Origin of the sequence: Halovenus anhuiensis (assembly GCF_037080055.1) — an archaeon.
Lineage (GTDB): Archaea > Halobacteriota > Halobacteria > Halobacteriales > Haloarculaceae > Halovenus.
Genome location: NZ_JBAOJI010000008.1, coordinates 1 through 57,671 on the forward strand (window position 1 = coordinate 1; position 57,671 = coordinate 57,671).

Here is a 57,671-nt window from a genome sequence, read left to right on the forward strand (position 1 = left end):
ACTCAGCTACCGCTCCGAGATTGAACGGCTCACACCAATTCAACTCGGCTTCCGAATTCTCGATTGGGAAGTACCGAGATTTGAACCATGACAAACAGGGAAAACCAATCCAAATTCATACGGAGGAAGTTCACGATTACAGAGAGACTCGATGAAATTCTCGTCGAGACAGCTGAACAGCATTACCAAGGAAATGTGAGTCTCTGTATTCGAGCAGCAATTGAGGATCATCGATCATCACTTGATGGGACGGGTGACGCAATTGCCGTTCAACAGTTAGCGAGAGAGATAGACAAGATTCGCTCACAGCTAGAAGATATCAAAACGAGTGGCGATAAGAGTGAGAGTTCACAGTCGAGTCGCAGTGAGGACGCCGAATCTGAAATGTCGAGGATTGTCAACCTAATCAAACAATCTGAACAAGGACTGAGACTGAGTGACATAGACGACCAACTGGACATTCCTATTTCAAAAATCCAATCAGGACTCGGCAGACTCGTAGATCAAGGCCGTTTAATGATTGGCCCGGACAGCACAGAGCGGTTCTACCTCGTCGGTCAGCAATCCAAGTCCAAGGAGAAAAGTTCGAGATTCAGTCATTATGAGTGAAAGTGATTCCCAACAATACCGTGTCCCGGACGAACTTGCACAGAAGTATCTGAGTGTCAACGAGGGAGTCACCCTGACAGCCGGTACTGCAGGAACATATGATTCCCATCTCACGAACTACAATGCATTCCTCAGTAAACGAGGTCAAAACATACTGGGTGCAGAGTTCACTGATGTATTGGAGTTTGTTGAATCGTGTGTCCGTGACGGGAATCGCAGAAGTACAATTGAAGGAAAGCTAACAACGGTAAAAGAGCTGTATTGTTTCATTCGATTGCGAACTGACAAAGGTGAATCTCTCCAATTGGATCCACTCCGATTTCGAGAAATTAATCTTGATAGATACAACACACCAGAGGCGATCGAACGTGAAGCACTCTCGAAACAAGAGATTCGCCACCTATTTGATGCATTCAACAGTTACCGGAACCGGCTTATGGCGATTGTCGGTGTCGAGACTGGTATACGGAATTCAGACATCCGAGGTCTGCGCCTCAATGATGTTGGAGATACCAGTATCCATGTCCACGATCCAAAGTATTCACATCCATATGATGTTCCGATCAGTGATCAACTCTCATTTGAGCTGGACTGGTGGATACAGAATCAACGAAACGGGTACGCTGAGTCGGAGAACAGCGATTACGTTTTTCCGAGCCAACATGGAGAGAAGCTAAAATACAACGGGAGTCTCAGCGAGATAGTTAGAGAAGCAGCAGAAGTGGCAGGTATTCAGGAAGTAGTAGCTCGCTCACCTCTCACGGAATCACACAAAGACCAATTGGAAACCAATAAAGAATATCGGGAGTGGCACCGGGTTACGGTTCATACACTGCGTCATTCCTATATCACATTACTGGAGAAGGCAGGAGTGAGTCTACCCTATCGACAGCTCGTAGCCAACCATTCCAACCCCCAAACAACAAAAAATTATTCGCATGGAAGCAGCGAACCAGTATTCTCCTCGATACGAGAGAGCTATAACCCGCCAAGGTAGCACCACCGCTCTCAACATCACCAACCGTATCCGAATCTCGTAAGCGTGAAAAATAGTAGACTATATGATGAATAATGGATATGTGCGGTTAATATATCATTTATCAAGAAGCAAGTGATCACGATTTATAGAATGAAATGAAGAAAATATTACACAAGAGCTGATAGTAAAATGGTTATTCCCAATAGAAGTGTGGCAGCGGTAGTACACGCAAATAGAGATAGTTCACAGATCCGTGATCTTGAATGGATTTCCCGGCTAAGGTGATAGATGAGCATCAGGCTAATCCCCCTGTTCTAATGACCATTGAGTGCCCATTTCAGCGGAACAAGCATATAGTTGTTTTGCTCAAGTGGGTACTGAGTACCCATTTGTGAGAATGTTGAACGATCTGCTCAGTAGACCTGCGAATCCACATCGCACTCCTGTGAGTAATCGAGAATATTCGCCCAGCATTACTGCAGTAGGGTTTCAAACCTGGGTTGAGTAAAACTACCAATTCCAGGGCACGAGAGATATGAGATTATATATAATTTGTATCTGAGAATACGTCCCGGATTAGTTCACTGTAATCATTATTTTGATGGGTATAATGCTCTTTTGTTACTTTTTTGCTATCATGATCAAGTGCATTACTTCTTTCCTCCAAAGACAGATCGGCATCGTCCAGAAAGTTGCTAAATGTATGCCGGAGAGCATGAGGAGTTACTCTATGCTGCTCTTTATAATCTTTATCCGTCTCAAAAGCTTTTTTCTGGCGTTTGCTGATCGGCATTTTTCCGATAATTTCCTGAATTCCAGCCTCCTCAGCTGCATCTTTGACTATCTGGGTAAATCGACTGTCTCCAATTTGTGTCCCGTCCTCAGTCGGGAATATATAATCACTATTTCCAGAACCAACGAACGCTTCGCGTTCGGTACCCATCCATCGTCGCAGCAAAAGCGTTACTTCCCCAGAGATTGGGACGGTATATCTTCGATCGCGTTTACTATTAATAAGTTCAATTGCTTGATCTTCAAGATCAACATCTTTCAACTTTAGAGAGCGTATCGCAAAATTTCTACCTCCTGTTTCCACAGCAACCAAGACAAGGAGCCTATTTCGGAGTCCATCCAGGGCGTCAAATAGCTTTTTCACCTCAGTTTCTGATAGTGGCTCTCGTTCAAATCCTTCACCTGTTGGGAAGTCTTTTGGATGTATATTTTCTTTAATCCATAGCCGCCTAGTCTGGGGCTCAACATCGGATGCAAGTTCAAGACACGTGAATAGAGCCTTAATCACCGTTTTGTACCCCGACAAAGTTTCTTCAGTCCGGCCACGTTTCGCTAACTGAGTGAATACATCTATGATATTTTGCTTGCTTGCCCCAGCAGCGCATACACCACGTTCGTGTAGTAATTCAATTATATTTCTGACTCTTGATATTTTGTTTTGTTCGGCCCCCTGAACCAGATTTTTGTCAAGTACATCGGTGAAATATTCAATAGCATAACCACAGTTCAGGGTTGATAAGTCATATTTGTCCGACTTATGTTCATATTCACTAAGCTTCTCTAAATAATAAGGGCATACAGGACCCTCGTCGCCAGAAGCATTACTTGCAGATGGATCCGGATCTCCATTGTCACCAGTAGATTTGAGATCACTGTTCGAGTGTTTACACTCTAGGTCTCTGTGTTTCAGGTTACTTTCAGCCGATTTTCTTTGGGGTGATGTTGGTCGGTCCCCACTATCTGTGAAATCGGATAGTGTTGTTTTTTCTTCTGTCATTCTTCACCCCCTGTTGGACGAATAGAGTATTGTAGTGGTTCTCCATCTTTTTCGGTGATAAATCCTCGATCGATGAGGGAATCAAGCGCACCCCTAACAGGAAGTGGCTCAGATTCAATTCTTTCAGTGATTTCCGAGACAGTCATTTGTCCCTCCTTTGACAAAGTATCGTAGACCTCATTCTGCAATGCGGTATCTGAGGGTGTCTGGGAGGAAGCGGGTTCAGCATCTTGAGCCTCAAACTGCCCATCTCCTACTGGTAGTTGTGCCATAGCAGGACTTAGTTGAGGATGCGCGGATTCGGATTTGACATCTTTCAGATCCTCTTCAAGCGTTTTTATTCGGTCATCCATCTTCTCAAGCAGGGCAAGGATTTCATCGTAAATATTCCGACCCTCTCCGGATATAGATACACTTAATTCTTCGATGGCTGCACGTAGGGCTTCGCTCCGGGAAGCATACCGCTCCTCGGCAAGTTGATCAAGCTGCTCATCATGCCGGTGTTTTATTGTGCAGTTTGGCTTCGTCATTTCTGGCGAGGAAGCTGAGCCCTCTGTTCTGGACTCATTCTGATTCACTGGAGCTCACCTCTATTGGGATAGACCAGCAGATCCGGAGAGTATCCTACGCCGGTAGGCGACTCAAGGGTTGATTGGCTGTTTTCACTTCGAGTTTGTCGGAGTTTCATTTCCTTCATCACTCACCGATTGGGGCACTTTCGCTTATAAACCTCTGCCTGTTTCTAACCTGTTCTCGATCATACACTGAATTTGAGAACATTACTACAACCATTGTACACGCGCAGTATCGAACGATCCGAAGTGATTGATTCTTTAGCTTTCCCAGGCAACTCTTTATAACACAAGGGGAGCAACGCTGGAATAGATCAAGAATGATGGAGGAACATACGCAGAACGATTCACTGGCGACCACTCAACGAGTTGTTTCGGTTTCGGAAAGAGCTGGAAAAGTAACTGGCGCATGCATTTATGTGACAGCAGCAGATTTAGCTGAGCTCGGGATTTCTCCTTCAGAAGCCGAGAGAGTTACTGTAAGTATCGATCCATCGGCAGAGCAGATTGAACTCAAACCCAGAGAGGTAGGTGAGCAAGGCTCGAAGTGCGAAAAAAATCAATCGGCGCTTGACTAACACAGTGAGACACGAAAAGAGAGTACACAAAAATGCCAGCTAACGGTTCTGACACGGCGGTCGCAACCGCATATCCACCTAGTCATCTGTACGAACAGTGGGAGGACCATGCTGGCGAACTAGATATGAGTATAAGTGATTTCATCACACAGAAAGTGGAGGCCGGGCGAAAGCAGTTGACGATAGATGAGTCAGTCGACAAGTCAGTTCAGTCTCTTCGTCGTCAGCGAGACGATCTCCAGCAAGAAGTTGATCACTTGAGAGAGCGTCTGGAAAAACTCGAAAATGAACTCCAACGTACAGCGTATGGAGACATCGAAGAGTATGTCGAGGAACATCCGGGGGCGTCCGATGCAGAGATCATCCAGCATATCGCGGATTCGGTTCCAAACCGCGTTGTCAGCCATCTAGACGTTCTAGAGAGTGAATCAATAAAGAAGACAGAAGAGGGCTATTATCCTCGGGATTCAGACCAGGAGGAGTCAAGCGCAGAGACTCGTGGAGGCAAATTATGAAAGGACAAAAAATGGAGGTTGTAGGACTAAAATCAATTGAAGGGGAGCATGACTCGTCCTAAGGGAACAAGGCCAGAACAGTATGCTGGCGTATTCCAATCCTACGAGGAAATCCCCAACAAGTACCGTCTTGAAACATTCACTACAGAATATCGAAATGAGGCGACCTGGGACAATTACGTGACCGAGGTACTATATGGGGAACAGGATTCCCCGAGTAAGGCTCTTAGAAAGACGGTTCGACTCGCAGGAGACTCATGGCAAGATCACATGGAAGAGCAGAATCGTCACCATGCACTCGCTACACCGTCCAATGTGGAGACATGGACACAGAAGTTGACTAGCAATGGATGGACTCGGAAAACGTGTTATGAGCACTACTTCGTCCGAATTTACCAATTCTATGACTACCTAAGATCCAGTTATCGTCACCCGCATTTGTACAATCCGGCACTGTTAGCGGCGATCGAATATGAAACTACGCGGAATCTCTGGATGTACCGAGTTGATACGCGGCCCGAGGTGAACACGCGTGAGTGATAATCAGACTGTATCGGACGCACGACAGACATATGCAGAGGCATTTGACCGGGAACTAGATCCTTTAGCCAAGTACAGTGAGAAGTTCATCGCCCTTCCAGATCCATTCGAATATTTCGTCTCTGAAGTCATTGAGAACCGTGAAACAATCACCAGTGAGGATACCATAGATGTCTATCGGTGGAACTACGACAACTGGCGACAGCACATGGGAACAACTGACCGTCACCCAGCTTGCCCGAGTGTGGATCACGTAGAGTCCTTCATCAAGTGGGAGCGCGATGTAAGGAACAACGGACACCGGACAATCAGAGGAAAACTCAACAGACTCTCTCAAGCATTAGAACACTGGCAATCCGAATCTGTATTCCCCCATCCAGCAGACTACAACCCCTTCGAGTTAGCAAAAGAAACGACCGATATCGGTACTGAATCATCGAAATCATATCCCGAGTTGGATGTAGAAACACTGCAAAATGAGTTCAGTCGAATCGATAACATTCGAAGTCGAGCAATTATTGGACTTCAACTAAAACTCGGACTTCGGGCCGGTGAGGTCTGTAACATAAAAATCGCGGATACGCATATCGATCACAGTGAAATAAAAGAGGGTTATCCAAATATGGGGACGAGTCCGGAACTCGGCGATCACTCAAATGCACTCTACATACCTCATGACCGAGACGGGAATAAATCCTCCAATCCTCGATTGCTCCCAATTGACAGAGAGCTACGTTGGCTATTACTGAGATATCTGATGATGCGGCCGCAAGTCGATGAGCCGTATCTGTTCCTTAGCCGGCGTAGCTACTCAAAATTGGATTCACAAGCAGTAAACCGCGTCTGGAAAGAAGAGTTCCATCCCAAATACTCAGAGACAGAGGAATACAAAGCGATTACCAGCCATTTTGGCAGACATTGGTTTAGTTCCTACTGGAAATTGCAAGCGGGACTCGAACGGGAGCACGTGCAGTATATGCGAGGAGATCGTGTTCAGCCAATGGACAGCTTTGGTGATGCCATCGACGAATATCTGCACCCACGGTACGAGCACATTGAATCACAAGTGAGCCGAAAATCATTCTCTCTCGAAGTGCCGATGAAGTACAGTCTATAAGTTGACATCGAACGGTACCCAGCGGAGCTATAGACCATGGATGACAAAGATGCGGACGTAAGCGAGCAAGAAGATGACCTTGATCGGGTCTTTGAAAAGTATCGTGACGTTGTAGATTCCCACGAAACGATGCGTGATCGAATGGAACGGCTTCGAGGTGAGTATCCTCGTGAGTTAGACGATCCAGAATCGGAAGCCAGGGTTATGACTCGGATCATAATGGCTGAGGCTCTCTCGCAATCCGGCTTCGGGGATGTTGGTGTCATAAATCGGGAGGAAGTGATCGAATCACCAGAGCAGATGAGGATTCTTGCTTATCTAGAAGGAGGGTCGAAGACAATCAGCCAGCTTGTTGCCGAACTTGAGCGGGAGCGGGAGAAGGTCACAGACGAGATCAACAGGCTGGGGATCCTTGGGCACGTCACAAAAGAACAAATTGGCGATGAGATCAAAGTATCACTGGCGTCCGGCACGGTGGTTGTCGAACCATTAGCAATCTCGGATGACGCTGTAGATAACGTATTTGACTCGATTAACTGAGAACCTGCGTTGCGGTGGCTGCTCAGGTTCCACTTTCACTGGGTTGGCTTAACCTTACGTACCACAGAAGTTTTGCGTGATGTAGATTTTGTCACCATCAAAACCGATGCCGTGCCCGACATAGTCCCAGCTCGCACGGAACAGATTCTCCCGGTGGGGTGGCGAATCAATCCACTGTTGGATGATAACTTCAGCGAGGCTCTTGTTTGACTCAATGTGCTCTGGGTTCCGAACTTCTCGGTCCCAATAGTTCTGTGCAATATTTTCTCCAGTGGCTCTGCATGTGATTGAGGCTTCCTGGATCCGTTGGTCAGCATCAACACCGTCAGGGTTTGAGTGAGCGAAAAATCCCGGGCGATCCATTCATCTCTAGCTTCACCGACGCTTAGTCAACTTTCAATCTACTAGTAGCTTTGTGCTATGTGCATTGAGCAGCGTCGTCTTCCCGACACCCGTCGGACCAGAGAAGAGGACGATCCGGTGGTGTTCGTAACAGAGCCACAGCAACGCGACCAGTTCGGTGGGGAGACTCCCCCCGTCGACGAGATCGACCGGCGTGAGTGCGTCGGCGGCCTGTTTGCGGATCGAGATGTGCGGGCCATCCTCGCTGATCGTCGGCAGCGCAACCGCACAGCGAATCGTCTCCTCGATGCCCTCGGGGCTGAGATTGACCTTCGCGCTCGGTGTCGTCGCGTTGAGTTCCATCCCGTCGGCGGCCGCGAGTTGGGTGACGACGTTGACGAACTCCTGTTCGTCCTCGAAGGCGAGATTCGTCGGCACGCGCTCGGCCGCCCGGTCCCGCGGGATCACCTTGATCCGCTCGCCGACGCGGTTCGCCTCGATATCTTCGAGCCGTGGGTCACGGATCGGGATCGTGAGTTTCCCGTACGCGACGAAATCACGGAGAACGTAGTAGACCAGATCTTCGAGGCGATTCTCGTCGTACTCGCTGTCGACCGGCGGAACCGCCAGTCCGTACTCGGCGAGTGCCGATTTGACGCGGTAGGAGACGGCGTCGAGCCACGCCCGAGTGTCCCGTCGTCGGAGTCGGCGGGTGAGTAGCTCCGAGGCACGCTCGTCGACGAACGCCTGTTCGTCGTGGATGACTCCCTCAACGGCTGTCTCCCAGATCCGCTCTTTACACTCGGCGATCAACTGCTCGTCGCCGGGGAGCAGATCCGGCTCCCGGACTGCATACTTCTCGCTGAAGGGATCGTCACCGAGCAGATTCGCCCGGTACCGGACGACTGGCACCTCGAAATCGTGAAACTCAACCGTGTACCGTTCGATCCGTTCGCTCGCGAATCGATCCAGAAACTCGGGATCGGCTGGCAGATCGGTGACCGCAGGCGCGTAGTCGGTCGTGTGGACGACGATTCCCGCGTCCTCGGTATCGGCGACTTCGATCCGGTCGTCGAGAGCGTACGGCGTCAACTCACCCAGACAGGCCAACTCCGCGAGCGCGTGATAGCCGATCCGCTGGCGTGCTCGACTCGAACTGTCGAGCAATCGGTCGAGCACGCGCTCGTGTTTGTCTGCGAATCCGCCGTCCATCACCTCGACGGCCCCTTCTCGGGTTAGCGGCCGCTGGAGGCGAGCCTCACTGAAATGAGCCAGAACCTGATCGAGTTGTCGCCGATCCCCGGCCGTCAGAGCAGGTTTCCGGACCTCGTACTGAAACTCCGCTCCCACCCGGGAGATGGTGACGACGACGCCAGGATGCACTTCGTACTGCCCCTGTACGTCACCCGCGTACCACGCCTCCGGATCGTCCGGAGCGAGCGGCGGTGGGATCGTCTGCTGTCCATCGTCTCCGCGACTCGGAATATGTACCTCGCCTGAATTCATCTGGCGGGTTTGCTCTCCTGTTCGTATATAAATGTCACCAACAAAGGTAGCTTATAAATCATTTTGAAAGCGGAAGAAGACGCAGATCGAACCGGTCGACCGACAGTGGTGGCAACAACTGAACCAACGACAACCGTTTATTTTCCGCTGGCCTACGCGGTGAGCATGGACGAGGGGTCGATCCGACTTGGTGTCGACATCGGCGGCACCTTCACCGATGTCGTGCTGTTCGCCGACGGAGAACTGACGACCGCGAAGGTGCCCACGACGGCCGACCGAAGCGCGGGCGTCGTCGCAGGAATCAAACGAGTCTGTGAGACGGCCGGAATCGAGCCAGATCGGATCGATTCGTTTCGACACGCAACGACAGTCGCAACGAACGCGCTGCTGGAAAGTGACGGCGCACAGACGGCCCTGCTCACGACGGAGGGGTTCGCCGACGTGCTCGAAATCGGCCGGCAGAATCGGCCCTCACTGTACGACCTGACGGAGCGGCCGCCGGAGCCGCTGGTTCCGAGCGAACGACGGTACGAACTCGCCGAACGAGCCACCCAGAGCGGGATCGAAACTGCCCTCGACGACGCGGAACTGTCCGAGTTGATCGACGATCTCGACGACGAGACCGAGAGTGTCGCCGTCTCCTTTTTGCACGCCTACGCGAGTCCGGAAAACGAACGCAAGGCGGTCTCGATGCTGCGAGAAAAGACGGATCTCCACGTCGTTGGCTCCCACGAAATTCTCCCCGAGTTCCGGGAGTACGAGCGGACGGCGACGACGGTCGCAGACGCGTTCGTGACACCGATTCTCGGCAGGTATCTCGCTCGACTGGAAGCGAAGGCGAGCGAGCGAGCGCTCCCGAAGCCACAGATCATGCAGTCAAACGGCGGCATCGCGACGGCCGAGCAGATCCGCGAGCACGCAGTGACGACGGCGCTGTCGGGCCCTGCCGCGGGCGTCGTCGGTGCGTCGCTGTTCGAGGACGGCGGCGTGGTCAGTTTCGACATGGGTGGCACGTCGACAGATGTCGGGCTGATTCGCGAGGGCGAGATCGAGCGGACGACCGACGCGGATGTCGGCGGTCACCCAGTCCGCGTTCCGATGGTGGCCGTCGAGACAGTCGGTGCGGGCGGCGGGTCCGTCGCGTGGGTCGACGAAGGCGGCGCACTCCGGGTCGGCCCGCGCTCGGCCGGTGCAGAGCCAGGGCCGGCCTGTTACGGGAAAGGCGGTGACCGGCCGGCAGTGACTGACGCGAATCTCCAACTCGGCTATCTCGGGGCCGACACGACCCTCGGCGAGAATCTCCAGTTACAAGCGGATCCGGCCCGGCGAACCCTCTCCGACCTCGCCGACGAGGCAGGATTGGACGGGCCGACAGCGGCGGCCCGAGGAGTCTATCGGATCGCAACCGAGCGGATGAGCCAGGCCGTCCGGACGGTGACCGTGCGGGAGGGCCACGATCCACGGTCGTTCGCACTCGTCGCTTTCGGCGGAGCGGGGCCGATGCACGCCGGCGCGCTGGCAGCGGGCCTCGGAATCGATCGGATCAGGATTCCGCTCGCGAACGGCGTCCTCTCGGCGCTCGGGTTGCTCGCGGCCGCCGAGCAACAGGACGACTCCCGGACGATCCGGGAATCGCTCGCCGCTGTCGGAGCAGACCGACTCGACGCCGCGTTCGCCGAACTGGAACGGAATGTCAGCGCGGCACTGACCGAACCAGCGGCAGCGACGATCACCCGGACAGCCGACCTCCGCTACGAGGGTCAGAGTCACGAACTGACCGTTGAACTCGGGGAGTCTGTCTCGGACGAGGACATCGCCGAACGGTTCCACGCCACCCACGAGCGAATCCGAGGCTACCGTCTCGCCGACGAACCGGTCGAACTGGTGACGATCCGTGCGACTGGCACTGTCCCAACTGACGAGCCAGATATTACACACGAAGGAACCGAGACTAGAAGCGAGACGAGACAGGCGTATTTCGACGGCGGGTTCCGGTCGACAGCGGTGTACGAACGCGAAGCGCTTCCAGTCGGCACAGAACTGACGGGGCCGGCGATCTTCGAGGGCGGCGAGAGTACCGTCGTCGTCCCACCAGCGTGGACAGCACAGGTCGACCAGCGCGGAACCCTGGAGGTGAGAAGATGAGCGACGGTTCGGCAGAAGTTGGGAACGACGGTGGGATCGATGCGGTGGAGTTGGAGATCCTTCGGAGCCAACTCGAACAGGTCGCAGAAGAGATGGGCGAGTTGCTGATCCGTGCCGCGTACTCGCCGAACATCACGGAGCGGCGGGACTGCTCGACCGCACTGTTCGACGCCCGCGGCCGGATGGTCGCACAGGCCGAACATATCCCGGTCCACCTCGGCGCGATGCCCGAAGCGGTGGATGCCGTCCTCGACTGTGACCCCCAACCCGGAGACGTGTTTGTGCTCAACGATCCCTTCCAGGGCGGGACACATCTGCCGGACGTGACGCTCGTTTCAACAATTCCTCACGAAGGAGAGATAATTGCATACGCCGTGTCGCGGGCCCACCACGCTGACGTGGGCGGGATGACGCCCGGGAGCATGCCCGCGGGTGCGCGGGAGATACAGCAGGAAGGGCTTCGAATCCCACCAGTGCGGCTGGTGGCAGGAGGCGAGCGCAACGAGGATGTCGAGTCGCTGTTTCTGGCGAACGTCCGAAATCCCGAGAAGCGACGGGCGGATCTGCGGGCACAACTCGCCGCCAACGAGCGCGCCGAGACGCGACTGCTGGAGCTACTGGCGGAACACGAGCGCGCACTCGATCCGATTTTCGAGGCGGTTATCGAGTACTCTCGCGAGCGGATGCGCGCAGAACTGCGGGAGATTCCGGACGGGGAATATCGCGCAACCGACGTGCTGGAGGGTGACGGCGTGACTGACGAGGAGATTCACATCGAAGCGACGGTTACCATTGATGGCGGATCGATGGCCATCGATTTCGCGGGAACGGCCGGACAGGTCGCGGGCAACGTCAACGCGCCGCTGGCAGTTGCCAAGAGTGCCGTCTATTTCGTCCTGCGGTGTGTGACCGATCCCGATATCCCGCCGAATCACGGCTGTTACGAGCCGATCACCGTGCGAGCGCCGGCAGGGTCGCTGCTCAACCCGGACCCGCCCGCGGCAGTCGTCGGCGGCAACGTCGAGACCAGCCAGCGCGTGACCGATGTCGTCTTCGCGGCGCTGGGTGAGGCTGCGCCAGAGCGCGTGCCGGCGCAGGGCCAGGGGACGATGAACAACCTCATCATCGGCTCCTCGTCGTTCACCTACTACGAGACCATCGGCGGCGGATCGGGTGCAAATCCCGGCAGTGACGGACTGTCCGGGGTGCAGGTCGGGATGACGAACACACTCAACACGCCGGTCGAGGCGCTGGAGGGCGAGTACCCACTCCGCGTCGAGCAGTACGCGCTCCGAGACGGGACCGGCGGTGCGGGGCGGTTCCACGGCGGTGACGGCCTCGTCCGGTCGGTTACCGTCGAGGAAGCGGCGACAGTGTCGCTGTTGACAGACCGCCGGGCGAACCGACCTAGTGGTGTTGCCGGCGGTGAAGCCGGAACGGCGGGCCGGAATCTGATCGACGGCGAAGTCGTCCCCGCGAAACTCACCCGCGAGGTGCCCGCCGGGACGACAGTCACCGTCGAAACGCCCGGCGGCGGGGGGTACGGGCCGGAAGACGACAGCGAGTAGGCTACTGCAGGTCGTCGATTTTCGCCAGTAGGTCGTCGATTTCCGGTCGATCCCACGTCGAGGAGCCTTCGTAGGAGTAGGCGACGGTCGGTTCGTCACCACGGAAATCCAGCAGGACGACTTTCGGCATCCGGCCGAAGAAGTCGCTCAATTTCCCGAGTGGGCCAAATCGGACAGGCTGATCGTACGCGCTGCTGACGGCCGTGTCGGGGTCAGCACAGAGCGGATAGGGAAGGTCGTAGCTCGATTGCCACTCGCGGACCTTCTCGACCGGTTCGGGGACGATAGAGACGACTTCGGTGTCGCGGTCCTGAAACTCGTCGTACCGGTCGCGGACGCTCTGGACCTGTCCGCGGCAGTTCGTGCAGTAGTGATCGCGCTGGAAGAAGAGCAGAACGAACTCGTGCTCCTCGCCGAGGGCGGTGAGCGAGAGCGGATCCGGACCAGCGCCGACGTTGGGGAGTTCGAAGGCGTCGAGTGTTTGCATATGCCTGTTTGGACGCGGAGAGAGAAAACAGTGGCTCGATCACGCCGCCGGGAGCAGCGGTCGTCAGGTACAACATTGGCCGGTCCGGAGAAGGTGGTATGACCAGAGCGGCAGTCCAGGAGGGATTCGAGCGGTTCGTCAGCGACGCGATCGAACAGACGGCAGCGGAGTTTAGCATTTCGGCGGTCATCGGCGGCGGCGATGGCGGCGCACTCGATCAGTTTCTCGGAGACTCCGACGTGCTCCAGGAGAACATCGTCGAGCCAGAGCTGGAAGAGTACCGACAGGAGACAGTCGACCAGTTCGAGGTCATCCTCGACTGGGTCGAATCCGACGACGACATCGACGCCTATAGGCAGGAACTCCTCGAAACCGGCCCCTTCTCCGACAGCATTCGCGGAAATCTGCCCGCACAGCGCCGGACGGAAGTCGAGGATCGGTTGGTCGAGCGCCATCGACAGCTCGGCGAAGCGGTCAGCGGACTCGTCACCTCGGAGAAAACAGAGTTCTGGCCGGCCGCACGCGCCGAACTCGATCGGGAGACGGCAGCGGAACTCGTCGAAGAGCACTTCGCGTTCACCGGGCCGCTGGAAGAACATCGGGATGCGTTCGCGATGGTGACGACACTCGATCCGGAGGAGATTCTGGGCGGACTCGGCGGGATGTTCGGCGGTTCGACGTTCGATATCGATTACACCGACGAGGCGATGCGGGCGATGCGCCACGCCGAACGCGAGGTCATCGCCGACGCGAAAGCAGAGGTCAGCGACCGTTTCGAGGAGTAGCCACACAGCCGCCGAACGATCAAATACGCGGCGGCCCTACCCCGACTGTGACCGACGACCCGCTCGCGCTGGCCGAGGCGTTTCTGCTCGCGACGCGGCACGGCGACTCGACGGAAGCAGCCCGCGACGGACTCGCAGCGCTGACCGAGGCGACGCTGTCGACCAGCCTCGACACCAACGAGGCCAAGTTTGCTTTCTGGATCAACGTCTACAACGCGGCGACACAGGACGCCCTCGACACGAATCCAGCACAGTACGAGAACAAGCGGACCTTCTTCTCGAAGCCGCTGGTGACCGTCGCTGGCAAGCAGTTGAGTCTCGACGACATCGAACACGGGATTCTCCGGCGCTCCTACAGCAAGTACACACTTGGATACGTTCGCTCGCCGTTCAGAAACGAGTTCTGTGACCGCCACGCTGTCGAGAGGCGGGATCCTCGCCTCCACTTCGCGGTGAACTGCGGGGCCGACAGCTGTCCGCCGATTGCCGCCTACACCGCCGATGGGATCGACCGACAACTCGACGTGGCGACTGAAGGCTATCTCGACGCACACGTCGAGTACGACCCACACGACGGACGTGCTTCCTTGCCGCGACTCATGCTCTGGTATCGCGGAGATTTCGGGCGCAAGCGCGACCTTCTCGAGTTTTTAGTCGCCTACAACCAGCTTCCGCCCGGCACGCGCCCGCGGCTCTCCTATCAGGACTGGGATTGGTCGATGGCCCCTAAGCGGTACACCGAGCATCTCCCGAAGGAGTGAGCGCTCAGGTGACCAGGAGCCAGCACCAGGCGCCGGCCTGCAATGCGAGCAGGGCCACCATCGCAGTGACCGTCGGCCACGGGACCGTTCGCTCGGTGTATCCGCTGGCACCCCAGACGACCAGCGGTGTAACGGGAAGGCTCGCACCGACGACGACGGCAGGCAGGAGATCGACGGCGAGGATCAGCAGCGACAGCGCAGCGAGCACTGCAATCCCGACGTAGGTGTACCGGAGTCGTCGTTTCGGCCACTGCACGGCGAGTGTCCGCTTTCCGGCTCGTTCGTCGGCCTCGCGGTCGGGCCACTGCGTGGCAAAGAGGTTGAGCAGGACGAGCAGGAAGAACGGGACCGACGCCAGCGCGACGAAACCCAGTGGCCCATCGAGGACGGCGGCGGCGTAGACTGGAAGCGCGAGGCCGCCGAGCACCGCGTTGTCGAGTTCACCGAGGCCGCGCCAGGCGAGTTTCAGCGGGCCGACGGAGTACTGCCAGCCGAACGCGACACTGACGGCGAGAATCGCGACGGCGCGGACGGGGAGCAAGCCGACAAAGGCCAGCGCTGCGGTGAGCACGATTCCAGCCGCGAGCGAGACAGCACCGGCCGCGAGCGGCACCGTTCGCGGGAGGCCGGTCCGGTGGAGTGCACCGCTTCCGCCCGAGAAGGGCGTCCGGTCGGTCATCGCGTCCGTTTCGTAGTCGGCGTACTCGTTGGCGTAGTGGATGCTGGCCGCGAGTGGGAGGAGGACAACCGCGCCGGAGAGCAACGCCGGGACCGAAAGCGTCGCACCGCTCGCGAGGGCGATTTTCGCACCGAAGGCGTAGACGCCGAGGACCAACACGAGCTGACTGGGTCGACTCGTCTCGAAGATGACACGGGCGAGTGTCCGGGTCGCTGCCATCGGTTTCTGTATGGTGTGAGCAGGCATGTCAGTTTGGCCGCGGGAGATGGAATCGAAACGGCTAACAAGAGCCGCCGGATACACTTGAGTGAGCCGAGGTAGCCTAGCCTGGCCAAGGCGCCTGCTTCGAGAGCAGGTCTCCGTAAGGACTCAGGAGTTCAAATCTCCTCCTCGGCGCTTCTCGCCGAACACTGTGAGGCGTGAGCGACGCGTGAGATTTGAACGAGAGAAGTCGCAGCTTCGAGCGAAGCGAGGACGGAACGAAGTGAAGTCCTCGAAATGTGAGCGGTGAAACCGCGAGCCGAGCGAGAAGATCGTCTTCACGTGGTTCAAAATCTCCTCCTCGGCGCTTTTCCTCGAACGGCAGTGAGAGGTAAACGGCAAACGAGGAGATTTGAATGAGACGAGACGCGCGCAGCGAGGACGAAACAAAGTGGAGTCCTCGAAATGCGAGCGGTGAAACCGCGAGCGGAACGAGCACGTCTCGGCGTAGTTCAAAATCTCCTCCTCGGCGCTTCTCGCCGAACACTGTGAGGCGTGAGCGACGCGTGAGATTTGAACGAGAGAAGTCGCACGCTCGACCACCGGGAGAGACCGTCTTCGCGTAGTTCATAATCTCCTCCTCGGCGCTTTTCTGAATCTCACTCAGTGAGCAACCGCTCTGCGTGTCGCGAACACGAATAGATTCAGAAAAGCGCCGAGGAGATTTGAATGAGAGAGAACGCATGCTCGACCAGCGAGAGATACCGTCTTCGCGTAGTTCATAATCGCCCCCTTGGCGCTTCTCGCCGGACACTGTGAGGCGTGAGCGGAAAATCGCCGGTAGCTAAGTACCAGCACTCGCAAAAACGACTGTGACAGTCGTCGTTCCCTACGATAGCAGTGAGCGCTCGAAGACGGCACTCAGACGTGCTGACGGATTTGCCGAGCATTCCGAGCCAGTAATCACCGTCGCAGTGCTTCCTAACGGAACGAGCGATACGCACGCAAGCGCGGGTGGATCGACGAGAACGAACCCTTCGAGCCCAAGCGAATCGTCGACCGGTTGAGCGAGGAAGTTACTGGACTCGACCCCGACGCAGTCTTCGAGTACGTCGTCACGAGCCGGTACGCGCAGGCCGGACAGATCGCCAGCGAGGTCCGCGATTTCGCCAAAGAGCACGATGCGCGGCTGGTCGTGCTGGGAAGTGAGAACGCGGGTCGGATCGTCTCGAACGTCTCCAGTGTCGCGTCGACGGTGACCGCCGACTCGGCCTACGACGTGTTGATCGTTCGCCAGCCCGAACAGTAGCCGTCACGAACGCATCGCGGCGAGAATCGATCGGACGCTCTCGGCGCCGTTTTCCACGAAAGCGACGGGGAACGTCCACCGCGCGTCGTCGAGCGCCTCCCGGAGCGCGCTGCCCGGATGGTCGGTAATCCCGGGACCGTGACCGACGAGAATTCGTTCGGGGTCGAGCCCAGCCAGTTCTGTCGGCGGCTGGAGCCGCCGGAATGCTTCGAGTCCGAGTCGCTCGTCACCGACGCGGAAACTCTCGACTGTGCCGAGCGAATCGGAGGCGATCAGCGTCCCGCTGGGCTCGTGATACCAGAAGACTTCTTCCCAGTTGGGGAACGGCCGGCAGGGGAGCACACGAAACTCCGCGGCTGGCGAGAAGGTGTACTGCTCGACGGGCGCGTCGATCAGCGAGTCGACACGGCTCATCCACTCGGGGACGTAGACGGGCACGTCGTGGCGGCGGGCGAACAGGCCAGCGTCGCGGGCGTGCCAGCAGGACAGCACCGCGACGCCGGCAACGTCACCGAGCGGTGCAATTCGTTCCTCGACGTTCGGCGCATCGAGCGGGTCGAGTAGCCAGACGCCGTCGGTCGTGCTGATGGCGTGACTGCTTCGCTGTCCTTTCTCTTCGGGGTGAGCGATCCAGCTGAGTCCACCCTCCCACTCGACTGTGACGCGCGCGCCATCCGATTCCCCGCGGTCGAACACGGACATGAGCGTACCGAATGACTCGGAGAAAATAGAACTACGGGAAATCCGCTGGACTCACTCGCAGATGGTCAGGAAATTCTCGAAGACAGCTTCACCCTCTTCGGTGTGAGCGACTTCGGGGTGCCACTGGACGCCGTAGAGGTCGCGGTCGGTGTTGCTCATCGCCTCGACACCACAGACATCGCTGCGTGCGGTGCGCTCGAATCTGTCGGGGACGACTTTTACTTCGTCGGCGTGGCTAGCCCACACGCGGGTTTCCGGAGCGAGCGAACCAACGAGGGGATCATTCTCGCCGGTGATGTCGACGGTCACGTCGGCATAGCCACCGTACTCGCCGCCACCAACCTCACCGCCAAGTTCGTCGGCGATGATCTGCATCCCGAGACAGATGCCGAAAACGGGAATGTCGAGGTCGAGGTACTCCGGACAGTTCCCGATACGGTCGATGGAGGGGCCCCCGGAGAGCACGAGGCCGTCGGCGTCAATTTCTTCTGGCGGGGTGTCGTTGTCGATCAGGTCGACATCGACGCCCATGTCGCGCAGTGCACGCTGTTCGAGATGCGTGAACTGGCCGTGGTTGTCGATTACGTCGATTCGTGTCATTGCTCCATCGTAGCAGACTGGCTCATTTATGTCTCGCGTTCTCTGGTCGACAAAAAATCAGGAAAGAACCATTCAGAGGCCGACGCGAGCGGTTAGCTCACAGTCGTCACACCGTAGTTCGACCGACCCGTCGTCGAACCGGGGACCACGGACGACATCGCGGGAACCGCACTCGGGGCAACTAAGCCACTCGTAGATTGATTTCGATTCGCGTTGTGGAGTGGAGGACATATCTACCGGTAAGATACAGAGCTATATCAACGACGGGGCTGATATCCAAAATCTGAAATCGGATCGGGTCTAGATAATCAAAATCCGGCGACTTGCCCGTCCTTTCGTGGCTCCGTTGCGCCCGAAAGCACGTCACCGTTCTTGCGGGTCGCTTCGGCCCCGCCGAACTGCAGCGGCGGGAGAATCCGCACGTCGTGGCCCTTCCGGGCGAGTTTCGAGGCGATCCCGTCGGCCATCCGTTCTTCCAGCGCAACCGAACCGTCGGCCCGGTACCGCCAGCGCGGTGCGTCCAGCGCGGCCTGCAGCGGCATCTCGTAATCGATCATATTGGCGAGCGTCTGGACGTGACCCTGCGGTTGCATGTACCCGCCCATCACGCCGAAGGACATCCAATCGTCCTCGCCAAAGTGTGCGAGGCCGGGAATCAGGGTGTGGAACGGTCGCTTGCCGGGTTCGAGGCTGTTCGGAACGTCGCCGTCGAGTGAGAAGGAAGCCCCGCGATTCTGAAGGGCGATACCAGTCTCACCCGCGACGACGCCGCTGCCGAAGCCAGCGAATCGGGAGTTGATATACGAGACGACGTTGCCCTCGTCGTCGGCGACGGTCAGCAGCACTGTATCGGCATCTTCGCCGGCCGAGTCCGGCGTTCCGACCTCAACGTCTGTCAGCACGTCGTCATCGGAATACTCTGCTGCGCGCTCGCGTGCGTAAGACTTCGATTGCAGCGGCGGCACATCCTCGAATTCGGGGTCGGTGATGTAGTGATGGCCGTCGGTGAACGCCAGTTTCATCGCCTCGACGAAGGCGTGGACTCGCTCGGGTGATTCGTAGGGATGCTCGCCGGCACCGATCTCCTCGGCGATATTGAGCGCTTCCAGGGCGATCTGTCCCTGATTGTTCGCGCCTAACTCGAAGATTTCGACGCCGTTGTAGGTCGTCGAGACGGGATCGAGCCACTCGACTTCGAAGTCGGAGAGGTCGTCGGTCGTCATGAATCCGCCCTTGGACTGAATCTCCTCGGCGATGGCCTCGCCAATCTCGCCCTCGTAGACGACATCTGCGCCCTCCTCGGCGATGCGTTCGAGCGATTCCCCCAGTCGCGGCAGCGTGACGTACTGGCCGGGGTCGGGTGCTTCGCCGTCGAAGAGGTATGCCTCACGCGCGTGCTCGTCAGCGAATAGCTCCTCGCCGTGCTGCCACTGCGCCGAGACAACCTCGGTGACGGGATAGCCCGCGGTAGCGTACTCGATGGCTGGCTGCAGGACATCGCCGAGTCCGAAGCGGCCGTGTTTCCGGACTGTCGCCTCCCACCCGCGGGCCGTGCCGGGGACGGTGACGGTGTGCGGGCCCTGGTCAGGCATCGTGACTCCCTCCCGTGTGCGGTCGGTCCCGTAGACTGTCTCCGCGTCTTCGTCGACGGCCGCCCGGACTTTTTCGCGGGTCGCACCCTCGGGTGCGTGGCCGCAGGCGCGCATGCCGCCGACTTCGCCGTCGGCGGTGCGGTAGCAGGCGAAGACATCGCCGCCGAGACCCGTGCTCGTCGGTTCGACGACGTTCAGCGCCGCCGCGGTGGCGACGGCGGCGTCGAAGGCGTTGCCGCCATCGCGGAGAATCTCGACGCCCGCCTCTGCAGCGAGCGGTTGGCTCGTCGCGACGACACCGTTCGGTGCGTACACTGTCGACCGGCGCGATCCGTATCGATCCAGATCGGGTTCCATACGCTCCGTTCGGCGTCGTCGTTCAAACCGTTTTGTCCGACTCCGCTAACAGATCCCCCGAGATGACCGTCACGAGTCAGGATCGTACCGCTCGGCAGCCGTCTCGAAGGACAATTCATCTTGTTGGCGGGCCTTCCGATTTTCCTGCTGGGCAATCGCCTCGGGGTCGGGGCTGGCGTCGTCGTCGATCCGCGCCCACGACTCGTGGACGTTCGCGTGACACCACCGACACAGCGAGACAGTGATTTCGTGAGAGGGGTCGCCGCTGCCCTCCCGAGAGGAGTCAGCGTACGAGAGGTGGTGTTCCTCCAGAAGGGGGCGCTCGTCGTCGTGGGCCATCCGCTGTTCGGTCAGCCCACAGCGGATGCATTCGTCGTCGGTGTTACGCGCCCGAAAGTGCGGGCAGTCCTGCCAGTCCCACGGACCAGTCAGCCCCTCTTCGTCCGTCTCGCCGGCGACGGGACACTGAAAATCATCGCTTCGCAGGTCGCTGGAAAACTGCGGATCCCGATCACCATATTCGACCGCGAACCGGCATTTTCCCTCGTCGGTCAGATGATCACAGCGCTCGACGAACCGGTAGGGATCGTCGACCCCGACCGACGTGCCCGACTCGGTCTTTTCCATATCTCCGTTTGGCAAGCGTCCCGCTTAGTACTTCTGTGGCCGGGCGGTTGCTGGCGTTGCGACGGGATTCGGAGACAGACTTTTTTCCCGACGGTGTGAGGGTGGGGTATGGCCGGTGAGTACGTCGTCCACGACCAGGAGGACACATTGGGAGACGGTGAGTCGGAGCCCCGAATACTCGCGAAAGATGTCGAGGTTGCCGATTCGGCCCTGTCCCAGATGCGTGGACTGATGTTTCGCTCGGAGATTCCCGAGGCGCTCGTCATGGAAGTCGGCGGTGGCTTTTCGCTGACCGGCGGCCCGCCGCGGCAGTTCGTCCACATGCTCTTTGTCAAACACGCACTGGACGTGATCTGGCTGGCCGACGACGAGGTGCGAAAAGTCGCCCGGATGCACCCGTGGCGCAGCGTCGGCATGGCCAAGGCAGACCGCATCCTCGAACTGCCGGCGGGGACGGCGGATGAGGTCGAAGTCGGCGATACTGTCCGGATCGTCGACGAAGAAGAAGTCGAGAATCAGCAGTGATCAGCCGAGAAGTTGACCGGGGCAGTGAGTCGAGACAGACAGAGACGGTCGGGACAAAAAGAACCGTTCTATCCCGGCGGGAACTGCAAAAGTCAGGTTTATACGGCTGCACACCGCCAGACACAACCAGGGTAACATGACCCGTGATCGATTTATTCGGGGGCCACCCCGAAACTAACTCACTCTCCGACGCTTCCGACGTACAGTTCCTCGATACGACGCTCCGGGATGGCGAACAAGCCCCTGGTATCTCGCTCACCCCGGACGAGAAAGCACGTATCGCTCGCAAACTCGACGATGCGGCTATCGATGTAATAGAGGCCGGCAGCGCCTGCACAGGGGCGGGCGAACGCGAGACGATCCAGCGCGTCACCGATCTGGATCTGTCGGCGACAGTGACAAGTTTCTGTCGCGGCATCCAGAACGACATCGATCTGGCGATGGACTGTGGCGTCGACGGGATCAACCTCGTCGTGCCGGCCAGCGACAAGCACGTCGAAGAGAAAGTCGGGACGACGCCCGAAGAGAACGTCGCGAACACGGCCAAACTCGTCGAGTACGCGAAAGACCACGACCTCTGGGTGGAGGTCATCGGCGAGGACGGCTCTCGGGCTGACCTCGACTATCTCGAAGAGTTGATGGCCGCGGCGTTAGACGCCGGCGCGGATCGGGTCTGCTACGCCGACACCGTCGGCCACGCGACCCCAGATCGCACGCTGGAGGTCGTCTCCACGCTTGCCGACCTAGGACCGACGAGCACCCACACCCACGATGATCTGGGGCTGGCGGTCACCAACGCCTTGGTCTCGATCGCCGCGGGTGCGGATCTCGTCCACGGCACCATCAACGGCATCGGCGAGCGGGCGGGCAACGTCGCCTTAGAAGAGGTCGCCATCGCGCTCGATCACGGCTACGGCGTCGAGACGATGAACCTCGAAGCGGTCCACGAACTCGCCCAACTGGTCGCCAACAAGACGGGCATTCCGCTGGCCCCGAACAAGGCGGTCGTCGGGCAGAATGCCTTCACCCACGAATCGGGCATTCACACCGACGGCACGCTCAAAGACGACGCTATGTACGAGCCGTACCCACCCGAGAAGGTGGGCCGAAAACGGCGGCTCGCACTCGGCAAACACGCCGGCCGGGCGGGCGTCGAGGCGGCACTGGCGGAACACGACATGGAGGTCAGCGACGATCAACTCTCGGAGATCGTCTCCCGAGTCAAGGAGATCGGCGACCGCGGCAAACGCGTCACCGACGCCGACCTCCTCCGGATCGCCGAGGAGATCAGCGGCAGCGACCGCGAACAGCGCGTCGAACTGCTCGATCTGACGGCGGTCAGCGGTGTCAGCCCGCCGACGGCGAGCATCCGGCTCGAAGTCGAGGGCGAGACGCGAGAGAACGCCGCGACCGGATCCGGACCGGTCGACGCCGCGATGAACGCGGCCGTCGAGGCCCTCTCGCACGAGATCGACGCCGCGCTAGAATCGTATCACGTCGATGCGATCACCGGCGGCACCGACGCCATCGTCACCGTCGAGGTGGAGATGTCCCGCGGCGACGACACCGTCGCAGTCTCGAAAAGCGACTCCGACATCACGCGGGCCTCGGTGACCGCGATGGTCGAAGCGATGGACCGACTCATCGAACGCGACGACGACCGGGTCATCGCCGACGACTGAAACGGTCGACTCTCTCTTTTGACCGTTTTCGCGACTCGACGAGTACTGGAGAGTCCGCGCGAACGCGAGCTATCCGGCAAAATATACCTCTTTCGCCGAGCGGAATTGCGGATTCTGTCGGTCAATCGATACCGTGCCGGCATGCGGTTTGCCGAGATCTCACCAAAAGCACCGGTCATATAACGGGTATAAAAACTGTCAAGAACGGCGGCCAGTACCTGCCTCGGTTTCGGATCCGGGGCCGAATTTACCCGATAGCGAGGGTGAAAGTAGGGAGAGTGAGTAGGATCTGCTAATGTGTAGAATGAGATATGCAGGCCGAGTCGATCTCGACCGGCCGGTGAGAGCGGATGACTGATCTCTCAGTCGTGACGCCGGCGTGGCTCGACGAACGTGAGGAGGTCACGGTCGTCGACGTTCGGGACGAGAACAGTTACGAGTCGGTCGGACACATTCCGGGCGCAGTGAACATCCCCTACGAGGCGATCCGGAACCCCGCCGGCGGGACCGCAGGCCATCTCCCGACGCCCGCGGAGTTCGCGGGATTGTGTGCCGAGGTCGAAGTCGACGAAGAGACGCCGCTGGTCGCCTACGACGAGGGACCGGGAGTCTACGCCGCCCGACTGTTGCTGACCGCGGCGGCCTTCGGCCACGAGGGCGACCTCTACTTACTCGACGGCGGCTACGACGACTGGAGTGATAGCTACGAGACGGAAACTGGTCCAGTGGAAGTGGACGGCAGCGCAGACTACGACGCCGACGAACCCGGCTCGCCGGTCGTCGGCCGCGAGCGCGTCGAGGCCGCAGTCGAGGACGACGAGTCAGTTCTCGTCGATACGCGCTCGGCAGCGGAGTACGACTCCGCGCACATCCCCGGCGCGGTCCAACTCGGCTGGGAAGACCTCGTTTCCGACGGCTCGCTCAAAGACCGCGAGGAGATTGAACGAATCCTCGCCGACCGCGGCCTCGATTCCGACCGCGAAATCGTGCTGTACTGTAACACAGCCCGTCGGCTGAGCCACACCTACGCCGTCCTCTCGGAACTCGGCTACGAGCAGGTCTCTGCCTACGAGGGAAGTCTGACGGACTGGATCCGCGAGGAGTCCGACGACTGGAGTCCGGACGGACTCGAACGGCAGGTCCGGGAGTACGCCGACGAGGGCTTCGAGGCGTTGATCGACGCCCACGGCGAGGGGATCATCGACCGGCTGAAACTGGTCGGACTGTACCACCAGAAACACCGTGGCTACTTCATGCTGCGGACGAAGGTGCCCGGCGGCGATCTGAACGCCGAACAGGCCCGCGTCATCGGCGAAGTTGCCGACGAGTTCGCCTGCGCCCCCGAGGAACACGGCGGCAGCGAGCAAAGCGCCGAGTTCGGCGACGCCTATCTCGACATCACCACTCGGCAAGATATCCAGATGCACTGGATCGAACTCGGCGACATACCGGAGATCTGGGATCGCTACGAAGCGGTCGGATTGACGACGATGCAGGCCTGTGGAAACTCGGTCCGAAACGTCGTGGCCTGCCCGGTCGCCGGCCTCGATCCAGCCGAGGAGACCGACGCCCGAGCCATCGCCGACGAGATTACCGAACGCTTCCTCGGTGACGAGCACTACGCGAACCTGCCCCGGAAACTCAAGGTTTCGGTGACGGGCTGTCACGAGAACTGTGCCCGCGCGGAACTCAACGATCTCGGTCTGCTGCCGGCCCGAAAAGACGGCCGCTTCGGCTTCAACGTCAAGATCGGCGGCGGCCTCTCCGACGGCCCGCGGATGGCCCGCGAACTGGATCTGTTCGTCGACCCCGACGACGTGGTCGAACTCGTCGAAGCGACGGCGGACTTCTTCATCGAGCGCGGCAGCTATCTCGACACCGCGGTCAACCGCCTGCGCTTCCTCGTCGCCGAGTTCGGCGTCGAGGCCGTCCGCGACGACCTCGAAGAGCGAGTCGGCTTCGAGTTCGAGTCCGCCGGGGAGTCACTCACCGAGCAGTACCGCGGCGACCACGTCGGCGTCCACGAGCAGGACGACGGCTGCCGCTACGTCGGGTTGAACGTCCCAGTCGGTCGGATGGGCGGCGACGAGTTCGTCGAACTTGCCGATCTCGCCGACGAATACGGCAGCGGCGAGGTGCGACTCAGCATGAACCAGAACGCCATCGTCCCCGGAATCGACGCCAAGGATGTCGACGCGTTCCGCTCAGAGGAAGTCATCCAGCGGTACAGCCCCGATCCCGGACCGTTCACCCACGGCGTCATCGCCTGCACAGGCAAGGAGTACTGCACCTACGGGATCATCAACACGAAGGATCGAGCGATCCGCTGGGCGCGCGAACTCGACGAGTGGTTCGAGAGCGACTACGACGGGCCGGCCGACCCCGATGTGGTGCGGGTCCATCTCTCTGGCTGTTCGGCCTCCTGTGCCCAGCCACAGATCGCAGATGTCGGACTGCGCGGCGAAGACCAGCGGACCATCGAGGGCAGCGAACCAGCGGTCGATATCGGCCTTGGCGGCGATCTCGGCCGCGGGCAGTTCGTCGACTGGATCGCTGGCAGCCACCCCACGGAGGATCTTCCCGAGGTGGTGCGGCGCGTACTCGATACGTACGCCGCCGACAGCGACGGTGAACCGTTCAGCGTCTGGGTCGAGGAGACACCTCGCGAGCAGCTATTCAATCTCGTGACCCGGGAGACAACTGCAGGCGGACACCCAACGGAGGCTGATGACTGATGTCCAAACGAGACACACAAACTGAGTACCTGCCCCGTTCCCCGGGCGTCGGCGAGGATCCCCGGGACAACAAAGACACGAACACGCCACCCGGAAAGATCTGGTTCCGGGATCTGGACGAGGCCGTCATCGAGGCCGACCGCTGTATCCAGTGTGGCAGCTGTGCGGCGGCCTGTCCCTCTGACTCCATCGGAATCGACGAGATCGACGGCAAACCCACCCTGGTGAAGATGTGTACCGGCTGTTCGCGCTGTTGGGACTTCTGTCCGCGCAGCGGCCTCCGGTACGAGCGGGTCATCGAGGAGACCGAAGCGAATCGTGAGGGGTCGACCAGCGCTTACGCCGTCCGCTCTGAGGACAGTGCGGCCGGCGAGGCCGGACAGGATGGTGGCGCGGTGACGGCACTACTGGCGGGCCTGCTCGAAGCCGGCGAAATCGACGGTGCCGTCGTCGCCCACGAGAGTGAGGACGAACCCCTGCGCGGCGAGGCGACGCTTGCGACCAGCCGCGAAGAACTACTGGAAAACGCCGGTTCGATCTTCAACCAGACGATGCAACTCGGCGAGATCGACCGGGTCGTGAGCGAGTCCGATCTCGACGATCCGGATCTCGCCCTCGTGGGCACACCGTGTGTGATCCAGGGAGCGAAGGCGTTGCAGTCGTTCGGACGGCCGGGCGAGCGCGCAGAGATTGCGCTAACGGTTGCGCTGTTCTGCACCCGGAGCTTCGAGTACGACCGCCTGACCTCGCTTTTGGTCGAACACGGCGTCGATCCGGAAGCGGTGGATCACCTCGACGTGACCGACGGGAAACTGTTCGCCTACGGCGAGGAAGAGACGCTGCTGGAGACCGACGTGGAGGCCTTCGACGCGGCGGGGCTGCCCGGCTGTGACGAGTGTGCGGACTTCACCGGCCGCGCCGCGGATATCTCCGCCGGCAACGTCGCCAGCCCGGACGACGCGACGACGTTCGTCGTTCGCGGCGAACGCGGGGCGAGCGCGCTCGATGCTGCGTCGGCCGAACTTGCTGTCGAGGAACTCGGCGACGACACCGCGCTGCGGAAACTCGCCGGCTGGAACAAGCGCAAAGCCGAGGAGTCGCTACCCCGCGAACTCGACAGCGAGGGCGATCTGAACATCGGCTACGAGGAACACCGCACGAACTACGACGGGACCGACCGAGAACCGGAGCCGCACAACCCGGCCCGGGCCTACCAGTACGAACGGTGGTGCTAAGCCAAGCGTCTGACAACTGACTGACGACAATTTTTGTGTCCTGATCCTGTATCGAAAGGTCGGGAATGTATGTCTGATCCTCCGCAGCAGACGAGTCGCCACGACTTCGGTGAGGAGCAACTCCTGCGGTTGGTGCCAGAACACGAACTCGACCGTCTCCGAGCCAGACAAGAACATCTCACCGAGACGGTCGAAAGTCTCGAAGCCGAAAACCGGATGCTCAGAGTCGAGATCGCGGCCCTCGAACGGAAACTCGAACAGAAAGACAGCCAGCGCCAGCAGGTCGTCGACAACTACGAGCGTATCCTCGCAAAAAAGGACGGCGGCCGGGAAACCGACACCGTCGAGGCGGAGTCGGGTCGGACCTGGCTGATCGGCGTGCTGTTCGGCCGGTCCGACAGCGAGTGATTGCGAGCGGGCCGGCAGTGGGTTTTTGTCACTGAGTACCATACATGTTAGCTGCCCTCCATGACAGATTCATCGGATCCCCCAGCAGAGAGTCCCGGCCAATCTCGCGAGTGCCGAGCTGTCGGCATCGGTCCCAACCACCGAAGTGGGTCCGTCGGCCAACGTGTTCACATTGCCGCACTGCAGGCCCAATTGGACAGCGTTGCGGCCGAACGCGACCGTCTCGAACGTCGGACCGAGCGCCTCGAAGCAGAACGCGAACAGCTCGAAGCCGAGGTCAGGACGCTCGAGTCACGAGTGGCTGAACTCGAAGGTCGGTGTGCGGTGCTCGAACGCGCTATCGAGTACAAGGACAGCCAGCGCCAGCAGATCATCGACAACTACGAGCGCCGACTCGCCGAGCGCGAAGCGGCGGCCGACAGCAGTCTACCCGCTGGCAGAGAGCCGCTGATCCGTGTCGGCAACGCGGTAGTAAGTGCGGTTCAGCGCGGTGGCCGTCAGATCCGGGAGACACTCGGTCGACTCGGATCCGTGCCGGGCCGCTGAGCGAGAGCGGCCGTGCCGTCACGGCGACACCTCTAATTACCGGTCGGCCGTAGCCGGGGGTATGACCGAGTCAGAGCAGGCCGAAGCCGGCACTGCAGAAGGGCAAGGCCCCGTCGAAATCGACGAGGAGATGGCCCGACACCTCGAGAACAAGCGCGAAGAGCTGTTCGAGAAGTTCGAGATGCCCTACGAGTTTCCGCCTGCGGTGATCGAAGAGGCCGAAGCCCGGACCGAGGACGTACAGGAAGAGATCCAAGACGAGATCGGCGAGCGGGAGGATCTGCGAGATCTGACGACGTGGACGACCGACCCTATCGACGCACAGGACTTCGACGACGCTATTTCCGTCGAGGAGCGCGACGATGAGTTCGTCCTCTGGGTTCACATCGCCGACGTGACCCACTACGTCACCCCCGACACCGAGATGTGGGATGAGGCCCGCCGCCGGGCGAACACCATCTATCTCCCCGCTCACACGGTCCACATGCTCCCGCCGGTGCTGGCCGAGACGGTCTGTTCGCTGGTCGCCCACGAGGACCGACTCGCACACACTGTCGAGATGCACCTCGACAAGGAGACGCTGGGCTACGAGAATATCGAGATTTACAAGTCCGTCATTCGGAGTAACGCGCGACTGACCTACACCCAGTGTGAGGATATCCTCGACGACCCCGACGCCGCCGACGAGTTCCTCGACGACACCGAGGTCGACCTGGCGGAGAAGACCGAACTGGTCTGGAATCTCGCCGACCGGATGCACGAACAGCGCAAGGAGGACGGCTCGCTCGTCCTGAATCCTCGCCGCGACCGGGCACACACAATCATCGAGGAGTGCATGCTCAAGGCGAACAAGGCGGTCACGCACGAACTGATGTGGGACCGCGGCGTCGAAGCCATGTACCGGGTCCATCCCCAGCCCAGCCCCGACGAGTGGAACGACGCGCTCCGGGAGATTCAGGAACTCGACGGCGTGAGCGTGCCAGGGGAGGCGTGGGACGACCCACGGAAGGCAGTCAACGCCACCCTGGAAGAGGCACCCCAGCGCCAACTCGACAAGATCCAGTGGGCGGTGATGAAGGTGATGCCGCGGGCGAAGTACATGAACGATCCCTTCGGCGGCCACCACGCGTTGAACTTCGAGATATACGGTCACTTCACCTCGCCGATCCGCCGTCTATCTGATCTGATCAACCACTGGATCGTCCACTCGAACGACGTGCCCGAGGATCTGCTCCAGCTCTGTGATCACGCCTCCGACCGGCAGAAAGACGCCGAACAGTGCGAACGCGAGTACAAGAAGTTCCTCGAAGAAGTCGGCCTGGATCCGGCGGCAGTCAACAACCGCGGGCTCGAAGTGATCGACGAGGAGTAGCCGAGTCGATTGCTCGTCACGAACAGCGCGAAGTGACGGTGTTATCGACGAGGAGTTGCCAGATCTAAGCGACCACAGTTATCAGTTCTGATTACGGTAGGGTGTGTATTTTTTATCATTCGGGTTAGATTGGAACATACTGCGCAGACGGCTGCAAAACGTGGGTACGGGGGAAGGTGACCGACAGGAGTGACCGAGGATATGGAATTACAGTATACGCCGTATACGATTCCGCTGATCGCGGCGCTGGTGCTCGCAGTGGCAGGAACCGTGATCACGTGGTATCAGCGGGATAGCGCGGTCGAAACGTGGAGCGTTGGCTTACAGCTATCCGTCCTGCTCTGGATCCTATTCAATCTCCTGATGATTTCGACGACCTCCAGGCGCTGGATCCTGCTGTGGTACCGGCTGTTTTTTCCCTGTATCGGGCTGGTCATCGTTGCGATGATGGGGTTTACATTCCAGTTCACCGGCCGGGGCGAACAGTTGACACGTCGTCGGCTCGGATTGCTGTTTGCGTTTCCGGCCGGGATTTTGCTCGTGAGTCTCACCAATCCGATTCACGAACTCCTCCTCGTGGACCCGACGATAGATACCAGCGGCTCCTTTGCAGTACTCGATGTCGGGTTCGGTCCCGCAGTCTACGTGATACTCCTCCTCGCCCACGGACTGATTGCGGTATACGTTTCACTGCTGGTGTTGCAGGTGTTGCGCTCGCGTAACGTCTATCGGAAACTCAGTTTCGTCTTGCTGGCGATGGTGCTCGTGATGACGGCGGCGACGATCCCGAAAGTGATGGGAGTCAGCCCGTTCCCGTACTGGATTTTCTTCGCGATGGCCTACCTCGTCGTCGGGCTGGGAACACTCGTGACGACGACAAGTATCACCGCTGCCCGGATGGTTCCGGTCGATCGTATCCTCGCGGCGATCAGTTCACGCACCGGCGACGTGGTGCCGCTGGCGCGAAACGTTATCGTACAGGAGGTCGACAACGGGATTCTCGTCCTCGATACTGACGGCCGCGTCGTCGACATTAACCGAACGGCGAAGACGATGCTCGGGATCGAACGGCCGGTCGGGAGGCTGCTCAGTGAGATTACCGACGAAGATCTAGCTCGCGGCGGCGAGGAACTCAGCCCGATCCTGTGGGGGGATGCACCACTCAGGGAGGTCCGCGATCAAATCTGGGTCCAGACCGGACGCGGCGAGCGCTGTTACGACGTACGAATCACCGAACTGACCGACGGGAGCGGAGCGCCTGCGGGCTTTGTCGTCCTGCTGCACGATATCACCGAACAGAAAGAGAGCGAACAGCAACTCGAACGACAGCGCAACGAGCTACGGACCCAGAAACAACAACTCGAACACCAGAACGAACGCCTCGACCAGTTCGCCAGCATCGTCTCGCACGACCTTCGCAACCCACTCAACGTGGCACAGGGCAACGTCGAACTTCCGTACTCGCGGGCCGACGACAACGCCGAGACAGTCGATGTCGACCTCGACCGCCTCGAAACGATCCACTCGGCACACGAGCGAATGGAAGACATCATCAACGACGCGCTCGCGCTGGCCCGCGAGGGCAAAGCGATCACCGAGACCGAATCAGTAACGCTGAATGCAGTCGCCGAGGAGGCCTGGAGCAACGTCGAGACGGGAGCGGCGACGCTCGAACTGAACGCCGATGGCACCCTCGAAGCCGACCGGGATCGGCTGTTGACCGTCTTCGAGAACCTCATCCGCAATGCAGTCGAGCACGGGACCCAGGAAGGTGAACCGCTCACGCTTCGGGTCGGGCTCCTCGACGACAGCCGCGGCTTCTACATCGAGGACGACGGGATCGGCATCCCGGCCGAGGAACACGACGAGGTTTTCGAGCACGGCCACACCACCAGCGCCGACGGGACCGGACTCGGGCTCTCGATCGTTCGGGACATCATCCGGGGACACGGCTGGACGATAACGGCCAGCGATAGCGACGATGGCGCGCGGTTCGAGGTGGCCGAAGTCTCAGTTCACCCGACGGATACACCAGAGACGACGGGCAGCGAGGACTGACAGGGACTAATCGGCGAAGTCAGTGCACTCGAAGGAAGCCAGAGTCTCGCCGCCGAACTCGGTGCGGCCCGGATCCGTCGACTGATAGCCGTGGTAGATCGCGACGCTGTCGATATTTCGATTCGCACAGAGATAGCGAGCGTACTCGGCGTGGTGGATACTCCCCTCCTCGTGGCGGATCTTCTGGAAGTACTTCCGCCAGCGAAAACTCGCCATCCGGTCGGCCTGTGCCGGCGAATCGGGAGCCAGCGATTCGTCGTGGAAGGCGTCGACAGAACTGCCGTCCGGCCGCGTCGCAGGCGTGGCGATCCACCACGAATGATCCGGCGGATCGGGGGCGAACATCCGCCAATCTTGTCCCAAATCGGCTGTCTCGACGGCCGAGTCCGCCGAGTCTGGCGTGTCGACGACGCCGGCCGCTCCGGCCGCCGACAACAGACTGAACACAACGATGATCGCCGGCAGCCCGCTCAACACGAGTCGACGAGTGGTGTGTCGAACAGGTTTGGGCACTGCCGAGCGGAGTGAGCGACCGCGCTGGCGGACCGGCCGACTGAGCGAGTTCCAGCGGTCTGCTGTGGAGTCCACGACACCCGCTCCAATTGAGAGCGGCTCGACGTGACTCTGAATGCGCCTGCCTGCGTGAGCGAGCCAGTCCCACGCACTGGACGGGTACAACACGAGCAATCCCGTGATCGAGACCAGCGGAAAGTGCCCGACAGACAGTGTGAGTAACATCCCCGCGTGGAAGAGAATAAACGCCGAGACGAGTCCGGTCCGGAGTCGGCCAGTCGAAAGGAGCAACAACGGGGAGGCGAGCAAGAGTGCGAACCACGCGTAGGTTCCGAGGGTCAACAGTCCGGAGCCGACGAGCCACTCACCGATCCAGTCGGCGAGCAGATAGGTGTACTGTTCGGTCCGGAAGACATCGGCGACGGCCGTCCCCGCCCGCCAGGCCTCGCTATCGAGTTTGTGTGTCGCGTTGACGACGTAGACGATTACTACCTGCAGAACGAGCCCGGCGGTTGCAACCGAAACGACCCGGTCTGGCGAGTCAGGTTCGCGCAGAGAGTGCTGTCCGAGCGGGAGAAAGAGCGCCCAGATGACCAGAATCCGCAAGATCACGTCGCCGCCGTTGAGCACGAACGGGTTGCGCATCTGGAGCAAGACCAGCGTCAGCAGCGCACCGAACGCCGCCAATCGCGGCCGCACGCCGGCGATCAGCGCCAGCGCACAGAGCGCGCCGATGGGGAACAGCAAGACCGGAAACCACGGATCGGGAAGCGAGAGGACGACCTCGTAGACACCACCGTACTCGGCCAGCACCGACGAACGCGGGACGATGCCGGCATCGGTGTACAACGCCCGGAGATGTCGGGCCCGCGTGAGTACGTCGACCAGCAACACCACGCCGAGAGCGATCCGGAAGGCGGCCAGCGCCCGCCCGTCGATTCCGAGTCGGGCGGCGAGCCAATCAGGAGTCTCACGTGAAGCCGTCGACATCGATAGAAGGTGGGTAACAGCACGCCCGGCGTAAGTCTTCCGTCAGTCTTCCGCCAGCGCTTCCGCGCGGCGCTCGAAGTCGACCGCACCGGCCTGTACCGACCACAGCGCGGCGTAGCGACCGTCCAGATCCAGCAACTCGTCGTGATCGCCGCGCTCGACGATGTCGCCGTCTTCGAGGACCAGAATCTCGTCGGCGCTTTTGATCGTCGACAGCCGGTGGGCGATGGCGAGTGTCGTCCGGTCGGCCGCCAGCCGTTCGATGGATTCCTGAATCGCGAGTTCGGTCTCGGTGTCGACGGCGCTGGTCGCCTCGTCCAGAATGAGAATCGGCGGATCAGCGAGTACGACCCGGGCGATGGCGATGCGCTGGCGCTGGCCGCCGGAGAGTTTCACGCCGCGTTCGCCCACCCGAGTCTCGTAGCCGTCTGGTAACTCGGTGATGAACTCGTGGGCCTGCGCGGCTTTGGCAGCCTCCCGGACTGCCTCGTCGCTGGCCTCGAAACTGCCGTATCTGATGTTATCGGCGATGGTACCGTCGAAGAGGAACGTCTCCTGCCCGACGTAGCCGATGGCCGAGCGCAGATCCGGGACACGAACGTCGCGCACGTCGGTTCCGTCGACGCAGACGCTGCCAGATTCCACGTCGTACAGTCGCATCGCGAGTTTCAGCGCCGTCGATTTACCCGCGCCGGTCGGTCCGACGAGGGCGACCATCTCGCCGGGACTGGCCTCGAAGGAGATATCGTGCAGGACGCGCTCGTCGTCGCCGTCGATCAGTTCGGAGTCGTAGGCGAAAGAAACGTCCTCGAAGGTGACGTGGCCCTCGATCGGTTCGATGTCAGTCGGGTCGTCGGGGTCTTCGATTCCCGTCGAGATGTCCATCAGCCCGAAGACGCGCTCGCTCGATGCCTTGGCGTTTTCGTACTGATCGACGATGTTCGACACCTCCGCGAGAGGGTCGACGATCCGCTGGGTCATGAACAGAAAGACGACAAAATCGCCGACGGAGAGGTCGCCAGTCAGTGGGCCGGGTGCGGTGCCGGTCGTCAGCCAGAGGCCGCCGACGAGAAACGTCGAGACGAAGGCGAGGCCGGCCAGCAGTTCCATCCCCGGCCGGTAGAGATAGCTCAGTTTGAGGACCGCCATCGTATCGTCGAACAGGCGCTTCGAGGCGTCGCGGACCCGACCGATCTCGAAACGCTCGCTCGCGGTTGCTTTGGTCAGATCGATGCCGGCGATGCTGTTTTCGAGACGGGTGTTGAGGTTGCCGACCGCCGAGCGCTGCGAGACGTAGCGGGGTTCGACCGCGCGCATGAACCACCAGGTGAACAGCCCCATCGCGGGCACCGCAAGCAGCGTGACGACTGCGAGTTGGCGGTTGAGATGGAAGAGGACAGCAGCGATGCCGCCGGTCATCACGAGCAACCGCATCGAGTTCATCAACGCGTCGTCGAGAAACCGTTCCAGGTTCTGGGTGTCGTTGTTCAGCACCGCCATGACCTCGCCGGTCTGCTTGTCGTCGAAGAAGGCCATGTCCAGTGCCTGCATCTTCTCGAAGCAGTCGACCCGGACGGTGTGCATGACGCCGTGGGCGAAGAGATTGGCCGTCACGCCGTAGATCCACGTGAACAGTGCCGTGGCGAGAAAGGAGCCAGCGATCACGAGAATTACGAACCAGAACTGTGCCGTCGTCGTCGCCGGGAGCCACGCGTCGGGAACCAGCGGGATCGAGAAGGACTGCTCGCCGAGAAACAACGAGTCGATGGCGATGCCCAGAAGCAGCGGCGGGAGCAGCGACGCCGCTCTGGCGAAGAAATTCGCAACCATCCCGATCGAAAACCAACCCAGTCGCTCGCGGCCGTAGGTCCTGAACAGCCGAGCAAGTGGGCGGTCGACACGCTCACGATACGCATCGAACGGAGTCTCCTCGTCGGCGGAACTCACTACCCCGCGATACTGGCTCCGATCCCTTACAGGCCACGGTTGCATCGGCGACGGGCGACGATGGATAGCCCTTCTGCCAGCGGCAAGGGTCGGCCGGTCCACAAGCCGGACAAGTGTTCACCCCCTATGCAATAACGCACATGACTTCCGCACTATTCATCGTCAGTGAACACGGCTACTGGGGCGAAGAGTGTATCACACCGCTGGAACGACTCACCGAGGCCGGCGTCGATATCACAGTCGCGACGCCGACCGGCGAGAAGCCAGAGATCGACGACCGCTCGGTCGATCCCGAAGAGGTCGGCGAGGAGACTGCCGAGCACGTCACCGAGGTCCACGAAACCGACGAGCGACTGGCTGACCCCGAACCAGTCGCGACGGTCGACGCCAGCGAGTACGACGCCGTCGTCTTGCCTGGTGGTCACGGCACCTGCTGGGACGTGAATCAGGATAAACACGCCCGACAGGCCCTCCGGACTGCCGTCGAGGGCGACGAGGGCGTCGCGCTGGTCGTCTGTCACGCGGTCGGGATTCTCGCGTGGGCGCGCAACTCCGACGGCGACATCCTCGCCGAGGGCCGTGACGTGACTGGCTTCCCCGACGCCTGGGAGGACGGCATCGTCGACGAGAACGACCTGATGCCCGACGGCCGAAAACTCCCGTACTGGGTCGAGGAAGAGGTTCGCGCTGTCGGTGCGAACTTCGATCCCGAACTCGATGCCGATACGAGCGTCACCGTCGACGGCGATCTGATCACCGCCCGCGGCCCGCCATCCTCGGCGGCAGCGGCGGAGACGCTACTGGACGAACTCGGAGCGTAACTCTCTCAGAGCGATCCGTCGAAGCCTGACTTGTCCAGCAAGTTCTGGAACTGTTCGGAGTCCAACTCACTCTCGTAGGCCATCCCGGCGAGCATCCCACCGGGGTAGGTCTCGCCGTTCATCGCGTGGTTCACCCGGTGGCAGTGAACCGCGTAGACGCCGGGGTCTGCGTCCGCGGGAAACTCGATTACTTTCCGTTCTGCGGGAGCGACGTTGACGATATCTTCGATGTGCTGGGCACTCTCGGGGATTGTGCCGCTGTCTTTCTCGACGACGGTGAACGTGTGGTTGTGCGTGTGCATGGTGTGGGACTCGTAGCCGGCGTTGACGAAGTGCATCCGCACATCGTCGCCTTCCGCGACGGCCATTGGATACCCCTCCTCGGGGTGGAAACTGTACGGCGCACACCGCCCGTTTATCGTGTACGCGTCGGGACGGCGGTCGCGATGGCTGTAGGACATATCGTCGCTGGCCATCGACGCCGACAGTCTGGTGTCCCAGTCTTTGACGGTCATGAAAAATTCCTTGTCCGGAGGCTCGTAGTCGGCGGGATCGACCCGGAGAATTCCGTACATCCCCATGGCGAGGTGGGTCTGGGTCTGGAGATGGCAGTGATACAGGTGCGTTCCCGGCTGATTCGCAGTGATTTCGTAGGTGTACTCTTCGCCGGGATTGACCTGGACGCCGGTCGTCGAGGGGACGCCGTCGTCCTCCCACGCTTTGGCGAGGCCGTGGACGTGGAACGTGTGTGGGCGGTTGTGTTCGGAGTTGTCGAAGGTGATCTCCATCTCTGTTCCCTCCGTGACCCGGAGCAGCGGCCCCGGAACGCTCGGCTCAGTCTCCGGCGTCTCCCATGCCCACACCTCCGGCAGTTCCCAGGGCCCGCCGCTGGCGTCGTCACCGAGCAACTGGTGGCGACACGCCCGCGTCGAAAGGGTCACTGCTCCGCCGGTCTCGTCGAGGTCGATGGTCGTCCGCGGCGATGTGTAAGGATAGTCTGTCTCGATGTCCGTCGCGTCGCTGCCCTGCCACTCCTCGTCCACCTGATCGGGTTGTTCGGTGTCGTTCCCGTTGTCTCCAGTATCGTTGCCGTCGTCGGTATTGTCGCTGTCACCACTGTTGCAGCCTGCGAGTCCAACCGCACCGAGCGCTGCTGTCGTCGCGAGAAATCGTCGTCTGGTGGCATCGTATCGGCTGCTGGGGGCCGTTCTGACCATGGACAGTATATTGAAATGTTAAGAATATAAATGCCAGGCTGGGTCTCACGAGCGGGGTTCAGACGAGGAATTACACAGTCCTGTCGCTGCCGGATTCGGCGTCCAATAAAAAATCGACCTGCTGCGTTACTTGCCGCGACCGTTGCCGGCGTTCAGACTCGGGCGGGTCTTCTCCGCGCCCTTGCCGCGCTGACCGAGTCCACGGTTCTGCTTGCCGGCGCTGGTGAGGCCACGCAGCGCGCGGTTCTTGTGGGTGTCGCCGCAGATCCAGTTGAGGTCGTCGTCGTTTTCGATTGCGGGGTGTTCCGGATCGACGAGGATGATTTCGTGCCACTTCTGGCTGCCGTCTTCCCCGACCCAGTAGGAGTTGAGCACGCGCATGTTCGGGTGTTTGCGCGAGGCGCGTTCTTCGGCGACGCGCTGGATGTCTTTCCGTCGGGTGATTCGGGTTACACCCTGTCGTTTCGAGCGTCGTCCCGCTTTGTGGCGCTGTTTCCGTGCGCCACCCTTGCGGACGCTGACGCGGACGACCGTGATGCCCTGCTTGGCCTTGTAGCCAAGCGAGCGTGCGCGGTCGAGTCGCGTCGGATTGTCGATGCGCTCGATTGCGCCCTGGTCGCGCCAGTCCTGTTGTCGTTGCCACTGCAGTTCCGCCAGTTTGCCGTCGTCCGGGTCCTTCCAAGCGTCCCGGATATGTGCGTAGAAGCTTTTTGCCATGGGTATTCACCCACGGGCGTTGTGTGGTTCAAGCCGTGAGGCTCACATCCCGACCTGTATAACAGGTGCCCACTGGTGCCCGTGACTGCCAGCGAGTTACTGGTCGTACCGGAGTTGCGGATAAAAGGATATCGAACTCCGACGACAGCGATATATCGCCACAGCGACTAGTTGTGCGTATGGAAACCGCAGCCTCACGGCCCGAGTCCTGCGTCGAGTGCGGCGAGCCGCTGGCCCTGTTCCAGCCGGTCTGTGAGCGCTGCGAGACGAGCCACGAGTGGACCTATCGAGCCCCGTGTCACGATTGTCGGGAAACCGCCGACTACACCGGCGAGAACTGCCCACACTGCGGAGCGACGCTGTCGGTCTGGCGGGCGCTGGAAGCCGAGGCACTCGACCGTGAGCAGCCACTGCTGATCTGGAAGGCGGCGGTGCCGCGCCCGACCGAGATGGGCTATCTGATCCACTTCGGGAGCGTCCACGGCCAGTGGGCGGATTACCGCCGGTCGCTCGGCGAGAACGGCGACTTGCACATTCGCTCGTATCCGAAGCGGTACGAACTCCATCACGACGACGTGAGTGCTGTCGACACCCCCGGCAGACACCTCCTCCGGCACGGCCTCCCCGCGGCGACAGCGAGCGGGATCGATCTCGCGACGCGTGTCGGCAAGACAGTCAGAGAGTCCGGGCGACTGCTGGGAAAGACGGTCCGTTCGCCGTACACGTGGCTGTCTAAAAAGCGGGATTCGGAGTAACGGGAATTCTCGCCAGCAGATTTATTTTCGCATGCCTAGATAGACTGGTATGCTTCGCGCAAAAGGACCGCTTCTCTCGATTGATCTCACAGCACAGGAGACAGCGACTGAATCGATTACAGAGACGCTCGAATCGTTTATCGGCGGCCGCGGCGTCGCGACCCGACTCGCCCACGAGCGGATCCCGTTCGACGCCGATCCACTGGGGACGGACAATCGGCTGTACTTCTCGACCGGCCCGATGCAGCAGTCCCAGATGAGTTTCACCGGTCGGATGAACGCGACGGCCGTCTCGCCGCTCACCGATGGGTTGCTCTCCTCGAACGCCGGCGGCTTCATGTCCCGGAACTTCGCCGCGACAGGGTACAGCGCCGTCGAGATTACGGGCGAGAGCGACGAACTCACAGTCATCCACGTTACCGACGACGGAATCGACTTCGAGTCTGTCCCGGAACTGACCGGCGCGACTGTCTCCGAGGTGACCGACCACGTCGAGCAAAGCCGCGGGCTGGACGCTGAACACATCGCCGCCATCGGGCCAGCGGGGGAGAACGAGGTCCGCTTCGCGTCGATCATGACCACAGAAAGCCGAGCGTTCGGCCGCGGCGGCCTCGGTGCCGTCCTCGGATCGAAGAACGTCAAGGCGATTACCTTCGAGGGCGACTCTGCGCCCGACGTGGAGATTCCGGAGATCCAGATGGAGATTCACCAAGACGCCGCGACGAGCGATCACATCATGAAGCGCCAAGGGACGAGTTCGGTGACGGATCTGGCAAACGAGGTCGACGGGCTACCGACACGGTACTGGCGCGACCGACAGTTCGAGGGCGTCGAGGGGATCAACGGTGCGGCCGTCGAGTCGAAGAAGTACAAGAAGGGAACCTGCTCGCAATGTGCCTTCGCCTGCAAACTCCCGACCAAAGACGAGGAGAGTGGCCTCGAGACGGAGGGCCCGGAGTTCGAGACCCTCGCGGCGTTTGGCTCGAACTGCTCGGTCGACGACATCGTCGAGGTGATGCAATCGAACGAACTCTGTGACGAACTCGGGATGGACACGATTTCCTGTGGCAATACCATCGCCGCCTACCTGGCGAGCGAAGACGAGTTCGGCAACGTCGAGTTGATCCACGACCTCGTCGAAAAAATTGCCCACCGCGAGGGGGTCGGCGATACACTCGCAGAGGGTATCGACCGAATCCACGGTGATCTCGGCGTCGAGAACTGGACGGTCAAGGGGCTAGATTTCGCCGCCCACGAGGGGCGCTCGCTCAACGGACAGGGGCTGGCCTATGCGGTGGCCAACCGCGGCGCCGATCACATGTACTCGACGTTTTACGCCTGGGAGTACCCGCTGGTCGGCGGCGATCAGGCCTTCGATCCGAAGGGACTGGAGGGGAAAGCCGCCGCCGTGGCGGTTCAGGAGAACACCCGCGCGCTCGAAGACTGCGGCGTCGTCTGCCGGTTCTCTCGGGGAATGCTCGCCAGTCAGCCCGAACGCATGGAGACACTGTTCGGCGCGGAGATAGACGACCTGCGAGCAGTTGGCGGTCGGGTCGTCGAACTCGAACGGCACTTCAACAACCAGCGCGGGTTCGATGCCGGCGACGATACGCTCCCGTACGACCTCGACGGCTTCGACAGCGCCCGATCTGAGTATTACGAGGCCCGGGGCTGGAACGATGACGGGACTGTGCCCGAAGGCACCATCGAGTACGCGGGTTAGCTTCTCTCCGACGGTCGCTCCGACTCTGACTCGAACTCTGCCGAGAGGACCGAGACGATGCGCTCGGCGACGGCGGGACTCACCATGCTCGCCATTTCGACTGCTTCCTGTTCGTGTTCGTCGAGATCGAGGACCTCGCGGAAGAACCACGAGAGCGCGACGTAGGCCTCGTGCAGTTGTTCGGCCTCCTCGCGGCCGGCGTCGGTCAACGTCGCGCCCTCGTAGCTCTCGTAGCTGACGAGTCCGTCCCGGTCGAGTCGGTTCAGCATCTCCGTCACCGACGCCGGCGAGCGATCCAGCATCTCCGCGAGTTCACCGGGCGGGATCGGCGGTGTCAGCCGGTGTTCGGCGATGTACAGCGCCAGCAAGTACTGCGAGTCCCCCGTCATGCTCTGTCCACGGCGCGCTCAGTTCCGTCTCCAGCCATGGTTTTTAGGCCCACCTAAATGCACAAAGAACTTTCGGAGCGGAGGCCACCGTTCGGAGTGTTTGATATATCACTATAGAATTTATACCCGAGTCGGCGACAGTCGGGACTACACACAGGAATCGATGGCGAAAAGCGCTCTTGGTGGGCTATTCGATCTGTTCGCGGTACTCGTCGGGCGAGAGCAGGTCGTCGAGTTCGCCCTCGTCGTCAAGTTCGAGTTCGAGCATCCAGCCGTCGCCGAAGGGGTCGTCGTTGACGAGTTCGGGGTCGTCAATCAGGTCGTCGTTCGTATCAGTGACCGTCCCGGAAACCGGAGCGTACAGATCCGAGACCGCTTTGATCGACTCGATGACGCCGAAGTCCTCGCCTTTGCTCAGTTGTTCGCCCTCCGCGGGGAGTTCGACGAAGACCACGTCGCCGAGTTCGTCTTGTGCGAAATCCGAGATGCCGATGCGAACGGTGCCGTTTTGCCGGCGTGCCCACTCGTGAGAGTCGAGATACCGGCAGTCGTCTGGGACTGTGAAGCTCATGATAGGAATGGTGTCGTGGTGGTACGTGCTTTCTTCGGTTCGCCGCGAACGACGATCCGGACGGTTTGATCTGACCCCGCGTACTCTCGGGGGAGGTAGGCGAGCGCGATTGGGTCATCCAACGTCGGGCTCATCGTCCCGCTAGTCACCTCACCGATCTGTTCGCCATCGGGTGTTTCGACGGCGTATCCCTGTCGTGGAACCCCTCGCTCACGCATGACGAGGCCGACCAATTTCTCCTCGGGACCCTCGACGTCGACGCCCTCCAGTGCGTCGCGACCGAGAAACTCCGTATCGAGTTTGACTGTAAAGCCGATGCCAGCCTCGTAGGGATTGCGGGGGTTGTCCTCGGGATCGAAGTCCTGCCCAGAGAGCAGAAACCCCATCTCCAGACGCAGGGTATCCCGAGCGCCCAGCCCACAGGGCTGACACTCCAGAGCCGACCAGACTGACTCACCATCATCCCAGGGACAGAGCAACTCGAACCCTTGCTCACCGGTGTAGCCCGTGCGCGCGAGAATCGCCTCCGTACCGGCAACGGTGGTGCTGGTTACCTCGAAACGGGATAGCTCCGACAGATCGGCATCGGTCTGTTCGCCGAGCAACTCCTGGGAGTCTGGCCCCTGAACGGCGATCATCGCGTACTCTTCGGTTCGGTTGGTTACTGTCGCCTCGAACTCCCACTGATCACGGTGCTCGACGGTCCACTCGTAGATCTGTTCGTCGTGGCCCGCGTTGGGGATGAACAGATACTGTTCGGACTCCGATTCGGGAAGGCGGTAGACGACGGTGTCGTCGAGCATGATACCGGACTCGTCGGTGATCGCGGCGTAGTGACCCTCACCTGGATGGAGACCTGTGACATCGTTCGTCGTGAGTCGCTGGAGCAAGCGGGTCGCGTCCGGCCCCGAAACCGTGATTTCGCCCATGTGCGACACATCGAATTTGCCCACAGTCTCACGGACGGCGGTGTGTTCCGTCCGAATCGAATCGAACTCGACGGGCATCTCCCAGCCCCCGAAATCTGTCTGCTTCGCCGAGTGCTCGATCGGCGGCTGTCGTAACGACATACCTTCTGAGAGGTCACGAAGGGACCTAATGGTTGTGTCGGGGCCGTCTGAACGGCCAGAAATAAATCATATGTCGCGATATCAAATCAGGCGTACTGGAATCGAACCACCCCCGTGGGACGAAGCATCAAGCCTAATTCGAGGGTAACCGGCCAAACAGGAGGACAACGAGGACAGCGAGTGCGTGGACAGTCCCACTTCGTATTCACCCCCAAACTATTACCTTAAACACCTACAATACCTTAATGAGTGCCGGCAGACAACTGGCACTCGTGGATTCATATGAGAGATGTCGAACAACACCGCGATACAGAGACACCGTACGAGTGCTTCGAGTGTGGCCTGATCACCTACGCGACAAACCAACCCGAGAACTGTCCTGATTGCGGGGGTGAGATGCGGAATCGCCAGACACCGCTTGAGTAAGCATGGCATCTGAACCGACAGCAGACGATCCTGAGACGCAGACGGCACAGTCGACCGGAGAGAGTTATGCGGAGACCGCAGTCGAAACCGCACGACGGCAACTCAACCACGCCGTCGAGCATCTCGAAATCGACTCGAATATCGTCGAACGACTTCGACACCCGACGAAGGTGCAGGAGGTGACAGTCCCAGTCGAGCGAGACGACGGGACTGTCGAGGTGTTCACTGGGTATCGGGCCCACCACGACAGCGTCCGCGGGCCGTACAAGGGAGGGCTTCGATTTCACCCCGAGGTGACCCGCGACGAGTGTGTCGGACTCAGTATGTGGATGACATGGAAGTGCGCGGTGATGGATCTCCCATTCGGTGGTGCGAAAGGCGGAGTTGCGGTCAACCCGAAAGAGTTGTCCGCGGAGGAAAAGGAGCGCCTGACCCGCCGATTCACCGAGGAGATCCGCGGCGTCATCGGACCGACGAAAGACATCCCTGCCCCCGATATGGGAACGGACTCACAGACGATGGCGTGGCTGATGGACGCCTACTCGATGCAGGAGGGCGAAACGATTCCGGGCGTCGTCACGGGGAAACCGCCGGTCGTCGGGGGAAGTAAAGGCCGCGAGGAAGCACCCGGGCGAAGCGTTGCGATCATCACCCGCGAGGTGCTCCGGTACTACGACCGCGATATCGAGGAGACGACTATCGCCATGCAGGGGTACGGAAGCGTCGCTGCGAACGCTGCGCGACTGCTCAACGACTGGGGCGGAACGGTCGTCGCCGTCAGCGATGTCAACGGGGGAGTGTACGATCCGAACGGACTCGACACCCATGCGATTCCGTCCCACGACGAGAAACCAGAGGCCGTTACTCAGCAAGACGTTCCACATCTGGTGACGAACGACGAACTGCTCGAACTCGATGTCGACGTACTCGTCCCCGCCGCGGTCGGCAACGTTCTGACAGAGGACAACGCCGACGACATCGAGGCAGATCTCATCGTCGAGGGTGCAAACGGACCGACGACGACCGCTGCTGAAGAGATCTTCGCAGACCGAAACCTACCCGTGATCCCCGACATTCTCGCCAACGCGGGTGGGGTCACCGTCTCGTATTTCGAGTGGCTGCAGGATATCAACCGCCGGGCGTGGTCACTCGAGCGAGTCAACAACGAACTCGAATCGGAGATGGTCGACGCGTGGGAAGATGTCTGTGTCGCGTACGAGGCAAACGATGTGACCTGGCGAGATGCGGCGTACATCGTTGCGCTCTCACGGATCGCCGAAGCCCACGAGACACGTGGTCTGTGGCCCTAACAGTCAAATTCTTTCGACCACGGTCGACTCACAGATCTGTCGGTCATCGCGGAGTGGTGGGGAGCTATGACAGCACGAGAAGTGCGAGCAATTATGCGCCTCGCCGACCAACTCACGGTATGCTTTCGTTTGTTGGACTTGGTCTGTACGACGAGCGGTCGATCACGGTCCGCGGCCGCGACGCACTCGCGACAGCAGATACGGCCTTCGTAGAGTGGTACACGAGCCGACTCGCCGGAACTGCTCTCGAGACACTCGAATCGACACACGACATCGAAATCGAGGTCCGGGACCGGGCTGGTGTCGAACAGGATCCAGAGCCCATTCTCGAGGCCGCCGAAGACGGCCACGCGGCCTTTCTCACTGCCGGAGATACGATGATCTCGACGACACACGTCGACCTTCGGCTTCGCGCCCACGACAGCGGCATCGAGACGCAGGTGATCCACGGGACGACAGCCCAGACCGCAGCGAGTTCACTCACGGGGCTCCAGAACTACCGCTTCGGCAAGGCGACGACGCTTCCCTTCGAAGAAACTCACGGCGGCGTCCCCGCAAGCGTTGTCGAGACGATTCAGGCCAACCGCGACCGCGGGCTGCATACGATCGTCTATCTCGACATCGATGGAGAGAACGATCGGTTTCTGACCGGAGACGCCGCAGCAGGACAACTCGCCACAGAACTCGACACGACAGGTGTGGTGATCGGGCAAGCCGGCAGCGACGATCCGACGGTCCAGGCAGGCCCTCTCACAGAACTCGCCGACGGGTCGTTCGGCGACCCGCTACACCTACTCGTGATTCCAGGCGAATTACATCCCATCGAAAAAGACGCGCTATCAGAACTGGCAGGACTCGAAGACGAGTAACCGCCCGGATCAGTCCGCCGGATCGGGCTGTTTCTCTTCGGTATCGACGTTCAGTGCCGCGGAGAGGTCGTGTTCCTCACCGGTCAGCAAGTAGAGCAGGTCTTCGATCGGTTCCATCACTTCGGGGACAATCCGGACCATCAGCCAGATGATGAGGAGCATGGCGACGACGGAGGCGCTCTGTGCCATGATCCGGTCAGCCCAGATATACGAGACCCGCAGGGAGTTCTCCAGTCCCCAGACAGTCATCGTTAGATCTGGGAAGAAGTGTGCGTACTGGTGTCCGTACGAGAGTGCGATGAAGACGTTGCGAACGAGATTCAGTACGTAGATGATCCCGATCGCAAGCGCGCTCGCCTTGAGTTTGCGACGCCAGTCCGCACTCACACCATTGACCAACCCAAGGACCACAGCCATGCTTCCGATCCCCGTACAGTCGAGAAGGATGGTATAGGTGATTGTCCCGTCGCCATTGAAGAACACGAACGTGTTGTCGTACATCTGTGTTTTCGCAGTGATCTCCCGGGTGGTATCAGGGTTCGATCCGGCAGGGATCTGCTGGGCTGTCAGATCCGACAGCTCAGTAACGACGGGTGGGTTGTACCCCAACAATTCGATAATCGTACTCGTATGATTTGTAACGAGCAAGATCAACGGCTCGCGGATCGCGTCGATCATCAGAAACGGCACGTAGATGAACCCCATGATGGCAATCGCCCGTGAGAGCGTGAACAGCGAGTCTCGTCCCTCGTAGAACACTTTCGCAGCCATGAGCGAAAGCGGAACCGCAAGTATCGCACCGACACCACGGACTACACTCTGATCGACGACGAGAAACGGCTGAATGAGCATCAACGCAAAGACTGAGAAGATGATCCACGCGCCGACGTAGACGGTTCGGGCGTACTCGCGGTCGACCGCTTCGAGCACGACAGCGATAGTGAACAATCCCAAAGTGAGCCAGCCAACCGGTTCGGCGTACCCTCCGAGGGCGGCGAAGGCGTCGTTGATCTGGCCGAGCATCTACACACCCGTTGGGTTATCGCGAGTATATGTCTTATTGTTACGGTACTCAGCAGAGTGAAGACTGATCAGCAGAACAGGAACCACGGCGTCGCCGCTATTCGGTGTGAAAATAAAAGAAAGTGAACCGCAAGTGACGACCGAACTACGTCCGGTCGTTAGTTCTGCTGTCGCCGGTAGGCGAGCAGCGCAGCACCGAGCAGTGCGACCAGGGCTGCGGCGATGCCGAAGCCAGGTCCACCGTCGTCGGAGCTGTCGCCGTCGTCTCCATCGCCGTCGCCGCCGTCAGTGACGGTCAGCGTCTGCGAGATGGAGTCGTCGTCGGAGGCGATCTCCCAGTCGTAGTCACCAGCACTGTCAGGTGCGGATGCACTGAAGCTCTCGGTTGCGGTTTCGCCCGCGCCGAGGGTGACTTCCGTGCTACCGACTTCCTCACCGTCGAAGGTGAAGGTGATCGTCTGGGTGGCTTCCTGTCCACCGGTGTTTTCGACAGTCACTTCCGCAGTGATGTCGGCACCAGTTTCGACCTCGCTCGGTCCGCTGTCGAGCGAGAGCTGGAAGTTGGCCTCTTCAGGTGCTTCGACCGTCAGCTGACCAGATGCGGTCTGGTCTTCGCTGGCGATCGCGTGCGTGTAGGTTCCTTCAGAGTCCGGAGCGGTAACGTCCTCGAAGGTGACCGTCGTGCTCTCGCCGTTCTCGAGCGAGACGTTCTGGCTGTCCTGAACCTCGTCGTCGAGGAGGAGTTCGACAGTCTGCTCACCAGCGCTACCGATGTTGGTAACGTCGGCGGTGATCTCCTCGATCGTTGCGCCCGGCTCGACGGTTGCCGAGACAGGCTGTAGGTTCTCGACGAGGAAGGTCGTACCGACACCAGAGTCTTCCGTCACTTCGACGGTTGCAGTCTGGGTTGCCGGACCTTCGGAGAACTCGTTGCCATCCTCGTCGAGGATGACAGAGGTGAGTTCAGCTTCCTGGCCGACCTCGAGTTCTTCGTCGAGGACGACCGTCACGTTAGTGCTTTCGCCCTCGGGGACAGAAGCGTTGCCGAGTGCGTTACCGTCGGCGTCGCGGATCTCAACGACAGCGCTCTCGCTGACGTTAACCTCTGCGACGTTGATCGTTGCACCAGCAGTCTGCTGGTCCTCGAAGGTGTGTGCGTTGACCTCAGTGATCTCGGAAATCGTACCCGGGAGGCCCCGTCGCGGAGCGTTCGGGATGAGGTTTCCGGGCAGGCGCGAGCGTCGGATAGTCATCCGGAAGTCAGCGCCTGCGAAGTTCTCGCCTTCAGCAATCTCGTCGCTGCTGAAGAAGTTCTCACTGAAGCTGATCGCGTTCGGACCGTCTTCGACGTACTCAACGGTGAACTCGTTCGGATAGAAGAACGCCGGGTCCTCGCCAGACGCGGTCTGCGTCTGTGAGGTCATCGACGTTCCTGCGGCGATGTTCGTCTCACCTTCGATGGTGTAGTTGTCCTGCGCAGGCACGAAGAGGCGTGGGCCGTCTTCGGTCTCCTGGACATCGTCGAGTTCGACGGTGTCGTTCTGGAGTTCCCAGTTGAGGAACTGCTCGCTGGTTTCACCGAAGAGTCCGTTCTCCGGGAATTCTGAGGCGTTCGATTCATCGAGACCGGACGATAGCGTGAATGTGGTGTTGAACAGAACTGGTTTCTCGACAGTCGTTGGGATTTCGTCGTCAGCAGTTCTGGAATCCACATCCTCATTCGGTGCGTAGGAGTCTTCGCTGAATCCTTTCACATCATCGATGTTGTCCTCATCGACCGTGATGGTCAGGAAGTACTCGTTGAGGTTGGAACGAGCGCCCTCGCGGTCGTTCGTTCCAGCGAGAACGTCCGTGCTTGAGAGGTCAAGCGTGGCCTCGTTACCGAACACGGGGTCCTCACTCTCTGGGAGGTTGTTTTCGGCTTCGTCCTCTTCGAGAGCTGCGTCAACGATTTCGCTAACCTGATCCGCACTCTGGTTGGTTGCCAGGTCAACGAAGTCGCTGTTCTCGAAGGCTTCTGTCACAACGTGGTCCTCATTGCGGTTGAGGAACTCGTCAAGGTCACCGTTATCCTCTGCCTGGTCTGCGAGGAGACCTTCAAGACCGGTTGCGTTGAACTGCAGGACGAGGATGTCATTCAGCGCGGTGACGCCATTCTGTGGGTTGATCAGATCTTGTTCGATTGCAGCTTCGATGTCGAAGACATCTGAGTCTTCGGAATCGACGAATTCGATTTCCGAGATTGCCGCTTCGTCTCCCGGAGTCGGAGCGTTCCAGGCACTGAGGTTGCCGGAGGAGCGCTCTTCGATTCGCACGATGCTGTTGTCAGTCGCGATTGCTTCGTCTTCGGTGTACGCCGTCTCGCCAGGCGAGGCCGTCAGGTCGTAGTTGCCGTCGCCAATGACGACACGTCGGGAGACGTTATCGTTGGAGCCACCACCAATGCGGGTGTTCTCGTGGGCTTCAGCGTTGACAACCGTCGTCCCGTCCTGTGCGATGATACCGTGTTCCTCGTCACCCCAGTCGACGCCGTCGATGCGGTCGTCACCGTCAGCATCGCTGTTCGGGACGGTTGCGTTCGCAATTGCACCGTCGCCGAGCTGGAAGGTGTTCACGTAGAAGTTAGCAGTGCCGCCAACTTCCTCGGTCTGAACAGTGTAGTTGATTTCGACGTTCTGACCGGCTGCGCGGTCACCGAAGGTGATCGTTGCCGTATCAGTACCCTCGAGGTTAACCTCGAACTCCATGAGGTCACCGCGAGCGTATGAGTCGTCAGTCTGTCGCGGCTGGACAATTTCGACGTTCTCGTCAAGCGGCTCGACGACATTGACCGTTTCGGTCAGGACGAATTCGCCGGACTCGACGTGAGCGACAATTGCCTGGTATTCACCAGTGCCGTCGAGGTCGTCGACGGGGTCGGCGGAGAGGGTAGCCTCTCCGTCACCATTGAGTTCGTCCGTATCAACGTGGATGGTGTTTGCTGCGCTCGGCGAGTCACCTGCTTCATAGAACCAGGCCTGAACCTGTCCGCCAGTATCGGTAGAACCGATATCGTCAGCGGACACGTCGATCTGGATGTCGTCTTCAGTCGAGATCTCGTCGTCAGTGGAAGCACTGAGATCCAGAGATCGGAGATCGACGTAGAACAGGTTGGTAGCGTCGCCCTGGTCGTGCTGGATGAAGTATTCGCCGTTCGCGTCAGGCAGTTCACCCGTATCGATAGTCTGCGCGTCACCAGGTGCAGTACCGACTGGGTTGACATCGTCTACTTCGTTGCCAAGGACCAGCTCGCCAGCATCATTCGTATCAGCAGTGTAGACGCTGAAGCTGTCACCGGTGCTGCTGCCTAGAACTGTGATGTCCGTACCAGCAAATGCATTGACACCCTGCGTGTCAATGTTAGCATCATCAGGAGCGGTGAGAGTAGGTGAAGCTTGAGCGACACTGAGCGCGGCAGGGAACTCCGTGTCTATCGAACTCGATGGCGATCCATCGTCGTAAGTGAAGTCCCGGTAGTCAAGCGTGAGCTCGCCGGTGTCGACGAGACGGTACGAATCTTCGTCGTCCTCACCGTTGGTCTCAACTGCGTGGTCAAGGACTGAAGAACCGTCGATGTCAACGCCTTCGATCGGTTCCTCAACCTCGAAGCTGATTTCGCCGTCAGTAAGGGCGAGATTGGCAGTCGAACCAGAGCCACCGAATTCGTCAGCATTGTCGAGCGAGTACTCGATTACCACTGTGCTCGATGTGTTCGTGACAGAGACATCACTGGCCCCTGCGACCGTATTCTCGAATATCGTTTCGATAGAGCCCGTTTCGACATTGAGATCAAGGCCAGCATCGACGCTGTCACTGAAGTCGAGAATAATTTCGTCAGTCCCGTCGCCGGTGCTTGGGACGGAATCAAGCTCGACGGTATGGTCGACGGACACATTGGGCGTGGATCCAGCCTCATTGAATGGACCGAGTCCGTACGGGATCCCGAGATTGCTCTCAGTGCTATCAGCAAAGTTCACTCCAGCAGCGCCCCGTGCGTTACCGGAAGCACGATCGACCGGAGTGGTGTATGCAGTCTGGTCTCCAGTAGGGGTGTCAACAGTCAGCCCGGTGGCGCCAAGCTCAACACCATCGTCGACAATGTCGTAGCTTGCCGTATCGGTAGTGAAGGCACTACTTTCCGGACTGTTACCGTCCTCCTCGTGAAGTCCGAGGGCCAGATTGTACGAGCCAGCGCCTGGGTTCGTAACGCCGTCAATGACGACCCCGAGGTTGTTCGTATCATCGGCGAGAGTATCTTCGCTTATGTTGATAACGAGAGTCTCGCTGTTCAGCTCGAACGTGCCTGCGACATCCTTGTCGTTACCGTCTTCTTCGACAAGAACATCACTAGCTGAGATGCTGCCTGGGCTAGCGGCTGTGTTGTCAAAGTCGACCGAGATGTATGCGGCGGTGTCGGAACTAGAGCTTTGGCCGCCCAAACTCGATGCATTAATTGTATACTGTGCGTCTGTACCTGCGGTGGTGTCGTCGAGGTTTACGCTCGTAGTTGCGTCAGTGAGCGAATCCTCATTGAGCGCTGCGACGCCACCAACGAATGTGGCGGACATCGCAACCATCGACAACACCATCACGGCGGCCAGGAAGACCGCGCGTGATTTTTCGCGTATATCTGAGTTGTCTGTCATGTTTGATGTTTAGTTGTGTTAGCCGCGGCGACGGCAGCTTTCGACCGGCACTCGTCATCGCCAACCTGCTGACCTGCAACCGAAGCCGGTTTACTCACTACTGTCACCATGGGCAGGGGCACAGAGTCTCATTCCAGTGGAGGTTATAAATGCTTTGTGTTCATCAGAGAGGTTCGAGACAGTTTGACACACCACAAATACTGCTGTTTTGAGTCCCCTGCGGCAAGATCTGTCGAAATCGCTCGTAAAATCCAGCAATGTCTGACGGCCGTCTGACATACTAGCGAGACGACGACTCAGATCATCGACGCCACCCAGACAAAAACGCATCGAATTCTCGATCACGAAATCAGAAAACTGCCGAAATGACTCGACAGCAGCCGTCTGAGTGATTTTTCTGTCGACAGATTGTAGATAAAATTGTTCCCGATCCAATCGATGGGAGTGAGAACAAATAACAAGACACAACCAGAGAACGACCGGCAACTGATCGGAAATAGATCGTCAGTAATCGGAATTTCAGTCTCACGCGCGGACTGTTCGCTCCCGTGTGCACGCGAAGACTTGATTTGGGATCCCACTTGCTGGTGGTCAGTATTCCCGGCGAGGAGATCGACCGCTTCGAGAAGCGAGACCAGAGAAGAACGAGCGCCGACAGAGCCGTAAGAACTTCCAACAAGCCTGCGAGGATGTGCCCTCTGTCCCGATCCATAGCCAACGGCCAGCACCGCGGGGCAAAACGATTCGGGTCGGTTACGGTCGAACGTTTCAAGTTCCGTCAGCGAGCACGGAAACTATGGTTTCGGGACTCGCCGTCGAAGTCGGGTTCGGTCTCTATTTGGGGATCCTCGCCGGGATTTTCCCGGCGCTCGTTTCGTTCGCACTTGGGTTTGGATTCAAGTATCTCACCGGTGTGAGCATTCCGGGCCTCGGTGTCGTCGTCTTGGCGGGGGGGCTGGCCGGCATCTCCGGCGGGTTGCTTGGGCTGCTCGAGGAGAACGTCGCACAGAGCACCGCGGGGGTCGCCGCAATTTTGGTCGTGTTGATGCTCTCGCTGTGGGCCCACGCACAGGGTGACAAACTCGGAGCGAGCGTTCCTCGCCAACTCACGCTGTCTCGGCTTCGCAGTGCGGATTTCTCGACGGAGTTTCTCGAACGGGTCGATACCTACGGGCAGATTAAGATCGAACCCCTGACCGTCGAGGATATCGAGGGGTATCCGCCCCTGTCCGAGGAGACACGCCAGGCGATCCAGGCGAGCACGTGGAAGTTCCCCGTCGGGTTGTCAGTCGCGGAACTGGAGACGAAGGTGGCCGAGAAACTGACCGACGCGTACTCGCTGGCGGACGTAACTGTCTCGATCGATTCGGAAGGGTTGGCAGAGATCACGGCTGCGCCCGAAACGGCGGGACTCTCTCGACGGATCCCCACCGGAAAGCGGGCGGTTTCGATCCGGACACTGCTCCCGACTGGGCTGGCGATCGGTGATCAGGTGACACTCGCGTTGTCGAACGGGACCGTCAGCGGAACTGTCGTCAGTGCCAAAACGGATGGGCTGGCCCCGACGAGCGAGACGAAACAGTCCACAGCGGTAGAAACCGATGGCGGGACGGACGAGGAGGTTGCCGAACGACCGCCCCAGGCCCCGACGACAACCGGTGGGCATGGCTCGGTGACGGTTGCACTCCCACCGGAGGAGGCGCGGCGGGTCGTCCGGGAGGACGTGGCGAAACTGACGGTCAACTCTCGTGGGACAAACAGAGAATACGAGGCTCTCGACGTGCTGGAACGGGAGGACAACCAGTTTCAGGTCGTGACAATCTCACCCGGGAGTCCGTTCGATGAGATCGCACTGGAAGACGCGAAGTTCCGGGAGAAGTTCGGGGTCGCCGTGCTCGCGGTCCGTCGCAGCACCGAGCGACTGGTCGCGCCGCCGCGGTCGATACGACTCGCTGCCGGCGACGAATTAGTCATTACGGGAACTGCGACTGCAATCGAGTCGTTCCGGGAGGCGGCAGAATGATCACACTGATCGGGAGTGGACTTCCGGAGCGACTCGGGGAACTCGCGGTCATCCGGGTCGGCTCCCAGTTCGTGGGGCTGGCGCTTCTGTCGGCCGGGATCGCAGCCCTCTCGGCGTTTCTGTTCCGGTGGCGGACCGGCAATCAGTTACCCGACGGGGCGGCACTGTTGCTCGGACTCGGCTCCGTTGCAATCTATCTCAACGGCCGGATCGCACTCGTCCAGTTTCTCGGCGGCGGCGAGGAAATCCTGAATCCCGTCGTCGTCGGGTTCAACCTCGTGATCCTCGTCGCTAGCGCGATCACGGCACTCGGCGGCTGGCAACTCGGCGACCGGTACGGCAGATCGAGACGACTCCGACACAGTCTCAATCCACGGATCAGCCCGTTCGTTCGAGCCACCGGCCGGTTTATCGTGCTCGAACTGCCCGAAGAAATCGAGGACATCGACGGGTACGACCCCGTATCGACGGCGACCAAGACCGATCTCGCCGGGAAGACGTACACCTTCTCTCGCGGGCTGACTGTCGAGGAACTCCGCGAGGCGCTGCGGACGAAACTCAGGAAAGAGTACGGTGTTGCACACGTCGACGTCGAACTGACCGTCGAGGGAGAGGTGACCTTCCTCGCCGTCGGTGGCCGGGAGGCAGGGATCGGACCAACGCTCCCGCCGAGCGCAGCGGCGACGGCAATCGTGGCCGATCCTGCCCTGACTGCCAGCCCCGGTGATACCGTCCAGATCTGGCGTGGCGAGAAACGAGTCGGCACGGCGGAGTTGCGCGCAGCGACAGACACCACAGCGACGGTCAGCGCGAGGGAGGGAATCATCACGACCCTCGATCCCGAAACAGAGTATCGATTGATGACACTGCCCGTCGACGAGCGGGCCGACCGGCTGTTTGCGAGCATGCTTCGACAGGCCGACGAGACGATGAGTTCTTTCACCGTTACGGAGGATGCAACCCTTGCGGGGAAATCGATTGGATCACTCGGACTCACCGTCATCGCGGTCGAGCGAGCGGACGGCGAAACGGAAACGATTCCCCAGCGCAGTCGAGCAATCGAGGCGGGCGAACGGCTGTACGTGATCGGTCATCCGAGGCAGTTACGCCGCGTCGAAGCGTCGGCAACGGGGCCGGAGCCGTACGAGCCGCCGGCAGAAGATGAGACCGCGGAACTCGCCTCGAAGCGGTCCGGACTGCGGTTCTGGAAGTTGCGACGGTAGCGTTACTCGGCGCAGAGGTCGACGAAGTTGCGGAGGATCGTCAGCCCCGTCTCGCCGGATTTCTCGGGGTGGAACTGCGTGCCGAAGACGTTGCCTTCCTCGTTCGCGACGATGCTCGCGAAGTCGGTGCCGTACTCCGTCGTGGCGACAACGGCGTCGGAATCGGCCGGTTGTGCGTAATAGGAGTGAACAAAGTAGGCGTACTCGCCGTCGACGTTTCGGTCCGAGTCGCTGCCTGCCGGACCAGTCACGAGCGGGTGCTCGCGCTCGACCGAGAGATTGTTCCAGCCCATCTGTGGGACCTTGACAGTGTCGGGAAAGCGAACGTTCTTGCCCGGGATGAGATCGAGTCCTTCGACCTCGCCTTCGCCCTCGTGGTCGGCCTCCTCGCTGGTCGTCAGGAGCATCTGCATCCCCAGACAGATCCCGAACAGCGGGGTGCCAGCCTCGGCTTCCTCGACGAGCAGTTCGCGGAACGGACCGGCGTTATCCATCCCTTCGCTGAACGCGCCGACGCCGGGCAGGACGATTCCGTCCGCGTCGGCGATTGCACCGGGGTCGTCGGTCACGTCGACGGCTGCACCCGCCCGTTCGAGTCCGCGGGTAACGCTTCGCAGGTTTCCGAGGCCGTAATCGACGACGGCCACCTCCGCCACAGTCTGTTGCTGGCCACTCATGTCCCCGCGTACGATGTCCCCCAGTAAGTGGGTTCGCTTTCCGGTTGTCTGCGTTCGGCGTTCAGAACTCCCCGAACGTCGACTGACCGCCATCGCCCGCATACTCGACGGCAGTCTGCAGCGCAGCGTCGAAGGCGTCCTGCTGGCTGGGGTCGTACAGCGTCGCGGCCGGATGGACACAGAGAAGCACTTGCCACGTCGACTCATCAACCGTCAGATCGTCGATATCACCGGCCTCGCTCGTGACGGCGACCGAGCGATCCAACAGCAGTTCGGCGGGAACTTTCCCGAGCGTGATGACGAGTTCGGGATCGACGGCCGCGATTTCGCGGTCGAGATAGCCCCGGCAGTTGGCCCGTTCGTCGGTGGTCGGATCGCGATTCTCTGGCGGTCGACAGCGAACACAGTTGGTGATCCGCACATCCTGTCGAGCGAGGCCGACATCGCGCAATCCCTCGTCGAGGACGTCGCCGCTGCGGCCGACGAAGGGTTCGCCCTGTTCGTCCTCGTTGGCACCCGGGGCCTCGCCGACGAACAGCAGGTCGGCATCCGTCGGTCCCACGCCGTTGACCATCCGACTCCGTGACTCGACGAGCGCGGGACAGCGCTCACACCCGGTGACGGCTGTCGCCGACTCGTCCCAGCACTCGGAACCGTCGTCAGTCATACCTGGGTCAACGCCCCCGGCGGTATTAGTAGCTCCCATCCCGGGCCTGGAACCAGAATTACGAACACCAGACCGGCCACAATTCGACTGTCCAATCCAGACCCACAGAGATACAAAATATTCGAAAACCGCTTTCAGTGAATACTATAAAAATATATTCAACTTGATCTGGAATATAAGTCTTATATCTTCAAAATAGAGAGATGGATTAGAGAAATATAGATGTTTGTAAACAGAAGTAGCTAATATTGCAAATCTTGCTCGCACCAGAGTACTATACTATCCTGCTTCCAGAGTGGGCATATGCTCGAAACAGCACTGCACATCGGTATCGACCATCCAGACTTCCTGTGGATCGCTATCCCCTCGTTTCTCACGTTCGTCACCGGGCTACTGCTCGGGACTCGCTCGGAAAAGATTCGTGCGCGAATGGGCAGTGAATCAGCCGAATCGGCGAACTGAGACGATGAGTGAACAGTACAGCGGAGGTGAGATCGGTGAGTGACATCGTCCCCGGCGAACTGCTCCCCGCGGACGAGGAAGTCACGATCAACGAGGGTCGAGAGACGGCGACTGTCACGGTCGAAAACACGGGCGACCGACCGGTACAGGTCGGTTCGCACTTTCATTTTTTCGAGACCAATCCTGGCCTCGATTTCGACCGCGAGGCCGCCTACGGGATGCGACTCGATATCCCCGCCGGGACGGCGATTCGCTTCGAACCCGGCACCGAACGAGAGGTCGACCTCGTCGCTATCGGTGGTAACCGGATCGTCCACGGCATGGCGGGACTGATCAACGGTGACCTCGGCGACGAAGAAACGAGAGAAGCGGCCCTCGACGCGGCCGCCGAAGATGGATTCGCGGGGGCCGAGCGATGAGTCGTGATCTCTCGCGGCAGGAGTACACCGACCTGTTCGGTCCGACAGAAGGTGATCGGCTCCGACTTGGCGACACCTCGCTGCTGGCCGAAATCGAGACCGACCACACGACGCCCGGCGACGAGGCAGTCTTCGGCGGCGGGAAGACGATGCGCGACGGCATGGGGATGCAGTCGACGACGCAGGCGGAGGGCGCACTCGACTGGGTGTACAGCAACGTCGTCGTGATCGATCCCGTGCTGGGCGTCCAGAAGGGCGATATCGGCGTTCGGAACGGCGAAATCGTTGGGCTGGGTAAGGCCGGCAACCCTGACACGATGGACGGCGTCGACGACGAGTTGGTGATCGGCCCGAGCACGGACGCGGTGCCGGCGGACGGCCTCATCGCCACGCCCGGCGCCTTCGACATCCACGTCCACTTCAACAGCCCGCAGTTGTTCGAGCACGCCCTCGCCAGTGGAATCACGACGATGTTCGGCGGCGGCTACGGCGGCGGCGCGACGACCTGCACGCCCGGCCCGCGGAACATCGAGCGCTTCCTGCAAGCGGCCGATGAGTGGCCGATGAACGTCGGCTTCTACGGCAAGGGCAACAGCAGCAAGCCCGACCCGCTGATCGAACAGATCGAAGCAGGCGCGGCCGGACTCAAACTTCACGAGGACTGGGGGTCGACACCCGACGCAGTCGACACCTGCCTCGCCGTCGCCGAGGACGAGGACGTACAGGTCTGCATCCACACGGACACGCTGAACGAATCCGGGTTCGTCGAGAACACCTTCGAGGCCATCGACGGCCGGGCGATTCACACCTTCCACATCGAAGGTGCCGGCGGGGGCCACGCGCCGGACGTGCTCGAACTGATCGGCGACGAGCACATGCTGCCCTCCTCGACGAATCCCTCGATGCCCTACACCGAGAACACCTTCGACGAACACCTCGATATGGTGATGGTCTGTCACCACCTCAACCCCGACGTACCCGAGGACGTGGCCTTCGCCGAGTCGCGGATTCGAGCCGAAACCATCGCCGCCGAGGACGTGCTCCACGACATGGGCGCGATCAGCATGATGACCTCCGACTCGCAGGCGATGGGCCGGATGGCCGAAGTGATCTGTCGCACCTGGCAGACCGCAGATAAGATGAAACAGCAGCGTGGCCAGTTACCCGAAGACAGCGATACGGCGGCGGACAACCACCGGATTCAGCGCTACGTTGCGAAGTACACCCACAATCCCGCGAAGGTCGCGGGCATCGACGAGTATATCGGCTCGCTGGAACCAGGGAAGATGGCCGACATCGTGCTGTGGGAGCCGGAATTTTTCGGCATCAAGCCGAAGTACGTCATCAAGAGTGGCTTCCCGGTCCACAGCCAGATGGGCGAAGCCAACGGGTCGTTGATGACCTGCGAACCCGTCATGCAGCGGGAACGCGCCGGCGCGATGGGCTCGGCGAAAAACGAACTCTCGGTGACCTTCGTCAGCGAGAGCGCCTACGAGAACAACGTCGGCGAGGAGTACGGACTGGAGTCGATTGTCCGGCCGGTCCGCGGCACCCGCGACCTGGGCAAGTCGGACATGCTGCACAACGATTACTGTCCCGACGATATCGATATCGACGCTCAGACCTTCGAGGTCGAAGTCGACGGCGAACACGTCACCTGTGAACCGGCCGAGGAAATCGCACTCGCACAACGATACATGCTCTAACAATGGG

The 57,671-nt window shown here is 60.0% G+C and carries 52 protein-coding genes, 1 tRNA gene and 1 pseudogene (1 of these 54 running past the window's edge); 32 read left to right on the forward strand and 22 right to left on the reverse strand.

The features are described from left to right. The first annotated feature begins 87 nt into the window (after positions 1–87). Positions 88–609, forward strand: coding sequence for a hypothetical protein (locus tag V8P86_RS16200; RefSeq protein WP_336328330.1), 522 nt, complete (start codon positions 88–90; stop codon positions 607–609). After that, a complete protein-coding gene (locus tag V8P86_RS16205; RefSeq protein WP_336328331.1) occupies positions 602–1,606 on the forward strand; it encodes a tyrosine-type recombinase/integrase in 1,005 nt (334 codons plus the stop codon). Before V8P86_RS16200 ends, V8P86_RS16205 begins: the two co-directional genes overlap by 8 nt. A 523-nt stretch (positions 1,607–2,129) precedes the next feature. Here the strand turns inward: V8P86_RS16205 and V8P86_RS16210 are convergent. After that, positions 2,130–3,377: a tyrosine-type recombinase/integrase gene (locus tag V8P86_RS16210; RefSeq protein WP_336328332.1), complete on the reverse strand. Its 1,248-nt coding sequence runs from the start codon at positions 3,375–3,377 to the stop codon at positions 2,130–2,132. Then, positions 3,374–3,955, reverse strand: a complete 582-nt coding sequence (locus V8P86_RS16215; RefSeq protein WP_336328333.1) for a helix-turn-helix domain-containing protein — start codon at positions 3,953–3,955, stop codon at positions 3,374–3,376. The genes V8P86_RS16210 and V8P86_RS16215 overlap by 4 nt, the downstream gene beginning before the upstream one ends. Positions 3,956–4,272: 317 nt before the next feature. Between V8P86_RS16215 and V8P86_RS16220 the strand changes: the two genes are divergently transcribed. The 4 genes from V8P86_RS16220 (at position 4,273) to V8P86_RS16235 (ending at position 7,239) form a co-directional block, all read left to right on the forward strand. Then, positions 4,273–4,527: a hypothetical protein gene (locus V8P86_RS16220; RefSeq protein WP_336328334.1), complete on the forward strand. Its 255-nt coding sequence runs from the start codon at positions 4,273–4,275 to the stop codon at positions 4,525–4,527. A 125-nt stretch (positions 4,528–4,652) separates the two neighbouring features. Continuing rightward, positions 4,653–5,042, forward strand: a complete 390-nt coding sequence (locus V8P86_RS16225; protein WP_336328335.1) for a hypothetical protein — start codon at positions 4,653–4,655, stop codon at positions 5,040–5,042. A gap of 532 nt (positions 5,043–5,574) precedes the next feature. Then, positions 5,575–6,699 (forward strand): tyrosine-type recombinase/integrase, encoded by a 1,125-nt coding sequence (locus V8P86_RS16230; RefSeq protein WP_336328336.1) that lies wholly within the window; start codon positions 5,575–5,577, stop codon positions 6,697–6,699. 36 nt (positions 6,700–6,735) lie between these two features. Then, positions 6,736–7,239, forward strand: a complete 504-nt coding sequence (locus V8P86_RS16235) for a hypothetical protein (RefSeq protein WP_336328337.1) — start codon at positions 6,736–6,738, stop codon at positions 7,237–7,239. Between the two features lie 54 nt (positions 7,240–7,293). Here V8P86_RS16235 and V8P86_RS18975 read toward each other — a convergent pair whose 3' ends face one another. Together V8P86_RS18975 and V8P86_RS16240 are read right to left on the reverse strand one after the other, a co-directional pair. Beyond that, positions 7,294–7,602 (reverse strand): CAP domain-containing protein, encoded by a 309-nt coding sequence (locus tag V8P86_RS18975; RefSeq protein WP_442909417.1) that lies wholly within the window; start codon positions 7,600–7,602, stop codon positions 7,294–7,296. A gap of 57 nt (positions 7,603–7,659) precedes the next feature. Then, positions 7,660–9,087 (reverse strand): annotated as a pseudogene (locus tag V8P86_RS16240) (type II/IV secretion system ATPase subunit); the annotation flags it as partial. Between the two features lie 165 nt (positions 9,088–9,252). Here V8P86_RS16240 and V8P86_RS16245 point away from each other — a divergent pair. Further along, positions 9,253–11,232 (forward strand): hydantoinase/oxoprolinase family protein, encoded by a 1,980-nt coding sequence (locus V8P86_RS16245; RefSeq protein WP_336328339.1) that lies wholly within the window; start codon positions 9,253–9,255, stop codon positions 11,230–11,232. Continuing rightward, positions 11,229–12,800: a hydantoinase B/oxoprolinase family protein gene (locus V8P86_RS16250; RefSeq protein WP_336328340.1), complete on the forward strand. Its 1,572-nt coding sequence runs from the start codon at positions 11,229–11,231 to the stop codon at positions 12,798–12,800. Before V8P86_RS16245 ends, V8P86_RS16250 begins: the two co-directional genes overlap by 4 nt. Before the next feature lies 1 nt (position 12,801). On the opposite strand, the gene V8P86_RS16255 is transcribed toward V8P86_RS16250, so the two are convergent. After that, positions 12,802–13,287 (reverse strand): peroxiredoxin family protein, encoded by a 486-nt coding sequence (locus V8P86_RS16255; RefSeq protein WP_336328341.1) that lies wholly within the window; start codon positions 13,285–13,287, stop codon positions 12,802–12,804. A 98-nt stretch (positions 13,288–13,385) separates the two neighbouring features. Between V8P86_RS16255 and V8P86_RS16260 the strand changes: the two genes are divergently transcribed. Together V8P86_RS16260 and V8P86_RS16265 are read left to right on the forward strand one after the other, a co-directional pair. Continuing rightward, positions 13,386–14,072: a hypothetical protein gene (locus tag V8P86_RS16260; protein WP_336328342.1), complete on the forward strand. Its 687-nt coding sequence runs from the start codon at positions 13,386–13,388 to the stop codon at positions 14,070–14,072. A 47-nt stretch (positions 14,073–14,119) separates the two neighbouring features. Continuing rightward, positions 14,120–14,833: a DUF547 domain-containing protein gene (locus V8P86_RS16265; RefSeq protein WP_336328343.1), complete on the forward strand. Its 714-nt coding sequence runs from the start codon at positions 14,120–14,122 to the stop codon at positions 14,831–14,833. Between the two features lie 4 nt (positions 14,834–14,837). Here the strand turns inward: V8P86_RS16265 and V8P86_RS16270 are convergent, their stop codons facing one another. Further along, on the reverse strand, positions 14,838–15,731 hold the full coding sequence (locus tag V8P86_RS16270; protein ID WP_336328344.1) for a prenyltransferase: 894 nt from the start codon (positions 15,729–15,731) through the stop codon (positions 14,838–14,840). A 92-nt stretch (positions 15,732–15,823) separates the two neighbouring features. Between V8P86_RS16270 and V8P86_RS16275 the strand changes: the two genes are divergently transcribed. Both V8P86_RS16275 and V8P86_RS16280 read left to right on the forward strand, forming a co-directional pair. Beyond that, positions 15,824–15,908, forward strand: a tRNA-Ser gene (locus V8P86_RS16275). Positions 15,909–16,776: 868 nt separating this feature from the next. Next, positions 16,777–17,022, forward strand: a complete 246-nt coding sequence (locus V8P86_RS16280) for a universal stress protein (RefSeq protein WP_336328345.1) — start codon at positions 16,777–16,779, stop codon at positions 17,020–17,022. Positions 17,023–17,025: 3 nt separating this feature from the next. On the opposite strand, the gene V8P86_RS16285 is transcribed toward V8P86_RS16280, so the two are convergent. From V8P86_RS16285 to V8P86_RS16305, 5 genes are all read right to left on the reverse strand, one after another. Then, a complete protein-coding gene (locus tag V8P86_RS16285; RefSeq protein WP_336328346.1) occupies positions 17,026–17,724 on the reverse strand; it encodes an MBL fold metallo-hydrolase in 699 nt (232 codons plus the stop codon). A 51-nt stretch (positions 17,725–17,775) separates the two neighbouring features. Further along, positions 17,776–18,324, reverse strand: a complete 549-nt coding sequence (locus tag V8P86_RS16290) for a GMP synthase subunit A (RefSeq protein WP_336328347.1) — start codon at positions 18,322–18,324, stop codon at positions 17,776–17,778. Positions 18,325–18,396: 72 nt separating this feature from the next. After that, positions 18,397–18,555, reverse strand: coding sequence for a hypothetical protein (locus V8P86_RS16295; protein ID WP_336328348.1), 159 nt, complete (start codon positions 18,553–18,555; stop codon positions 18,397–18,399). Between the two features lie 77 nt (positions 18,556–18,632). Then, positions 18,633–20,273, reverse strand: coding sequence for a gamma-glutamyltransferase family protein (locus V8P86_RS16300; protein WP_336328349.1), 1,641 nt, complete (start codon positions 20,271–20,273; stop codon positions 18,633–18,635). A gap of 69 nt (positions 20,274–20,342) precedes the next feature. Further along, complete coding sequence (locus V8P86_RS16305; RefSeq protein WP_336328350.1) at positions 20,343–20,900, reverse strand: DUF7097 family protein; 558 nt, start codon at positions 20,898–20,900, stop codon at positions 20,343–20,345. A gap of 108 nt (positions 20,901–21,008) precedes the next feature. Between V8P86_RS16305 and V8P86_RS16310 the strand changes: the two genes are divergently transcribed. From V8P86_RS16310 to V8P86_RS16345, 8 genes are all read left to right on the forward strand, one after another. After that, positions 21,009–21,425, forward strand: a complete 417-nt coding sequence (locus V8P86_RS16310) for a DUF192 domain-containing protein (RefSeq protein ID WP_336328351.1) — start codon at positions 21,009–21,011, stop codon at positions 21,423–21,425. A 143-nt stretch (positions 21,426–21,568) separates the two neighbouring features. Then, entirely contained in the window at positions 21,569–23,107 is a 1,539-nt protein-coding gene (locus V8P86_RS16315) for a (R)-citramalate synthase (RefSeq protein WP_336328352.1), read from the forward strand. Between the two features lie 350 nt (positions 23,108–23,457). Then, entirely contained in the window at positions 23,458–25,842 is a 2,385-nt protein-coding gene (locus tag V8P86_RS16320; RefSeq protein WP_336328353.1) for a rhodanese-like domain-containing protein, read from the forward strand. Further along, positions 25,842–27,077 carry a Coenzyme F420 hydrogenase/dehydrogenase, beta subunit C-terminal domain gene (locus tag V8P86_RS16325; protein ID WP_336328354.1) on the forward strand — a complete coding sequence of 412 codons (1,236 nt, stop codon included), beginning with the start codon at positions 25,842–25,844 and terminating at the stop codon, positions 27,075–27,077. Before V8P86_RS16320 ends, V8P86_RS16325 begins: the two co-directional genes overlap by 1 nt. A 69-nt stretch (positions 27,078–27,146) precedes the next feature. After that, positions 27,147–27,485, forward strand: coding sequence for a hypothetical protein (locus tag V8P86_RS16330; protein ID WP_336328355.1), 339 nt, complete (start codon positions 27,147–27,149; stop codon positions 27,483–27,485). 60 nt (positions 27,486–27,545) lie between these two features. Beyond that, the gene (locus V8P86_RS16335) at positions 27,546–28,031 is read left to right on the forward strand and encodes a hypothetical protein (RefSeq protein ID WP_336328356.1); all 486 of its coding nucleotides are present in this window, start codon (positions 27,546–27,548) and stop codon (positions 28,029–28,031) included. Between the two features lie 61 nt (positions 28,032–28,092). Beyond that, positions 28,093–29,403: an RNB domain-containing ribonuclease gene (locus V8P86_RS16340; protein ID WP_336328357.1), complete on the forward strand. Its 1,311-nt coding sequence runs from the start codon at positions 28,093–28,095 to the stop codon at positions 29,401–29,403. Between the two features lie 201 nt (positions 29,404–29,604). Then, a complete protein-coding gene (locus V8P86_RS16345; RefSeq protein ID WP_336328358.1) occupies positions 29,605–31,461 on the forward strand; it encodes a histidine kinase N-terminal 7TM domain-containing protein in 1,857 nt (618 codons plus the stop codon). A gap of 6 nt (positions 31,462–31,467) precedes the next feature. Here the strand turns inward: V8P86_RS16345 and V8P86_RS16350 are convergent, their stop codons facing one another. Together V8P86_RS16350 and V8P86_RS16355 are read right to left on the reverse strand one after the other, a co-directional pair. Next, entirely contained in the window at positions 31,468–32,964 is a 1,497-nt protein-coding gene (locus V8P86_RS16350) for an HTTM domain-containing protein (protein ID WP_336328359.1), read from the reverse strand. 42 nt (positions 32,965–33,006) lie between these two features. After that, the gene (locus V8P86_RS16355; RefSeq protein WP_336328360.1) at positions 33,007–34,911 is read right to left on the reverse strand and encodes an ABC transporter ATP-binding protein; all 1,905 of its coding nucleotides are present in this window, start codon (positions 34,909–34,911) and stop codon (positions 33,007–33,009) included. Positions 34,912–35,051: 140 nt separating this feature from the next. Here V8P86_RS16355 and V8P86_RS16360 point away from each other — a divergent pair, with 140 nt between their 5' ends. Beyond that, positions 35,052–35,732, forward strand: coding sequence for a type 1 glutamine amidotransferase domain-containing protein (locus tag V8P86_RS16360; protein ID WP_336328361.1), 681 nt, complete (start codon positions 35,052–35,054; stop codon positions 35,730–35,732). A 5-nt stretch (positions 35,733–35,737) separates the two neighbouring features. Here the strand turns inward: V8P86_RS16360 and V8P86_RS16365 are convergent, their stop codons facing one another. Together V8P86_RS16365 and V8P86_RS16370 are read right to left on the reverse strand one after the other, a co-directional pair. After that, positions 35,738–36,949, reverse strand: coding sequence for a multicopper oxidase domain-containing protein (locus tag V8P86_RS16365; RefSeq protein WP_336328362.1), 1,212 nt, complete (start codon positions 36,947–36,949; stop codon positions 35,738–35,740). Positions 36,950–37,075: 126 nt separating this feature from the next. Next, on the reverse strand, positions 37,076–37,666 hold the full coding sequence (locus V8P86_RS16370; RefSeq protein ID WP_336328363.1) for a 50S ribosomal protein L15e: 591 nt from the start codon (positions 37,664–37,666) through the stop codon (positions 37,076–37,078). 179 nt (positions 37,667–37,845) lie between these two features. On the opposite strand from V8P86_RS16370, the gene V8P86_RS16375 reads away from it, so the two are divergent. Both V8P86_RS16375 and V8P86_RS16380 read left to right on the forward strand, forming a co-directional pair. Further along, positions 37,846–38,421: a hypothetical protein gene (locus V8P86_RS16375; protein WP_336328364.1), complete on the forward strand. Its 576-nt coding sequence runs from the start codon at positions 37,846–37,848 to the stop codon at positions 38,419–38,421. 49 nt (positions 38,422–38,470) lie between these two features. Further along, complete coding sequence (locus V8P86_RS16380; protein WP_336328365.1) at positions 38,471–40,144, forward strand: aldehyde ferredoxin oxidoreductase family protein; 1,674 nt, start codon at positions 38,471–38,473, stop codon at positions 40,142–40,144. On the opposite strand, the gene V8P86_RS16385 is transcribed toward V8P86_RS16380, so the two are convergent. From V8P86_RS16385 to gcvT, 3 genes are all read right to left on the reverse strand, one after another. Beyond that, positions 40,141–40,533 carry a metal-dependent transcriptional regulator gene (locus V8P86_RS16385; protein WP_336328366.1) on the reverse strand — a complete coding sequence of 131 codons (393 nt, stop codon included), beginning with the start codon at positions 40,531–40,533 and terminating at the stop codon, positions 40,141–40,143. The genes V8P86_RS16380 and V8P86_RS16385 overlap by 4 nt on opposite strands. A gap of 187 nt (positions 40,534–40,720) precedes the next feature. Then, positions 40,721–41,104, reverse strand: a complete 384-nt coding sequence (gene gcvH / locus V8P86_RS16390) for a glycine cleavage system protein GcvH (protein ID WP_336328367.1) — start codon at positions 41,102–41,104, stop codon at positions 40,721–40,723. Beyond that, positions 41,101–42,174, reverse strand: coding sequence for a glycine cleavage system aminomethyltransferase GcvT (gene gcvT, locus V8P86_RS16395; RefSeq protein ID WP_336328368.1), 1,074 nt, complete (start codon positions 42,172–42,174; stop codon positions 41,101–41,103). Before gcvT ends, gcvH begins: the two co-directional genes overlap by 4 nt. A 282-nt stretch (positions 42,175–42,456) precedes the next feature. Here gcvT and V8P86_RS16400 point away from each other — a divergent pair, with 282 nt between their 5' ends. From V8P86_RS16400 to dph5, 3 genes are all read left to right on the forward strand, one after another. Continuing rightward, positions 42,457–42,600 carry a rubrerythrin-like domain-containing protein gene (locus V8P86_RS16400; RefSeq protein WP_336328369.1) on the forward strand — a complete coding sequence of 48 codons (144 nt, stop codon included), beginning with the start codon at positions 42,457–42,459 and terminating at the stop codon, positions 42,598–42,600. Positions 42,601–42,602: 2 nt separating this feature from the next. Then, positions 42,603–43,910 carry a glutamate dehydrogenase GdhB gene (gene gdhB / locus V8P86_RS16405; RefSeq protein ID WP_336328370.1) on the forward strand — a complete coding sequence of 436 codons (1,308 nt, stop codon included), beginning with the start codon at positions 42,603–42,605 and terminating at the stop codon, positions 43,908–43,910. A gap of 119 nt (positions 43,911–44,029) precedes the next feature. Further along, positions 44,030–44,779, forward strand: a complete 750-nt coding sequence (dph5, locus tag V8P86_RS16410; protein ID WP_336328371.1) for a diphthine synthase — start codon at positions 44,030–44,032, stop codon at positions 44,777–44,779. Positions 44,780–44,788: 9 nt separating this feature from the next. Here the strand turns inward: dph5 and artA are convergent, their stop codons facing one another. Together artA and V8P86_RS16420 are read right to left on the reverse strand one after the other, a co-directional pair. Beyond that, positions 44,789–45,802, reverse strand: a complete 1,014-nt coding sequence (gene artA, locus V8P86_RS16415; protein WP_336328372.1) for an archaeosortase A — start codon at positions 45,800–45,802, stop codon at positions 44,789–44,791. A 158-nt stretch (positions 45,803–45,960) separates the two neighbouring features. After that, positions 45,961–50,487, reverse strand: coding sequence for a CARDB domain-containing protein (locus V8P86_RS16420; RefSeq protein ID WP_336328373.1), 4,527 nt, complete (start codon positions 50,485–50,487; stop codon positions 45,961–45,963). Positions 50,488–51,283: 796 nt separating this feature from the next. Here V8P86_RS16420 and V8P86_RS16425 point away from each other — a divergent pair. Then, the gene (locus tag V8P86_RS16425) at positions 51,284–52,510 is read left to right on the forward strand and encodes a potassium channel family protein (RefSeq protein ID WP_336328374.1); all 1,227 of its coding nucleotides are present in this window, start codon (positions 51,284–51,286) and stop codon (positions 52,508–52,510) included. Further along, on the forward strand, positions 52,507–53,733 hold the full coding sequence (locus tag V8P86_RS16430) for a cation:proton antiporter regulatory subunit (RefSeq protein ID WP_336328375.1): 1,227 nt from the start codon (positions 52,507–52,509) through the stop codon (positions 53,731–53,733). The genes V8P86_RS16425 and V8P86_RS16430 overlap by 4 nt, the downstream gene beginning before the upstream one ends. A 2-nt stretch (positions 53,734–53,735) precedes the next feature. Here the strand turns inward: V8P86_RS16430 and hisH are convergent, their stop codons facing one another. Together hisH and V8P86_RS16440 are read right to left on the reverse strand one after the other, a co-directional pair. Beyond that, the gene (hisH, locus tag V8P86_RS16435) at positions 53,736–54,410 is read right to left on the reverse strand and encodes an imidazole glycerol phosphate synthase subunit HisH (RefSeq protein ID WP_336328376.1); all 675 of its coding nucleotides are present in this window, start codon (positions 54,408–54,410) and stop codon (positions 53,736–53,738) included. A gap of 61 nt (positions 54,411–54,471) precedes the next feature. Beyond that, entirely contained in the window at positions 54,472–55,077 is a 606-nt protein-coding gene (locus tag V8P86_RS16440; protein WP_336328377.1) for a uracil-DNA glycosylase, read from the reverse strand. A 303-nt stretch (positions 55,078–55,380) separates the two neighbouring features. Between V8P86_RS16440 and V8P86_RS16445 the strand changes: the two genes are divergently transcribed. The 4 genes in view from V8P86_RS16445 to V8P86_RS16460 are tightly spaced (at most 35 nt apart) and all read left to right on the forward strand, a layout consistent with a single transcriptional unit that may run on beyond the window. Beyond that, a complete protein-coding gene (locus V8P86_RS16445) occupies positions 55,381–55,539 on the forward strand; it encodes a hypothetical protein (protein ID WP_336328378.1) in 159 nt (52 codons plus the stop codon). 35 nt (positions 55,540–55,574) lie between these two features. Next, the gene (locus tag V8P86_RS16450) at positions 55,575–55,958 is read left to right on the forward strand and encodes an urease subunit beta (protein WP_336328379.1); all 384 of its coding nucleotides are present in this window, start codon (positions 55,575–55,577) and stop codon (positions 55,956–55,958) included. Continuing rightward, positions 55,955–57,664, forward strand: a complete 1,710-nt coding sequence (gene ureC, locus V8P86_RS16455) for an urease subunit alpha (RefSeq protein ID WP_336328380.1) — start codon at positions 55,955–55,957, stop codon at positions 57,662–57,664. The genes V8P86_RS16450 and ureC overlap by 4 nt, the downstream gene beginning before the upstream one ends. 2 nt (positions 57,665–57,666) lie before the next feature. Continuing rightward, positions 57,667–57,671 carry the 5' end (the start) of an urease subunit gamma gene (locus V8P86_RS16460; protein WP_442909418.1) on the forward strand. Its footprint extends 331 nt past the window's final position, so 5 of the gene's 336 nt are visible here — the first part of the coding sequence; the start codon lies at positions 57,667–57,669; the stop codon falls past the right edge of the window.

Coding starts and splice junctions, on each gene's coding strand:
- V8P86_RS16200 (WP_336328330.1), top strand. CDS start 88: ATGACAAACAGGGAAAACCAATCCAAATTCATACGGAGGAAGTTCACG.
- V8P86_RS16205 (WP_336328331.1), top strand. CDS start 602: ATGAGTGAAAGTGATTCCCAACAATACCGTGTCCCGGACGAACTTGCA.
- V8P86_RS16210 (WP_336328332.1), bottom strand. CDS start 3,377: ATGACAGAAGAAAAAACAACACTATCCGATTTCACAGATAGTGGGGAC.
- V8P86_RS16220 (WP_336328334.1), top strand. CDS start 4,273: ATGGAGGAACATACGCAGAACGATTCACTGGCGACCACTCAACGAGTT.
- V8P86_RS16225 (WP_336328335.1), top strand. CDS start 4,653: ATGAGTATAAGTGATTTCATCACACAGAAAGTGGAGGCCGGGCGAAAG.
- V8P86_RS16235 (WP_336328337.1), top strand. CDS start 6,736: ATGGATGACAAAGATGCGGACGTAAGCGAGCAAGAAGATGACCTTGAT.
- V8P86_RS18975 (WP_442909417.1), bottom strand. CDS start 7,602: ATGGATCGCCCGGGATTTTTCGCTCACTCAAACCCTGACGGTGTTGAT.
- V8P86_RS16245 (WP_336328339.1), top strand. CDS start 9,253: ATGGACGAGGGGTCGATCCGACTTGGTGTCGACATCGGCGGCACCTTC.
- V8P86_RS16250 (WP_336328340.1), top strand. CDS start 11,229: ATGAGCGACGGTTCGGCAGAAGTTGGGAACGACGGTGGGATCGATGCG.
- V8P86_RS16255 (WP_336328341.1), bottom strand. CDS start 13,287: ATGCAAACACTCGACGCCTTCGAACTCCCCAACGTCGGCGCTGGTCCG.
- V8P86_RS16260 (WP_336328342.1), top strand. CDS start 13,386: ATGACCAGAGCGGCAGTCCAGGAGGGATTCGAGCGGTTCGTCAGCGAC.
- V8P86_RS16270 (WP_336328344.1), bottom strand. CDS start 15,731: ATGGCAGCGACCCGGACACTCGCCCGTGTCATCTTCGAGACGAGTCGA.
- V8P86_RS16285 (WP_336328346.1), bottom strand. CDS start 17,724: ATGTCCGTGTTCGACCGCGGGGAATCGGATGGCGCGCGCGTCACAGTC.
- V8P86_RS16290 (WP_336328347.1), bottom strand. CDS start 18,324: ATGACACGAATCGACGTAATCGACAACCACGGCCAGTTCACGCATCTC.
- V8P86_RS16295 (WP_336328348.1), bottom strand. CDS start 18,555: ATGTCCTCCACTCCACAACGCGAATCGAAATCAATCTACGAGTGGCTT.
- V8P86_RS16300 (WP_336328349.1), bottom strand. CDS start 20,273: ATGGAACCCGATCTGGATCGATACGGATCGCGCCGGTCGACAGTGTAC.
- V8P86_RS16305 (WP_336328350.1), bottom strand. CDS start 20,900: ATGGAAAAGACCGAGTCGGGCACGTCGGTCGGGGTCGACGATCCCTAC.
- V8P86_RS16310 (WP_336328351.1), top strand. CDS start 21,009: ATGGCCGGTGAGTACGTCGTCCACGACCAGGAGGACACATTGGGAGAC.
- V8P86_RS16320 (WP_336328353.1), top strand. CDS start 23,458: ATGACTGATCTCTCAGTCGTGACGCCGGCGTGGCTCGACGAACGTGAG.
- V8P86_RS16325 (WP_336328354.1), top strand. CDS start 25,842: ATGTCCAAACGAGACACACAAACTGAGTACCTGCCCCGTTCCCCGGGC.
- V8P86_RS16330 (WP_336328355.1), top strand. CDS start 27,147: ATGTCTGATCCTCCGCAGCAGACGAGTCGCCACGACTTCGGTGAGGAG.
- V8P86_RS16335 (WP_336328356.1), top strand. CDS start 27,546: ATGACAGATTCATCGGATCCCCCAGCAGAGAGTCCCGGCCAATCTCGC.
- V8P86_RS16340 (WP_336328357.1), top strand. CDS start 28,093: ATGACCGAGTCAGAGCAGGCCGAAGCCGGCACTGCAGAAGGGCAAGGC.
- V8P86_RS16345 (WP_336328358.1), top strand. CDS start 29,605: ATGGAATTACAGTATACGCCGTATACGATTCCGCTGATCGCGGCGCTG.
- V8P86_RS16350 (WP_336328359.1), bottom strand. CDS start 32,964: ATGTCGACGGCTTCACGTGAGACTCCTGATTGGCTCGCCGCCCGACTC.
- V8P86_RS16360 (WP_336328361.1), top strand. CDS start 35,052: ATGACTTCCGCACTATTCATCGTCAGTGAACACGGCTACTGGGGCGAA.
- V8P86_RS16365 (WP_336328362.1), bottom strand. CDS start 36,949: ATGGTCAGAACGGCCCCCAGCAGCCGATACGATGCCACCAGACGACGA.
- V8P86_RS16370 (WP_336328363.1), bottom strand. CDS start 37,666: ATGGCAAAAAGCTTCTACGCACATATCCGGGACGCTTGGAAGGACCCG.
- V8P86_RS16375 (WP_336328364.1), top strand. CDS start 37,846: ATGGAAACCGCAGCCTCACGGCCCGAGTCCTGCGTCGAGTGCGGCGAG.
- V8P86_RS16380 (WP_336328365.1), top strand. CDS start 38,471: ATGCTTCGCGCAAAAGGACCGCTTCTCTCGATTGATCTCACAGCACAG.
- V8P86_RS16385 (WP_336328366.1), bottom strand. CDS start 40,533: ATGACGGGGGACTCGCAGTACTTGCTGGCGCTGTACATCGCCGAACAC.
- gcvH (WP_336328367.1), bottom strand. CDS start 41,104: ATGAGCTTCACAGTCCCAGACGACTGCCGGTATCTCGACTCTCACGAG.
- gcvT (WP_336328368.1), bottom strand. CDS start 42,174: ATGTCGTTACGACAGCCGCCGATCGAGCACTCGGCGAAGCAGACAGAT.
- V8P86_RS16400 (WP_336328369.1), top strand. CDS start 42,457: ATGAGAGATGTCGAACAACACCGCGATACAGAGACACCGTACGAGTGC.
- gdhB (WP_336328370.1), top strand. CDS start 42,603: ATGGCATCTGAACCGACAGCAGACGATCCTGAGACGCAGACGGCACAG.
- dph5 (WP_336328371.1), top strand. CDS start 44,030: ATGCTTTCGTTTGTTGGACTTGGTCTGTACGACGAGCGGTCGATCACG.
- artA (WP_336328372.1), bottom strand. CDS start 45,802: ATGCTCGGCCAGATCAACGACGCCTTCGCCGCCCTCGGAGGGTACGCC.
- V8P86_RS16420 (WP_336328373.1), bottom strand. CDS start 50,487: ATGACAGACAACTCAGATATACGCGAAAAATCACGCGCGGTCTTCCTG.
- V8P86_RS16425 (WP_336328374.1), top strand. CDS start 51,284: ATGGTTTCGGGACTCGCCGTCGAAGTCGGGTTCGGTCTCTATTTGGGG.
- V8P86_RS16430 (WP_336328375.1), top strand. CDS start 52,507: ATGATCACACTGATCGGGAGTGGACTTCCGGAGCGACTCGGGGAACTC.
- hisH (WP_336328376.1), bottom strand. CDS start 54,410: ATGAGTGGCCAGCAACAGACTGTGGCGGAGGTGGCCGTCGTCGATTAC.
- V8P86_RS16440 (WP_336328377.1), bottom strand. CDS start 55,077: ATGACTGACGACGGTTCCGAGTGCTGGGACGAGTCGGCGACAGCCGTC.
- V8P86_RS16445 (WP_336328378.1), top strand. CDS start 55,381: ATGCTCGAAACAGCACTGCACATCGGTATCGACCATCCAGACTTCCTG.
- ureC (WP_336328380.1), top strand. CDS start 55,955: ATGAGTCGTGATCTCTCGCGGCAGGAGTACACCGACCTGTTCGGTCCG.